At 65.6% G+C, this 57671-nt stretch carries 48 protein-coding genes (1 of these 48 running past the window's edge); 19 read left to right on the top strand and 29 right to left on the bottom strand.

The genetic code is table 11. The annotated features are described in order from the left end of the window. From accD to EVC45_RS29645, 6 genes are all read left to right on the top strand, one after another. A protein-coding gene (accD, locus tag EVC45_RS29670; protein WP_129961756.1) for an acetyl-CoA carboxylase, carboxyltransferase subunit beta crosses the window boundary here: on the top strand, positions 1-816 show its 3' portion. The gene continues 57 nt to the left of window position 1, outside the view; only the last 816 of its 873 coding nucleotides appear in the window; its start codon lies beyond the left edge, outside the window; the stop codon is at positions 814-816. A 324-nt stretch (positions 817-1140) separates the two neighbouring features. Then, positions 1141-2451, top strand: a complete 1311-nt coding sequence (folC, locus tag EVC45_RS29665) for a bifunctional tetrahydrofolate synthase/dihydrofolate synthase (RefSeq protein ID WP_129961755.1) — start codon at positions 1141-1143, stop codon at positions 2449-2451. A 29-nt stretch (positions 2452-2480) separates the two neighbouring features. After that, positions 2481-3434, top strand: a complete 954-nt coding sequence (locus tag EVC45_RS29660; RefSeq protein WP_129961754.1) for an SPOR domain-containing protein — start codon at positions 2481-2483, stop codon at positions 3432-3434. A 7-nt stretch (positions 3435-3441) separates the two neighbouring features. Then, entirely contained in the window at positions 3442-3993 is a 552-nt protein-coding gene (locus EVC45_RS29655) for a CvpA family protein (RefSeq protein ID WP_129961753.1), read from the top strand. An 89-nt stretch (positions 3994-4082) separates the two neighbouring features. Further along, positions 4083-5633: an amidophosphoribosyltransferase gene (gene purF / locus EVC45_RS29650; protein WP_129961752.1), complete on the top strand. Its 1551-nt coding sequence runs from the start codon at positions 4083-4085 to the stop codon at positions 5631-5633. Positions 5634-5878: 245 nt separating this feature from the next. Next, positions 5879-7075, top strand: a complete 1197-nt coding sequence (locus EVC45_RS29645) for an O-succinylhomoserine sulfhydrylase (RefSeq protein WP_129961751.1) — start codon at positions 5879-5881, stop codon at positions 7073-7075. 27 nt (positions 7076-7102) lie between these two features. Here EVC45_RS29645 and EVC45_RS29640 read toward each other — a convergent pair whose 3' ends face one another. Together EVC45_RS29640 and EVC45_RS29635 are read right to left on the bottom strand one after the other, a co-directional pair. After that, positions 7103-7891, bottom strand: coding sequence for an AraC family transcriptional regulator (locus tag EVC45_RS29640; protein ID WP_129961750.1), 789 nt, complete (start codon positions 7889-7891; stop codon positions 7103-7105). A gap of 20 nt (positions 7892-7911) precedes the next feature. Beyond that, positions 7912-8253 (bottom strand): FKBP-type peptidyl-prolyl cis-trans isomerase, encoded by a 342-nt coding sequence (locus EVC45_RS29635; RefSeq protein ID WP_129961749.1) that lies wholly within the window; start codon positions 8251-8253, stop codon positions 7912-7914. 196 nt (positions 8254-8449) lie between these two features. Here EVC45_RS29635 and EVC45_RS29630 point away from each other — a divergent pair, with 196 nt between their 5' ends. Both EVC45_RS29630 and EVC45_RS29625 read left to right on the top strand, forming a co-directional pair. Continuing rightward, positions 8450-9271 (top strand): sensor histidine kinase KdpD, encoded by an 822-nt coding sequence (locus EVC45_RS29630; RefSeq protein ID WP_129961748.1) that lies wholly within the window; start codon positions 8450-8452, stop codon positions 9269-9271. A 91-nt stretch (positions 9272-9362) separates the two neighbouring features. Further along, complete coding sequence (locus EVC45_RS29625) at positions 9363-10706, top strand: hemolysin family protein (RefSeq protein ID WP_129961747.1); 1344 nt, start codon at positions 9363-9365, stop codon at positions 10704-10706. A gap of 40 nt (positions 10707-10746) precedes the next feature. Here the strand turns inward: EVC45_RS29625 and treY are convergent, their stop codons facing one another. The 8 genes from treY to EVC45_RS29585 form a co-directional block, all read right to left on the bottom strand. Beyond that, on the bottom strand, positions 10747-13611 hold the full coding sequence (gene treY / locus EVC45_RS29620; RefSeq protein WP_129961746.1) for a malto-oligosyltrehalose synthase: 2865 nt from the start codon (positions 13609-13611) through the stop codon (positions 10747-10749). Further along, positions 13608-15800, bottom strand: coding sequence for a 4-alpha-glucanotransferase (malQ, locus tag EVC45_RS29615; protein ID WP_129961745.1), 2193 nt, complete (start codon positions 15798-15800; stop codon positions 13608-13610). Before malQ ends, treY begins: the two co-directional genes overlap by 4 nt. Further along, the gene (treZ, locus tag EVC45_RS29610) at positions 15797-17701 is read right to left on the bottom strand and encodes a malto-oligosyltrehalose trehalohydrolase (RefSeq protein WP_129961744.1); all 1905 of its coding nucleotides are present in this window, start codon (positions 17699-17701) and stop codon (positions 15797-15799) included. Before treZ ends, malQ begins: the two co-directional genes overlap by 4 nt. A 139-nt stretch (positions 17702-17840) precedes the next feature. Next, a complete protein-coding gene (gene glgX / locus EVC45_RS29605; RefSeq protein ID WP_129961743.1) occupies positions 17841-20054 on the bottom strand; it encodes a glycogen debranching protein GlgX in 2214 nt (737 codons plus the stop codon). A gap of 115 nt (positions 20055-20169) precedes the next feature. Beyond that, positions 20170-22380: a 1,4-alpha-glucan branching protein GlgB gene (gene glgB / locus EVC45_RS29600; RefSeq protein WP_129961742.1), complete on the bottom strand. Its 2211-nt coding sequence runs from the start codon at positions 22378-22380 to the stop codon at positions 20170-20172. Beyond that, on the bottom strand, positions 22373-25840 hold the full coding sequence (gene treS, locus EVC45_RS29595) for a maltose alpha-D-glucosyltransferase (protein ID WP_129961741.1): 3468 nt from the start codon (positions 25838-25840) through the stop codon (positions 22373-22375). Before treS ends, glgB begins: the two co-directional genes overlap by 8 nt. Next, complete coding sequence (locus EVC45_RS29590; protein ID WP_129961740.1) at positions 25837-29289, bottom strand: alpha-1,4-glucan--maltose-1-phosphate maltosyltransferase; 3453 nt, start codon at positions 29287-29289, stop codon at positions 25837-25839. Before EVC45_RS29590 ends, treS begins: the two co-directional genes overlap by 4 nt. Positions 29290-29821: 532 nt before the next feature. Beyond that, positions 29822-30484: a DUF1345 domain-containing protein gene (locus tag EVC45_RS29585; RefSeq protein WP_129961739.1), complete on the bottom strand. Its 663-nt coding sequence runs from the start codon at positions 30482-30484 to the stop codon at positions 29822-29824. A 380-nt stretch (positions 30485-30864) separates the two neighbouring features. Between EVC45_RS29585 and EVC45_RS29580 the strand changes: the two genes are divergently transcribed. From EVC45_RS29580 to EVC45_RS29565, 4 genes are all read left to right on the top strand, one after another. Further along, positions 30865-31491, top strand: coding sequence for a sugar dehydrogenase complex small subunit (locus tag EVC45_RS29580; protein ID WP_129961738.1), 627 nt, complete (start codon positions 30865-30867; stop codon positions 31489-31491). 110 nt (positions 31492-31601) lie between these two features. Then, positions 31602-33203 (top strand): GMC family oxidoreductase, encoded by a 1602-nt coding sequence (locus EVC45_RS29575; protein WP_129961737.1) that lies wholly within the window; start codon positions 31602-31604, stop codon positions 33201-33203. 20 nt (positions 33204-33223) lie between these two features. Next, a complete protein-coding gene (locus tag EVC45_RS29570; RefSeq protein ID WP_129961736.1) occupies positions 33224-34654 on the top strand; it encodes a cytochrome c in 1431 nt (476 codons plus the stop codon). A gap of 188 nt (positions 34655-34842) precedes the next feature. Beyond that, positions 34843-35580: a metallophosphoesterase gene (locus tag EVC45_RS29565; protein WP_373683088.1), complete on the top strand. Its 738-nt coding sequence runs from the start codon at positions 34843-34845 to the stop codon at positions 35578-35580. Between the two features lie 37 nt (positions 35581-35617). Here the strand turns inward: EVC45_RS29565 and EVC45_RS29560 are convergent, their stop codons facing one another. Both EVC45_RS29560 and EVC45_RS29555 read right to left on the bottom strand, forming a co-directional pair. Then, positions 35618-36319 carry an RES family NAD+ phosphorylase gene (locus tag EVC45_RS29560; RefSeq protein WP_129961734.1) on the bottom strand — a complete coding sequence of 234 codons (702 nt, stop codon included), beginning with the start codon at positions 36317-36319 and terminating at the stop codon, positions 35618-35620. Next, entirely contained in the window at positions 36316-36753 is a 438-nt protein-coding gene (locus EVC45_RS29555) for an MbcA/ParS/Xre antitoxin family protein (RefSeq protein WP_306770801.1), read from the bottom strand. Before EVC45_RS29555 ends, EVC45_RS29560 begins: the two co-directional genes overlap by 4 nt. Positions 36754-36865: 112 nt before the next feature. Here EVC45_RS29555 and EVC45_RS29550 point away from each other — a divergent pair, with 112 nt between their 5' ends. Next, a complete protein-coding gene (locus tag EVC45_RS29550; RefSeq protein WP_129961732.1) occupies positions 36866-37552 on the top strand; it encodes a hypothetical protein in 687 nt (228 codons plus the stop codon). A gap of 44 nt (positions 37553-37596) precedes the next feature. Here the strand turns inward: EVC45_RS29550 and EVC45_RS29545 are convergent, their stop codons facing one another. Further along, complete coding sequence (locus tag EVC45_RS29545) at positions 37597-38448, bottom strand: LysR family transcriptional regulator (RefSeq protein WP_129961731.1); 852 nt, start codon at positions 38446-38448, stop codon at positions 37597-37599. 98 nt (positions 38449-38546) lie between these two features. On the opposite strand from EVC45_RS29545, the gene EVC45_RS29540 reads away from it, so the two are divergent. Next, positions 38547-38936 carry a tautomerase family protein gene (locus EVC45_RS29540; RefSeq protein ID WP_129961730.1) on the top strand — a complete coding sequence of 130 codons (390 nt, stop codon included), beginning with the start codon at positions 38547-38549 and terminating at the stop codon, positions 38934-38936. Positions 38937-39123: 187 nt separating this feature from the next. Here EVC45_RS29540 and EVC45_RS29535 read toward each other — a convergent pair whose 3' ends face one another. The 3 genes from EVC45_RS29535 to EVC45_RS29525 form a co-directional block, all read right to left on the bottom strand. Further along, positions 39124-40368 (bottom strand): MFS transporter, encoded by a 1245-nt coding sequence (locus EVC45_RS29535; RefSeq protein ID WP_129961729.1) that lies wholly within the window; start codon positions 40366-40368, stop codon positions 39124-39126. Between the two features lie 224 nt (positions 40369-40592). Next, the gene (locus EVC45_RS29530) at positions 40593-40841 is read right to left on the bottom strand and encodes a hypothetical protein (protein ID WP_129961728.1); all 249 of its coding nucleotides are present in this window, start codon (positions 40839-40841) and stop codon (positions 40593-40595) included. Positions 40842-40928: 87 nt separating this feature from the next. Then, positions 40929-41870 carry a LysR family transcriptional regulator gene (locus EVC45_RS29525; protein ID WP_129961727.1) on the bottom strand — a complete coding sequence of 314 codons (942 nt, stop codon included), beginning with the start codon at positions 41868-41870 and terminating at the stop codon, positions 40929-40931. A 140-nt stretch (positions 41871-42010) separates the two neighbouring features. Here EVC45_RS29525 and EVC45_RS29520 point away from each other — a divergent pair, with 140 nt between their 5' ends. Continuing rightward, on the top strand, positions 42011-42715 hold the full coding sequence (locus tag EVC45_RS29520; RefSeq protein WP_129961726.1) for an SDR family NAD(P)-dependent oxidoreductase: 705 nt from the start codon (positions 42011-42013) through the stop codon (positions 42713-42715). Positions 42716-42801: 86 nt separating this feature from the next. After that, on the top strand, positions 42802-43647 hold the full coding sequence (locus tag EVC45_RS29515) for a TOBE domain-containing protein (RefSeq protein ID WP_129961725.1): 846 nt from the start codon (positions 42802-42804) through the stop codon (positions 43645-43647). Between the two features lie 51 nt (positions 43648-43698). Here the strand turns inward: EVC45_RS29515 and EVC45_RS29510 are convergent, their stop codons facing one another. The 4 genes from EVC45_RS29510 to EVC45_RS29495 all read right to left on the bottom strand — a co-directional run bounded on the left by EVC45_RS29510 (position 43699) and on the right by EVC45_RS29495 (position 46777). Then, positions 43699-44409, bottom strand: coding sequence for a sulfate/molybdate ABC transporter ATP-binding protein (locus EVC45_RS29510; protein ID WP_129961724.1), 711 nt, complete (start codon positions 44407-44409; stop codon positions 43699-43701). A gap of 1 nt (position 44410) precedes the next feature. Then, a complete protein-coding gene (gene modB / locus EVC45_RS29505) occupies positions 44411-45085 on the bottom strand; it encodes a molybdate ABC transporter permease subunit (RefSeq protein WP_129961723.1) in 675 nt (224 codons plus the stop codon). 21 nt (positions 45086-45106) lie between these two features. Next, positions 45107-45880, bottom strand: coding sequence for a molybdate ABC transporter substrate-binding protein (modA, locus tag EVC45_RS29500; RefSeq protein WP_129961722.1), 774 nt, complete (start codon positions 45878-45880; stop codon positions 45107-45109). 180 nt (positions 45881-46060) lie between these two features. Next, positions 46061-46777 carry a phosphatase PAP2 family protein gene (locus EVC45_RS29495; RefSeq protein WP_129961721.1) on the bottom strand — a complete coding sequence of 239 codons (717 nt, stop codon included), beginning with the start codon at positions 46775-46777 and terminating at the stop codon, positions 46061-46063. 359 nt (positions 46778-47136) lie between these two features. Here EVC45_RS29495 and EVC45_RS29490 point away from each other — a divergent pair, with 359 nt between their 5' ends. Both EVC45_RS29490 and EVC45_RS29485 read left to right on the top strand, forming a co-directional pair. After that, a complete protein-coding gene (locus tag EVC45_RS29490; protein WP_129961720.1) occupies positions 47137-48315 on the top strand; it encodes a PHB depolymerase family esterase in 1179 nt (392 codons plus the stop codon). Positions 48316-48424: 109 nt separating this feature from the next. Beyond that, the gene (locus EVC45_RS29485) at positions 48425-48607 is read left to right on the top strand and encodes a DUF3563 family protein (RefSeq protein WP_129961719.1); all 183 of its coding nucleotides are present in this window, start codon (positions 48425-48427) and stop codon (positions 48605-48607) included. 157 nt (positions 48608-48764) lie between these two features. Here EVC45_RS29485 and EVC45_RS29480 read toward each other — a convergent pair whose 3' ends face one another. The 7 genes from EVC45_RS29480 to EVC45_RS29450 form a co-directional block, all read right to left on the bottom strand. Further along, entirely contained in the window at positions 48765-49223 is a 459-nt protein-coding gene (locus EVC45_RS29480) for a TspO/MBR family protein (RefSeq protein ID WP_129961718.1), read from the bottom strand. Positions 49224-49268: 45 nt separating this feature from the next. Next, positions 49269-50768 carry a deoxyribodipyrimidine photo-lyase gene (locus EVC45_RS29475; RefSeq protein ID WP_129961717.1) on the bottom strand — a complete coding sequence of 500 codons (1500 nt, stop codon included), beginning with the start codon at positions 50766-50768 and terminating at the stop codon, positions 49269-49271. A 181-nt stretch (positions 50769-50949) separates the two neighbouring features. Beyond that, positions 50950-51369: an organic hydroperoxide resistance protein gene (locus EVC45_RS29470; protein ID WP_129961716.1), complete on the bottom strand. Its 420-nt coding sequence runs from the start codon at positions 51367-51369 to the stop codon at positions 50950-50952. Positions 51370-51540: 171 nt separating this feature from the next. Beyond that, positions 51541-51993, bottom strand: coding sequence for a MarR family winged helix-turn-helix transcriptional regulator (locus EVC45_RS29465; RefSeq protein WP_129961715.1), 453 nt, complete (start codon positions 51991-51993; stop codon positions 51541-51543). Between the two features lie 173 nt (positions 51994-52166). Continuing rightward, positions 52167-52973 carry a BPSS1780 family membrane protein gene (locus EVC45_RS29460; RefSeq protein WP_129961714.1) on the bottom strand — a complete coding sequence of 269 codons (807 nt, stop codon included), beginning with the start codon at positions 52971-52973 and terminating at the stop codon, positions 52167-52169. Continuing rightward, positions 52964-53959, bottom strand: coding sequence for a homoserine kinase (locus EVC45_RS29455; protein WP_129961713.1), 996 nt, complete (start codon positions 53957-53959; stop codon positions 52964-52966). The genes EVC45_RS29460 and EVC45_RS29455 overlap by 10 nt, the downstream gene beginning before the upstream one ends. A gap of 213 nt (positions 53960-54172) precedes the next feature. Next, positions 54173-54568: a hypothetical protein gene (locus tag EVC45_RS29450; RefSeq protein WP_129961712.1), complete on the bottom strand. Its 396-nt coding sequence runs from the start codon at positions 54566-54568 to the stop codon at positions 54173-54175. A gap of 188 nt (positions 54569-54756) precedes the next feature. Here EVC45_RS29450 and EVC45_RS29445 point away from each other — a divergent pair, with 188 nt between their 5' ends. Then, entirely contained in the window at positions 54757-56283 is a 1527-nt protein-coding gene (locus EVC45_RS29445) for an AMP nucleosidase (RefSeq protein WP_129961773.1), read from the top strand. A gap of 105 nt (positions 56284-56388) precedes the next feature. On the opposite strand, the gene EVC45_RS29440 is transcribed toward EVC45_RS29445, so the two are convergent. Further along, positions 56389-56919, bottom strand: coding sequence for a chromate transporter (locus EVC45_RS29440; protein WP_129961711.1), 531 nt, complete (start codon positions 56917-56919; stop codon positions 56389-56391). Continuing rightward, positions 56916-57485, bottom strand: coding sequence for a chromate transporter (locus tag EVC45_RS29435; protein WP_129961710.1), 570 nt, complete (start codon positions 57483-57485; stop codon positions 56916-56918). Before EVC45_RS29435 ends, EVC45_RS29440 begins: the two co-directional genes overlap by 4 nt. Positions 57486-57671 lie beyond the last annotated feature (186 nt).

Below are 57671 nucleotides of genomic sequence, written 5' to 3'. Positions count from 1 at the left end.
CGCAAGGGAATTCCGGAAGGCCTGTGGATCAAGTGCCCGTCGTGCGAAGCCGTGCTGTATCGCAACGACGTCGAGGCCAATCTGCATGTTTGCCCGAAGTGCGACCATCACATGCGCATCGGCGCGCGTGAGCGGCTCGACAGCCTGCTCGATCCGGAAGGCCGCTACGAAATCGGCCAGGAAATCGTTCCGGTCGACGCGCTGAAGTTCAAAGATAGCCGCAAGTACCCGGAGCGCCTGAAAGAGGCGATGGACGAAACCGACGAAACCGACGCAATGGTCGTGATGGGCGGCGCGATTCATACGCTGCCGGTCGTCGTGTCGTGCTTCGAGTTCTCGTTCATGGGCGGGTCGATGGGTTCGGTGGTCGGCGAGCGTTTCGCGCGCGGCGCACAGAATGCACTCGAACAGAAGGTGCCGTTCATCTGCTTCACCGCTTCGGGCGGCGCGCGGATGCAGGAAAGCCTGCTGTCGTTGATGCAGATGGCGAAGACCACCGCGATGCTAACGAAGCTGGCCGAAGCCAAGCTGCCGTTCATCTCGGTGCTGACCGACCCGACGATGGGCGGCGTGTCCGCGAGTTTCGCGTTCCTCGGCGACGTCGTGATCGCCGAGCCGAAGGCGCTGATCGGCTTTGCCGGTCCGCGCGTGATCGAACAGACCGTGCGCGAGAAACTGCCGGAAGGCTTCCAGCGCGCCGAGTTCCTGCTGCAGAAGGGCGCGGTCGACATGATCGTCGATCGTCGCAAGCTGCGCGAAGAGATCGCGCAATTGCTGGCGCTGTTGAGCCATCAGCCGGCGGACGCGGTCGCTTAAAGGCCGGCCAGCTCCGCAATTGCTGCTGTTTCGCCGCGGTGTCGAAAACGCGGCGCAGAGCAGCGAAGCGATCAAAAAATAGCGCGCCGCGTGAGCAATCAAGCGGCGCGCTGTCATTTCCGGGATAATTACGGTCGCCTGCGATGTGGCGACGGTTGAACCCGAAGCTGTGGCGGCTCGAGGTGCGGGTTTGTGCGCATAAACCGCGCGGCCGCTTCCGCTCCTGACCGGCTGCGTTCGGCGCCCGCCAACCGCGACCATCTGACCAGCATCCTTTGCAGCGCTGCAGAACCGAACCACCGCGACTCACTCAAGATTCACCCGATGACGACATTCCCCACCCTCGACGCGTGGCTCACGCACCTTGAATCCGCGCATCCAGTCGGCATCGACATGGGTTTGGGCCGCATCTCCCAGGTACGCGATGCGATGAAGCTGTCGTTCGCCTGCCCGATCATCACAGTCGGCGGCACGAACGGCAAAGGCTCGACCTGCGCGATTCTCGAAGCGATTTTGCTACGCGCGGGCTATACGGTCGGCTGCCACACGTCGCCGCATCTGCTGTCGTTCAATGAGCGGGCGCGCATCAACGGCGCGATGGCAAGCGACGCTGATCTGCTGCCGCACTTCGAAGCCGTCGAAGCTGCGCGCCAGAGCCTCGCCAATCCGGTCACGCTGACCTACTTCGAATTCACGACGCTCGCGATCATGCGTCTGTTCGCGTCGCGTGGCCTCGATGCCGTGATTTTCGAAGTCGGCCTCGGCGGTCGTCTCGACGCGGTCAATATCCTCGATACCGATTGCGCGATCATCACGAGCATCGATCTCGATCACACCGACTATCTCGGCGATACGCGTGAAAAAATCGGGTTCGAAAAAGCCGGCATTTTCCGCCCCGGCAAACCGGCGATCTGCGCGGACCCGGTGCCCCCGCAGTCGCTGATCGATCACGCGGAAAAGATCGGCGCGCAATTGTGGCTGTTCGGCCGCGATTTCCGCTACGAAGGCCAGGCCGGCAGTGAGCGCCAGCAGTGGAGCTATGTCGGCCCGACACTGCGGCGCTCGGCACTCGCCTATCCGTCGCTGCGCGGCGCGAATCAGCTGATCAACACGTCGGCGGCGCTGGCCGGGCTAGAAGCTTTGCGCGACCGGCTGCCGGTGTCGGCGCAGGACATCCGGCTCGGCATCGCCAATGTGGATTTGCCCGGCCGTTTTCAGGTGCTGCCGGGCAAGCCGTCCATCGTGCTCGACGTCGGCCACAATCCGCATGCGGCCGCGGTGCTCGGTCAGAATCTCGGCAACATGGGCTTTTTCCCGTACACCTACGCGGTGTTCGGCGCGATGCGAGACAAGGACATTGCCGGTGTGCTCAGTCATCTGAAAGGCGAGATCGATCACTGGTGCGTGACCGATCTGCCGACGCCGCGCGCGGCGTCTGCGCAGGAGCTCGAAACCGCGTTGCGCGAGCTGGGCGTGGAAGACAGTACCGACAGCAGCGTCACACGTTTTGAAACACCGGCACAGGCTTTCCAGGACGCGCTAAAACGTGCGTCAGAGAATGATAGAATTGTGGTTTTCGGCAGTTTCTATACGGTAGCGGGCGTGATGGCCTACCGGAAATCGCAGCAACACTGAGCGGGCACCAGGCTCGAACCAAGCGATTCATGGGAATTTTCTCGTTCGGCAAGAAAGACGACGCGCCCAGCCGGCGCGGCGCAAATACCAGTTCCAATCGGGCCGCCCGGGGTGAGCGCGTCGAGCGGCGCACCCGCCGCACCGAGCGCGCCGTCGATGCAGATGCGATGCTGCTCGACCCCACGTTGCCGGAAAAGCAGCGCGCGCGTCGCCGGCTCGTCGGTGCAATCGCACTGGTCGTCGCGGCGGTGATCATCCTGCCGATGGTGCTGGATTCGCATCCTAAGCCCGTTACCGACGACATCTCGATCGACATCCCGAGCCGGCCCGCGCCGAAGCTCTCCAGATCCACCGCCAACGAAGACGTGCAAGCCGGCGTCGCGCCGGACAATCCGCCGGCCGCCGACACGGGCGTCGCCGCATCCAGCCTCGCGCCGGCAACGACCGCAGCGACCACCGCAGCAGCCTCGGCCGCCACCGCGAAGCCAACTCAATCGACTCAATCGACCGCAGCGAAACAGGGCACGACCCCGTCCGCTGCAACCGGCACCGTTACCGCCGCGGCGCCGAAGCCCGCCGCGAAGCCGCAAACGCAGTCGCTCGCCGCCAACACCGCGCCCGCTGCTCCCGCCAAACGGACCAAGGCACCCGCCGCCGCACCGTCAGCATCGGCCGACGACGACGCGAACCCGGCCGCCGCCAGCGCCGACGCGAACTCCGGCACGCCGGCCTCGCCGCCGGGCAACCGTTTCGCGGTGCAGCTTGGCGCGTTCTCGAACGAAGCGAACGCGCGCAATTGGGCCGCGAAGTTGAAAGCGGCGGGCGTGCCCACATATACCGAGCATAGGAAGCAAGCCGACGGCTCGACGCTGACATTGCTGCGTGCCGGCCCGTTCGCCGACCGGGCCGCGGCCACCGCCGCAGTCGCGAAGGTCCGCGAGGCGGGCCTGGTGTCGGGCTCGAACGGCGGCAGCGCACAGTAAGCGAGCGATGTTCACTGCCTTCGACTACGCTGTAATGGCGGTGATCGGTTTGTCGGCGCTGCGAGGCGCCTGGCGCGGTTTGCTGTCGGAAGTGTTTGGATTGATCGGCTGGATCGCGGCGTTTTTCCTCGCTTGCGAGTTCGTGGGCTACGTGGTCCCGTATATTCCGTCCACCTGGCCGGGCGGCGCATTGACGCAGTGGCTGCTGGCTTTTTCGCTCGTGGTGATCGGCGTAGTGCTGGTCGCGAGCGTGGTGAGCGCGATGCTCAGCCGCCTCGTGCAGGTCACGGGACTGGGCGGTGCGGATCGCTCGCTCGGTTTGATGTTCGGCCTCGTGCGTGGGGTCGTTCTGGTGCTGATTCTGGTCGCCCTCGCAGGCTTGACCGAACTGCCCAAACAGGAATTCTGGCGCAACGCGCTGCTTCGTCCGTATGCGGTTGCGGGCGTACGCGCAATGAAACCGCTGCTGCCCGAGGCGCTCGCCGCATACGTCCATGTGGACGATTTGGGCGCCCCGAGCAATGCGCAACAGGACTCCGGCGCATACCGGCTGCCTTGACGTCGTAGCGCGTCCCGTCGCATCGAAGCGCGGGCGCGGTCGCAGGCACCGGTCGCCATCGTGAATTTCGTACCTTTGAAGGACATGCCATGTGCGGCATCGTAGGCGTAGTTTCCCACTCCCCGGTCAACCAGCTGATCTATGACAGCCTGCTGCTGCTGCAGCATCGCGGTCAGGACGCCGCCGGCATCGCCACGGCGAACGGCAGCAATTTCCACATGCACAAGGCCAACGGCATGGTGCGCGACGTGTTCCGCACGCGCAACATGCGCAGCCTGCCGGGCACGACGGGCATCGGCCAGGTCCGTTACCCGACCGCCGGTTCGGCGTCGAGCGAAGAAGAAGCGCAGCCGTTCTACGTGAATGCGCCGTTCGGCATCATCCTCGCGCACAACGGCAATCTGACCAACTGGCAGCAGCTGAAAGATGAGATGTTCCGCATCGATCGCCGCCACGTGAACACCAATTCCGATACCGAAGTGATGCTCAACGTGCTCGCGCACGAGCTGCAACTGTCGAGTTCGGGTCTGCAGCTCGATCCGGCCGCGCTGTTCAAGGCGGTGTCGGGCGTGCATCGCCGGGTGCGCGGCTCGTACGCGATCGTTTCGCTGATCGCCGGCTACGGCCTGCTCGGTTTCCGCGACCCGTTCGGTATCCGTCCGCTGTGCCTCGGCAAGCAGGAAACGGCTGAGGGCGTCGAGTGGATGCTGGCGTCGGAATCGGTGGCGATTGAAGGCATCGGCTTCGAATTCGTGCGCGACGTGCAGCCGGGCGAGGCGATTTTCATCGACGCCGAAGGCCAGCTGCATTCGCAGCAGTGCGCGACGTCCCCGAGCCTGAACCCCTGCATCTTCGAACTCGTGTATCTGGCGCGTCCGGATTCGGTGCTCGACGGCGTGCCGGTCTACAACGTGCGTCTGCGTATGGGCGACTACCTCGCCGAAAAGATCAAGCGCGAGCTGCCCGACGTCGCGATCGACGTGGTGATGCCGATTCCCGATTCGTCGCGCCCGGCCGCGATGCAGGTCGCGAAGAAGCTCGGCGTCGAGTATCGCGAGGGCTTCTTCAAGAACCGCTACGTGGGTCGTACCTTCATCATGCCGGGTCAGGCGGTGCGCAAGAAGTCGGTGCGCCAGAAGCTGAACGCGATGACCATCGAGTTCAAGGGCAAGAACGTGCTGATCGTCGACGACTCGATCGTGCGCGGCACGACGTCGCACGAAATCGTGCAGATGGCGCGCGATGCGGGCGCGAACAAGGTGATTTTCGCGTCGGCGGCGCCGCCGGTGAAATTCCCGAACGTCTACGGCATCGATATGCCGACGCGCGGCGAACTGGTTGCACATGGCCGCACGGACGAGGAAGTCGCGCGCATGATCGGCGCGGATCACCTGGTGTATCAGGACGTCGATGCGCTGAAGCAGGCGGTGCGCGATATCAACCCGGCGCTCAAGGAGTTCGAGGCTTCGTGCTTCGACGGCAACTACGTGACCGGCGACGTCACGACCGAGTACCTCGACCGCATCGAAAGCGCGCGTCTCGCGCCGTCGTCGCAATCGGATCGCGATGCCGCGAGCGAAGCGATCGACGGTGGCGGCCCGGCGCGTTCGCAGCTGCATCTGCAACTGTCGGTCGGCTGAGCATTCACCACGACGCGAGCGTGCTAGCATGACTGCTTGCGTCGATTTGATCTCAGCTTGCGGACGCGGGGTGACCCGAAACAGCTAAAGCGAAGGGCGGAAAGCCGTCCTTGCTCCAGCCTCCCCGTACATGAAGCCCGCTTATGCCGACGCATAAGCGGGCTTTTTCGTTTCCATAGTCACCGAAGCACCCACGACAGCGTCGCCCCCGAAACAGATACCGAACCTTGGAGACCAGAACCAACATGGACGACTCCCCGAACTTCGACTTCGATACGCTGGCCGTCCGCTCGGGCACCGCGCGCAGCGACTTCAACGAGCACTCGGAAGCGATCTTCCTGACCTCGAGCTTCGTGTTCGCGAGCGCCGCGGACGCCGCCGAGCGCTTCAAGAACTCCGAAGACTATTTCACGTACTCGCGCTTCTCGAACCCGACCGTCTCGATGTTCCAGGACCGTCTGGCCGCGCTCGAAGGCGGCGAGGCCTGTATCGCGACGGCGTCGGGCATGGCCGCGATCATGTCGGTCGTGATGTCGACGTTGCAGGCGGGCGACCACCTCGTCAGTTCGCAGGCGCTGTTCGGCTCGACGCTCGGCATGTTCTCGCAGATCTTCAGCAAGTTCGGCATCACGACCACGTTCGTCGATCCAACGGATTTGAACGCGTGGAGCGAAGCGGTGCGTCCCGAAACGAAGATGTTCTTCCTCGAAACGCCTTCCAATCCGCTGACCGAAGTGTCGGATATCGAAGCGATCGGCAAGATCGCGAGGGCCGCGAATGCGCTGTTCGTCGTCGATAACTGCTTCTGCAGTCCGGCGTTGCAGCAGCCGCTGAAACTCGGCGCGGATGTCGTCATGCATTCGGCGACCAAGTTTCTCGACGGCCAGGGCCGCGTGCTCGGCGGCGCGCTGGTCGGTTCGAAGCAGCTCATCATGGAAAAGGTGTTTCCGTTCGTGCGCAGCGCCGGGCCGACGCTGTCCGCGTTCAACGCGTGGGTGCTGTTGAAGGGCATGGAGACGCTGTCGCTGCGCGTCGAAAAGCAGTCGGCGAACGCGCTCGAAATCGCGCGCTGGCTCGAGTCGCATCCGGCCGTCAATCGTGTGTTCTATCCGGGGCTCGAATCGCATCCGCAGCATGCGCTCGCGATGCGTCAGCAGAAAACGGGCGGCGCGATCCTGTCGTTCGAATTGAAGGGCGACACACCCGAGCAGATGCGCGCGAACGCATGGCGCGTGATCGACGGCACAAGGGTGTGCTCGATCACCGGCAATCTGGGCGACACGCGCACCACGATCACGCATCCGGCGACCACCACGCACGGCCGTATCTCGCCCGAAGCGCGCGCGGCGGCGGGCATCAGCGAAGGTTTGATCCGGCTTGCGGTGGGGCTCGAAAACGCGGGCGATATCCGTGTGGATCTGCAGCGTGGGCTCGCAGGCTGACAGGCAGGGCAGAGCCTGCGCACACCCTCAGTGGCGCAACGCCCGCCACTGCCCGGGCGCCAGCCCAAAACGCCGCGTGAACGCGTGCGTGTAAGCGCTCTGATCGCCGAAGCCGATCTCGAGCGCGATATCGGTCAACGAAAGACGCGGATCGGCGAGCAGCGTGATCGACGTGTCGAGCCGCAGCCGCTGCAAATAGCGGTGCGGCGTCTCGCCGAACGCATCGATGAACAGTTGATGAAAGCGTCGCATGCCGAAGCCGCAGTGCGCGGCGAGGTCCGCGATCTTCAGCGGCTCGGACAGATGCGCGCGCAGCCAGCGGTCGATGCGCGCGAAATCGAGCCGCACGCCTTCGCTGCGCGCACCGGCAAGTGCGCCGGAATCGGCGACGAGCGCGGCGCCCAGGCGTGCCGCGGCATCCCAATGGAAGCGGCGGTGATCGAAGGCGTTTGCTTGCGCATCGCCCGCGCCGCCTGTCGCATGCGCGGCAATCGTGTGCACGAGCTGCGCGAGCGATGGATCGACGGCTACGGCTCGCGCGCGCTCGAACAGCCGCTCGGGCACCGCCAGCGACGCCGCCGGCAAATCGAGCACGAGCTGTCGGTTGGTGCCGACGCCCGCGTAATCGTGCCGTGCGCCGGCCGGGATCAGCCATGCGGAGCCGGCGTCGATCTGCTGCGCGACGCCGTCCACCGCCATCACCATCGCGCCGTCGAGCCCGAGCACGACCTGGTGGAAGTCGTGCACGTCCGACGCTTCGATCGTGCCATAGCAGCGCAGCGAGACGTTAGGGGTGGCGACGGCGGCGTGGCTCAATGACAAGACTCAGGTGTAACTCAGACGGCGAGCAGCTCGACGTCGAACACGAGCGTCGCGTTCGGCGGAATCACGCCGCCCGCGCCGCGCACGCCGTAGCCGAGTTGCGGCGGAATGGTCAGCTTGCGCTTGCCGCCGACCTTCATGCCTTGCACGCCTTCGTCCCAACCCTTGATGACCATGCCGCCGCCCAGCACGAAAGCGAACGGGTCATTGCGGTCCTTGCTCGAATCGAACTTCTGGCCGTCGGTCAGCCAGCCCGTGTAGTGCACGGTCACGGTCTTGCCGGCCACGGCTTCGGCGCCGGTGCCTTCCACGAGGTCTTCGTACTTCAGGCCGGATTCGGTCGTCACAGTCGACATGCGTTGCTCCTCAGATCAAAACGTAAAACCGACATTGTAGGCGCGTTGACGCCCGATCGCCGAGTCTTGTCCGGTTTCGCGTATGGCATGCGGATTGCGTCCCGGCTCGCAGTTCGGCTCGGACTGGTCGGTCCGAACGGGATGCCTATAATGAGGCTTCGCCCCATCATCCAGCATTGCCTGAGAGGACTCGATCGTGACTACGTCACCCACCGGGACTGCTGGCGCCCAGCCGGCGTCGGCCGGCTTCGTCATCTCCGAACGCAGCGCGCTGCTGCGAGCCGAAACCGCGTTGTTCATGCGCGATCATGTGCTGTCACTGGTGTCGCACGACCTGCGCGGTCCGTTGAATGCGATTCATAGCTGGGCTTACGTGCTCGAGCGCAAGCTCGACGCGAACGATCCCAACTCGCAGCGCGCGATCACCGGCATTCGCAGCGGCGTCGATCAGCAGGTGAAGCTGCTCGAGACGATCGTCGATGCGACCCGCGCCGAAACGAAATCGCTCACGCTCACGTACGAACCCTTTCCGCTGCATCCGCTGCTCGACGAAACCGTCGAGGAAGTCCGCGCCGGCCTCGCCCGCGCGCGCGGCGTCGAAGTGCGGCTCGACTCGCAGATCGCCACCGAGCAACTGAACGGCGACCGCGCCCGCCTCGCCGCCGCGCTGTGGCTGATGCTGACGTTCGCCACCGAAGCAAGCGCGCGGAGCGCCGAGGTCGCACTGGCGGCGCGCGCGGACAACGGCACCTGGCATGCGAGCGTCACGTACGAGCCGAACGACGCCGCGTTGAACGACGCCGCGCTGCCGCACGTGCTCGAAGCGTTCGCGCGCAAGCAGGCCGGCGAGCCGCGCGAGGCGAAGCGCATCGCGTGGGTGTTCGCGTTGTGCAAACGCGTCGCGGAGGCGCACGGCGGAAGCTTCGAGCAAAGCGATACGACGGAAGCGAACGGTGTCACCGCGAGCCCCGCCACGCTGGTGCTGCGCGTGCCGTTCAGCGCGGCGGCGCTGAAATGAGCGTCGCGCGCGAATGCGTTGACGCGCGATCGAGATTTCATCGAGCTTTCAGCCCCTATACTGACAACTTTTGTTGCCGGAGCCCGTCGCTTTGATCCAGGTTGTCGCTCTTATCGGTGCAATGTTTCTGGTTGCACTCAACGGCTTTTTCGTCGCCGCCGAATTCGGTCTGGTCAAACTGCGGCAGACCCGCGTGCAAAGCCTCGCCACCCAGCATGGCATGCGCGGACGTCTGCTCGCGAAGGTGCACGGACAGCTCGACGCCTATCTGTCCGCGTGTCAGCTCGGCATCACGCTCGCGTCGCTTGGGCTCGGCTGGATCGGCGAACCGGCGTTCGCGCAATTGCTGACGCCGCTTTTCACCGTGATCGGCGTCGAGTCCGAGCAGCTGATCCACGGCATCTCGCTGTTCTTCGCATTTTCGTGTATCTCGTTCCTGCATATCGTGGTCGGCGAACTCGCGCCGAAGTCCCTCGCGATCCGCGAGGCGGAGAAGATTTCGCTGTGGGCCGCGACACCGCTGTACTGTTTCTACTGGGTGATGTACCCGGCCATCTGGGTGCTCAACACCAGTGCGAACACGGTGCTGAAGGCCGCGGGGCTCAATGGCGAGCACGGCCACGACTCGCATTACTCGACCGAGGAACTCAAGCTGATCCTGCGCGGCCGTCGTGCGAACGTCGCGAGCGAACTCGGTTCGTCGACCGGTGCGTACAGCCAGGACGAATGGAACACGATCGCGCACTCGCTCGACTTCTCGCGCATGACCGTATCGGACCTGATGCGGCCGTCGCATGAAATGGTCTGCCTGCGGCGCGATCTGCCGCTGCGCGACAACATGCAGGTGGTCGCGCGGCATCGCTTCAGCCGCTATCCGCTGTTCGAGGACGCGTCGGGCGAGCGCGTGGCCGGCATGATCCATCTGAAGGACCTGCTGCTCGCGCGCCAGGCGGGCAGCGCGCTCGACGACCTGTCGCGTTACGTGCGCCCCGTGCAGTACGTGAAGCCGGAGATGCCGGCGCTCGAGCTGTTCCGGCGCTTTCGCAAGGGCGCGCCGCACTTCGCGCTGGTCGGCCACAAGAACGCGAAGCCGATCGGCTTCCTGACGCTCGACAACCTGCTCGGCGCACTGGTCGGGCAGATCCACGACGAATTCCGTCAGGGCGACGCCGATTGGACCCGCATGGACGACGGCACGCTGATGGGCAAGGGCAGCTTGCCGGTGGTGTCGCTCGAACGCGCGCTGGGTATCGACATCGACGAAGGCAAGGCCGAATCCGTTGGCGGCCTCGTGATCCAGGCGCTCAACGATCTGCCGGGCGAAGGGCAGCGCGTCGAGTTCGAAGACTTCGACGTCGTGGTCAAGAAAATGAAGGGACCGCGCATCGTGCTCGTGCGCGTGTATCCGAAGGTGTTCGACGACGAGGGCGGTTGAGGGCCGAGCGGACCCGAAGCCTCAACCGTTTCAAGCCGCCTCAGCTTCGAGGCACCCCATCCTCCACCAGCACCGCGACCGGCATCGTGGCGAGCGCGTCGCGCAGATACAGCAGCCCGTGATCGTCGACCTTCGGCGCGGCGGGGCTCAGCCAGTCGAACAGCGCGCGCGCCGACAGGTCGGACGGCATCTCGATGGCCGTATCCGCCCAATGCGCCGGCTCGACGAGCGGTAGCTCGGCATTGCCTGGCAACCTCGCGGCCAACCGGCTGGCAATCACCACGGCCCACGCATTGCCATGCCGCCGCGCGAACGCGATCACACTCGACGCATGCGCGCCGCGCACCGTGAGCGGCAAATACGAGCTCTGACTCAGCAATTCCGGCAGATGCGCGCGCAGTGCCAGCACGCGCTGGATCACCGCGAGCTTCACGCGACCGTCGCGCCACTCGGCGAGAAATTCCGCCGGCGGCGTTTGCGTTTGCGGCAGCCACGTCTCGCGTTTCGCGAAATCGACGGGTCGCCGGTTGTCCGGATCGACGAGGCTGAAGTCCCACAGCTCGGTGCCTTGATAAAGATCAGGGATCCCAGGCGACGCGAGACGCAGCACCGTCTGCTGCAAACTGTTGAGCGCGCCCGCGCGGCCGATGCGCTCGACGAACGCCGACAGCTCCTTCAGGAAACCCTCGCGCCGCTGCGGCGCGAGGATACCGAACAGGAACTCGCGGCAGCCGGCTTCGTAGGCTTCGTCGGGCGCGAGCCAGCTGGTTTGCAGCTTCGCCTCGCGCAGCGCCTTCAACTGCCATTGCGCGACGCGCTCGGCCAACGCGTTGACGCCGGCTTCGTCGTCGGCGCGCAGTTGCGGCGGCCAGCAGCCCACCAGCGTCTGATACAGCATCGCCTCGGCGGCGGGGCCGGGAGCCCATGCGTCGCTGTTGTCCCGGCTCACGCTGCTGATCGGCGTGCCGTCGAGCGCGCGCCGCTGCGGCGCATTCAACGTCGACCATGCCCGCAGCGTCGCGCCCCACTCGTCGGCGATCTCGCTCAACACCGCGAGCCGCGCGCGCACGTCTTCCCCGCGCTTGTGATCATGCGTGGCGGTCGCGAGCATCGCATGCGGAAAACGTTGCGCGCGCTCGAGATTGCCCGCGTGAAACTGCTCGACCGACAGTGCGAACTCGCCCGGGTCCGAGCCGACTTCGTTGCGCGACAACAGACGGCCGTAGCGATAGCACGCGGTGTCCTCGATCGCCTTGGCGGCGAGCGGCGCGGTCAGCTGCGAAAACAGCGTTTGCGCGCTGCGCCGCGACGATCCCGCATGCGGAGGCGGCCCGCCGCCTTGCGCCTGCTGCTGCGCCTGCGCGGCGGGCCGCGCCGGCGGCGGGTCTTCGGGGCTGCCGCCGAGCCACGCGTTCACGCGCTCGAGCGTCGCGTGGTCCGAGCGCGGCAGCGAAGCACGCGCGGCGTCGAGCGCCTGCTCGAAATAGACGTTGTCGGCGGCGCTGCGCAGGCCGCCCAGCGGATACATGCGGTACACGGGGAAATGCACGACCAGCTCGGTCAGCACGCGACGCAGCGACGTGTACGTGACGTCGCGCGTGTTCAGCGAATCGCGTGCGATCCGATGCAGCGCGCGCGCCGCGCGGTCCAGTTCCGCCGACAGGTTTTCCGCGAGAATCTTGCGACGCGCCGCGTGCGCTTCATCGGCGAAGCGCGCGCTGCGGCCGGTGAGCTCGGCCCACGTGTCGGCGAGCGGTTCGGCGCCGGCCGGATCGTGCAGCAGCGCGCCGACGTCGCTCATGAAGTCGTAGCCGGTCGTACCGTCGACGGGCCAGTCGTCGCGCAACGGCTCGCCGCGGCCGAGGATCTTCTCCACCACCACGTACGGCGCGGTGTCGCGCAACTCGGTGAGCCGTTGGCGCAAACGCTGGCAGTATTCGCGCGGCTCGGCGAGCCCGTCGATGTGATCGATCCGCAAGCCGTCGACGAGCCCTTCGCGGTAGAGGCGAAAGATCAGCGCGTGCACCGCCTCGAACACCTCGGGCCGCTCGACGCGCACGCCCGCGAGCGTCGAGATGTCGAAGAAGCGCCGCCAGTTCACTTCGTCGGAGGCGGTGCGCCACCACGCGAGCCGGAAATGCTGCCGCTCGATCAGCCGATGCAGCCGGTCGCGCGTGACCGGATCTTCGGGCGCGTAAGTCTCCAGCACGAACTCGATCGCCGACTGGCCTTCGCGCGCGACGAACTCGCGCAGCGCGTCGCGCGCCTCTGCGGCGCGCGGCTGATCGGCGGGCTGCGTCGTGAGTCCCTGAAAGCGACTGGCGAGCGCGCTCAGATCGGCGCGGTTGGCGCCTTGCAGGATCGCCGCGTAATCGACCGGGCAGACCGGGAACACGTGCGGACCGTAGCCGATATAAAAGCGTCCGGTGTCGGCCGCGAAATGCAGCCCGATGCGGGCCGCCGCCAGTTCTTCGCCGTACGACGCGCCGAGCGTGGGCAGCAGTACCTTGCCGCGCAGCGCGGGATCGGGCGAATGCCAGTCGACGTCGAAATGACGCGCATAAGCGCTATGGCGGCCCCATTCGAGGATGTCGAGCCACCACGCGTTGCTCGAACCGCCGACGCCCATATGATTCGGCACCACGTCGACGATGAGCCCCATATCGTGCGCGCGCAGCTTGTCGACGAGGCGCTTCAGGCCCGCCTCGCCGCCGTATTCGGCGTTGACCTGGGTGTAGTCGACGGTGTCGTAGCCGTGCATCGAGCCGGGCTCGGCCGTAGTGATCGGCGACGCGTACAGGTGGCTGATGCCGAGCGCGGCGAAGTATTCGACCCGCCGCGCGGCGTCGTCGAACGTGAAGCCCCGATGGAACTGGAGGCGCAGCGTGGAGCGTGGAACGGTCATGGCGTGTCAGGCTCCGCGGAAGGGTTGGATGAAGGCGCGGCGGCGCGGCGCGCGCCGTCGACGGCCAACAGGCGGTCGGTGAATACCGGGTCGTCGAACATCGCGTCGACGGGCAGCGTCATGCGGCGGCGCCAGTTCGGATGTTCGTCGATCGAGCCCGGCAGGTTCGGCTGCTCGGCGAGCGCGAGCAGGTCTTCGAGCGGAAACGTGACGAGCGGCCCGGGCGTCGCGGCGACGAACGCGAGCGCCTCGTCGACCGGCGCGTTGTCGGTGTCCGGCGGCGCGACATCGGGCGCGGCCACGCCCGCTCGCTGGAACGCGAGCCACAAGTCGGCGCGTTGCTGCGCGCGCTCTTCGAGCGCCGCTTCCTCGGGGTCGCGACCGTCGGCACGCGCCATCGTCTGGCCGATGCGGTTGCGCCACATGATGTCGCTGCCGCGCCACCAGCCGGCGACGGTCGGCAGATCGTGCGTGGTCGTGGTGCCGACCGCGTAGCGGTCCCAATCGGCCGGCGCCTTGAAGCCGTTGCCGTCGGGTGCGCCTTCGAACCACAGCACGCGAATCCCCTCGATGCCGTGCTCGTCGAGCCGCTCGCGAAAGCCGGGCGGCACGGTGCCGAGATCCTCGCCGATCACGATCGCGCGATGCCGCCACGATTCGAGCGCGATCAGCCGCAGCAGGTCTTCGAGCGGATAGCGCAGATACGCGCCATTGCGCGCGCTCTCGCCGTCGGGCACGAGCCACAGACGCCGCAAGCCGAGAATGTGATCGATGCGGATGCCGCCGGCATGCGCGAACGCGGCGCGCAGCATGTCGATGAACGCGACGAAGCCTTGCGTGCGCATCGCGCGCGGCGAAAACGTAGTGAGTCCCCACGACTGGCCGGCCTGGTTGAAGAGGTCGGGCGGCGCGCCCACCGACACGCCCCGCAGCATGTCGTCCGGATAGGACCACGCGTGACTGCCGGCGCTGTCGCAACCCACCGCGAGATCGGCGATCAGGCCGATCGCCATGCCGGCTTCGCGCGCGGTGTGCTGCGCGTGCAGCAAGCCGCGCGATGCCAGCCACTGCAGGAACAGATGAAAGTCGACCTCGTCGCGATGCGCGACGGCAAACGCTTCGACTTCGGGACTGCGCGGGTCGCGCAACGCATCGGGCCAATTGCGCCAATGGCCGTCGCCGCCTTGCGCGAGCTGCGCGGCATGTAGCGCTTCGAAGCGCGCGTGATCTTCGAGCGCGCGCCCCGCGCGTTCGCAGAAGCCGTGAAATTCGAGCGCGCGTGGCGAGTGCTGCGGGCGCTCGTTCGCGCTGAACTGCTCGTATAGCGTGCGCAATGCCGCGAGCTTCAGCGGTGTCGCGTGCGGCCAATCGATCAACGGCAGATCTTCGTATTTCGACGCCGCGTCGCCGGCCTGCGCCGATGCCGCTGCGAACGCGTCCGCGCCGAACACCGCGGCCGGATCGATATGCGTGACGTTGAGCCACAACCGCGACGACGGCGCATACGGGCTGAAGCGCTCGGGCTGCGCGCTGAACATCGCGTGCGTCGGACTGACCGCGAGCGCGTGCGCGCCGCGCTGCGCGCCGTGGCGCGCAAGCTGCGCGAGCGCCGTGTAATCGCCGATGCCGCCGTCGCCGGTGCGGCGCAAGCCGTACAGTTGCGCGGCGATGCCCCACAGTGGCGGCATGGGCGGCGCGGCTTCGCCTTCGCCGCCGTGCAGCGAGCGCCACGCGTCGGCGACGGTGTAGCAGCGCGGCGGCGCGACCGCGAGTGTCATGCGCTGGTCGTGGATCACGAGCGTGTGATAGCCGGCTTCGTCGATCGGGGCGAGCAACGCCTCCTCACCTCTCGGCGCGGTGAAGCGGCCGTCGATGATCGCACCGCTCTCCAGCTCGATCCGGTAATGGCTGCCCGACTTGACCGGGGCCGCGGGCAGCGCGATGCCACGCCCGATCACCGCGGTCATCAGCGGCGGTAGCCGGCGGCCCGATAGTTCGGCTTCCAAAGCAGCGGCGCTGTGGCGGATGTCCATGGCGTTGCCGCACGGCAGACCCATGCGTTCGAGCAGCGTGCCGAGGGTCTTTTCGGGCACGTGCTGTGTGTTGTGGTGCGCGTCCTGCCACTCCACCTCGAAGCCTGCGCGGGTAGCGAGCGCGGCGAGCCGGTCGTTGGGGCGTCGGGTCGTCACGCGCGCTGCTCCTCGTGCGATGCGATGCGCGCATCGTGGCGGCTCGCGAATGCGTTGATGTCGCCGGTCAGCCACGCGATGCACGCGTGCGCGGGCAGCACCCGCGCGTCGGCCTGCTCGCGCGCGCGCGGCGGCGTTTCGAAAATGATCTTGCCGTCGGGGATGTTGTCGAACGCGACGTTCTGCTGCGACAGATTCAGCGCGATCGACAGCGTCTCGCCATCGCCGAGTCTCCAGCGCGCGACCAGCGCGTTCGCGTCGCCGCCGCCGGCGTCGCGCAGCACGGTCGCGCCGCGCGCCTTCGTATGCTTCAGGCGCGGCGTGATCAGCTTCGCGCGCACCGCGAGCGCGGACTTGTAGTAATGCATCCAGTCGAGCCGATCAGGTGTCGGCTTCGCATCGGGCGCGGGTGGCGACGAGGCGGCGAAGGTTCCGGCGTCGTTCGGATCGGGAATCTGCGCGCGCCGCTGTTCGTCGCTGAACGCGGCAAAGCGCGCGAATTCACGGCGTCGCCCTTCGCGCACGGCGTCGGCGAGCTCGCCGGTGTAATCGGTGAAAAACAGGAACGGTTGCGTCGAGCCGTGTTCTTCGTCCATGAACAGCAGTGGAATTTGCGGCGACAGCAACAGCAACGCGGTCGCGGCGCGCAGCGCGTCATCCGAGGTCAGCTTGCGCAGCCGCTCGCCGAACGCACGGTTGCCGATCTGATCGTGGTTCTGCAAGAACATCACGAACGACGTGGGCGGCAGATGCCCGCTCGCTTCGCCACGCGGCGCACCGTCGTGCAGTGGCGACGGCTCGCCCTGATACGCGAAGCCTTCGGACAGCACGCGCGCGAGCCGGCGAATCGGTTCGTTCGCATACGCGTGGTAATAGCCTTCGGTTTCGCCGGTCAGCAGCACGTGCAGCGTGTTGTGCGCATCGTCGTTCCATTGCGCGTCGAAATGCGCATCGAGCAGGCTCGCGCTGTTGTGCTCGTTTTCGAGCACCAGATGCACATGGCGGCCATGCTGCACGCGCGCACGGATATGGTCCGACAGCTCGCGCAGCCACTCGGGGTTGTCGATCGCATGCACCGCATCGAAGCGCAGTCCGTCGAAGCGGTACTCGTTGATCCAGTAGACCGCGTTGTCGGTGAAGAAGTCGCTGACTTCGCTGCGCTCGAAGTCGATCGCGGGGCCCCACGGCGTGTGCACGCCGGCGCGGAAGAACGGCTCCGCATAAGTATGCAGATAATTGCCGTCCGGTCCGAAGTGGTTGTAGACGACGTCAAGAAACACCATCAGGCCAAGGCCGTGCGCGGCGTCGATCAGTGCCTTCAGCTCTTCGGGGCGGCCATATGCGGAGTCTGGCGCGTACGGCAGCACGCCGTCGTAACCCCAGTTGTGACGACCGGGGAAGTCGTTCAGCGGCATCAGCTCGATTGCAGTGACGCCGAGCGCGGCGAGTTCGGGCAGGCGCTTTTGCACGCCCGCATAGCCGCCCATTGCACCGACGTGCAATTCGTACAGCACCGTTTCTTCCCAGGGACGGCCGTGCCATTCGGTGTGTTCCCAATGGTAGGTGCGCGGGTCGATGACCTCGCTCGGGCCGTGCACGTCCTGTGGCTGGAAGCGCGAGGCTGGATCGGGCACCATCTGCCCGTCGTCGAGCCGGAACCGATACAGCGTGCCCGCGCCGCTTTCCACGGTGATCTCGAACCAGCCGTTGCCGGTCGGCGCCATGTCGTGCGCGCCTTGCGCCTCGCCGTTTTCGATGACCACCTGCACGCTTTTGCACGACGGTGCCCAGAAACGGAACCGCGTGCGCGGCCGCGTGCCGCTCGCGCCGATCAACTGCGCGCTGAACGGCAGGCAGTGCGCGTGATGATGCGTGTGAGGATCAATCGGGCTTTCAGACATGTCTTCACCATTCGAATCTGCCAACGAGCCTGGATAGCAAGGCGCCGCGACGCAAGCAGGCATTGCGTCGCAACATTCTTGCCACCCCGGCTGCGTTGCGATTTGTCCACGCTAAGACTCTCTCGCCGCAGCGCTTCGTTTATTGCGAACCATCGTCGTTTGCCGTCTGCGTGCCCGGATCGGGCGGCAGCGCGGTCAATAGCCGCGGCCCGTGCTGCGCGCCGGCTACCCAGCCGGCTTGCCAATCCGCTTCGCCGGTCGGCTGCGCGGCGAGTATCACGAGGCCGTGCGCGGCGACCTCGAGCTCGGCCGCCGCGAGCCGCTGCGGCGCGCGCTCGGGTTCGGCCGTGTCCAACAACACATGCCATTCCAGGTGCGGCGCGGGAGGAGCGAACTGCCGCGCCTCCTCATGCGCGTTGAGCATCAATAACAATACTTCGGTTTCGCCATTCAGGCCCGGACCCGCGCGACGCAACGTGAACGCGCGTCCCTCCGGGTCCTGCCATGCTTCGATCGTCAGCGGGTCGCCGTGTTCATCGAACCAGCCGACGTCGAACAGGCCGGGCAGCACTTCGCGCTCGCCGAACAGAAAGCGCGTTTCACGCAGCAGCGGATGGCGCTTGCGCAGCGCGATCACGCGGGCGACGAACTCGGTCATGCGCTGGCCTTCCGGTGAATCCGCGAGATCCCAGTCGATCCACGATAGATCGTTATCCTGACAGTACGCATTGTTGTTGCCGCGCTGTGTGCGCAACGCCTCGTCGCCGGCGAGTAGCATCGGCGTGCCGAGCGCGATCATCAGTGTCGCGATCAGCGAGCGCGACACGCGACGGCGCGTCGCGAGAATCGCGGGGTCGTCGGTTGCACCTTCGACACCCCAGTTGCGGCTGCAATTCTCGTTGTGGCCGTCGTTGTTGTCTTCCTGGTTGGCTTCGTTGTGCTTCTGCTCGTACGCGGTGACATCGGCCAACGTGAAGCCGTCGTGCGACGTGACGAAGTTGATCGAGGCCCATGGCTTGCGATGCCGCCGGTTGAACAGATCGGCCGAGCCGGTCAGGCGCGCGGCGAGGTCGGGCCGCAGGCCGGCGTCGCCGCGCCAGAAACGTCGCACGGTGTCACGGAAACGGTCGTTCCATTCGCTGAAGCCAGGCGGATGATTGCCTAGCTGATAGCCGCCAGGACCGATGTCCCATGGCTCGGAAATCAGCTTGCGCTGCGACAGCACCGGGTCCTGGCGCAACGCGTCGAACAGGCCCGCGCCCGGATCGAAGCCGTGGCTTTCCCGCCCGAGCGTCACGCCGAGATCGAAACGGAAGCCGTCGATATTGAACGCGGTCGACCAGTAGCGCAGCGAATCCATCACCATCTGCATCACGCGCGGATGCGGCAGGTTGACCGTGTTGCCGCAGCCCGTGTCGTTGATGTGGTGACGCTCGTCGCCGGGAATCAGCCGGTAGTAGCTGGCATTGTCGAGGCCGCGCCATGAGATGGTCGGGCCCATCTCGTTGCTTTCGCAGGTGTGGTTGTAGACCACGTCGAGAATCACCTCGATGCCGGCCGCGTGCAGCTGCCGCACGGCGATGCGCATTTCGTCGAGCCGGTGCGTGCTCAGATAGGTCGGCTCCGGTGCGAAGAACGCGGCCGTGTTGTAGCCCCAGTAGTTGCGCAACCCGCGCTCCACGAGGAAGCGGTCGTTCAGAAACGCATGCACGGGCAGCAGTTCGACTGCGGTCACCCCGAGCTTCAGCAGATGCTCGATGAACTCCGGCGATGCGAGCGCGGCGAACGTGCCGCGTTCGTGCTGGCGCAGGTCGGAGCGCAGCATCGACGTGCCGCGCAAGTGCGTTTCGTAGATCACAGTCTCGCCCCACGGCACGTCGGGACGCCTGTCGTGCGACGATTCGAACGCCTCGTCGATCACGACGCACTTCGGCATCGCGGGTGCGGAATCGCGCCGGTCGATCGAAAGGTCCGCGCGATTCGAATGCACGCGATAGCCGAACAGCGCGTCGGACCAGCGAAACTGCCCGACGAGCTTGCGCGCATACGGGTCGAGCAGCAGCTTGTGCGAATTGAAGCGATGCCCGAAATGCGGCTGATACGGCCCATGCGCGCGAAACCCATACGCGGTGCCCGGATGCGCGTTCGGCAGATAGCCGTGCCAGATCTCGTCGGTGCATTCGGGCATCGTGAAGCGGCGGATTTCCTTGCGGCCGGTGGTATCGAACAGGCATAGCTCGATTTTCTGCGCGTTTGCCGAGAACACCGCGAAGTTGACCCCCAGCCCATCCCAACTCGCGCCGAGCGGATACGGCGAGCCGGGCAGCAACCGGTCGGGCAACGCATGCGACATGTTTTCCTTTTCCTGTTCTGATTGTCGAGCTAGAGACCGGGTCTGTCTGAGTCTTCACGCAACGGGCGTGCGACGCTTGCCGTCGCGCCGCGCGCCCGTGTTACGGCAGTTTCGTTCAGTCCGCGCGCAATACGATCGTCGCGAGCGGGGGCAAGGTCAGCGCGGCGGAATGCGGCCTGCCGTGGCTCGTCACATGGTCGGATTGAATCAGCCCGCCGTTGCCCATGTTCGAGCCGCCGTACACGCCCGCATCGGTATTCAGCACTTCCACCCAGCGCCCGCCGCGCGGCAGGCCGAGCCGGTAGCCGAGCCGCGGCACCGGCGTCATGTTGCACACCACGACGAACTCCTGGCCCGCGCCGTCGGTGCGCCGATAGGCGAATACGCTGTTGCCGCTATCGTCGCCGATCAACCATTCGAAACCGCCCGGTTCGCTGTCGAGCAGATGCAGCGCGGGTTCGTTGCGATACAGATGGTTCAGGTCGCGCACCAGCAACTGCACGCCGTGGTGGCCCGGATCGTCGAGCAGATGCCAGTGCGGCGAGTCGTCATGGTTGAATTCCGCCATCTGGCCGAATTCGCCGCCCATGAACAGCAGCTTCTTGCCCGGGTGCGTCCACATGAAACCGAAGTACGCGCGCAGATTCGCGAAACGCTGCCAGCGGTCGCCGGGCATCTTGCCGAGCAGCGAGCCCTTGCCGTGCACCACCTCGTCGTGCGACAGCGGCAGCACGAAGCGCTCGGAATACGCGTACACCATGCCGAACGTCATGTTGTGGTGGTGATACTGGCGATACACCGGGTCTTCGTGCATGTAGTGCAGCGTGTCGTGCATCCAGCCCATGTTCCATTTGAAGTCGAAGCCGAGACCGCCGTCCGCGAGGTGCGCGGTCACACCCGGCCAGGCGGTCGATTCCTCGGCGACGGTGATCGCGCCGGGCGCACCCGGCACATAACGGACTTCGTGATTCAAGCGCTTCAGGAACGCGATCGATTCGAGATTCTCGCGGCCGCCGTAGATGTTCGGCACCCACTCGCCGGCCGCGCGCGAGTAGTCGCGGTACAGCATCGACGCGACCGCGTCCACGCGCAAGCCGTCGACGTGATAGCGCTTCAACCACGCGAGCCCCGACGCGATCAGGAACGCGCTGACCTCGTTGCGGCCGAGGTTGAAGATCATCGTGTTCCAGTCCTGGTGATAGCCCTCGCGCGGATCGGAATGCTCGTAGAGCGGCGTGCCGTCGAAATCGATCAGGCCGTGCGCGTCGTTCGGAAAATGCGCGGGCACCCAGTCGAGAATCACGCCGAGCCCCGCTTCGTGCGCGCGATCGACGAAACGCGCGAACTGCTCGGGTTTGCCGAAACGCGCGGACGGCGCGAACTGCCCGAGCGGCTGATAGCCCCACGAGCCGCCGAAAGGATGCTCGGCGATCGGCAGAAATTCGACGTGCGTGAAGCCCATGCTCTTCACATAGGGAATCAGCCGCTCGGCGAGTTCTTCCCACACGAGACCGCGTTGACCTTCCTCCGCGATGCGCAGCCACGACTCCGCGTGCACCTCGTAGATCGTGATCGGCGTGCGCGCGGTCTGCTTGTCGGCGCGCGACTGGATCCACTCGTGATCGGTCCACGGAAACTGCTCGATCTCGTCGACGTGCGCGACGATCGACGCAGTGCCCGGCGGCCTTTCGGTCTGCATCGCACACGGGTCTGCCTTGAGCGGCAGCGGATGGCCGTCGCGCGACAGCAGCTCGTACTTGTAGCGCGTGCCGACGCCGACGCGCGGCACGAACAGCTCCCACACGCCCGCCTGATGACGCAACCGCATCGGATGACGGCGGCCGTCCCACGCGTTGAAGTCGCCGACCACCGACACCCGCCGCGCATTCGGGGCCCACACCGCAAAGCGCACGCCCGGCACGCCGTCGATGTCGACCGGCCGCGCGCCCAGGCATTCGAGCACCGCGTACGGATCGCCGTGCGCGAGACGTTGAAGCGGCTCGTCGCCGAGCACCGGGCCGAACGAATAGGTATCCTCCACTTCCTGCACCACGCCGTGCCAGTCGACCCGCAAGCGGTACGGCATCGCCTGCGTGATACGACCCGCGAACAGGCCAGGCCGCAGCTGTTCGAGCTCCCCGAGCGTCGCGCCATCGGCGCGCGAAACCACGGTGACGTGCGCGGCATTCGGCAGCAGCGCGCGCACGATCGGGCCGGCATCGGTCTGATGCAGCCCGAGCTGCGAAAACGGATCGGGGTGACGCGCTTCGACTAGCGCGTCGATATCGACGGGTTGAAGGCCTGCTGTCGGATCATGCTCACTCATAGTCGCCCTCGGCCGGGTTAGGCGGCGTTGCGGTGCCAGGCACCCGGGTTGATGGATCGTAGTGCGGCGGCGCGCCGGTATCGCCGAGCAGCCGGCTCGTGAGCGACGCGAGGCCGCGCACCGGCAAGCCGAGCCACGCCGGCCGGTTGGCTGCTTCGTAGCGGATCTCGTAAGCGGCCTTCTCGATCAGGAACAGATCGAGCAGCGCCTCTTCGGATTCGGGCGCGACGAGCGGTGTCGGCGACTGCGCGGCCGCCGCTCGGTATTCGGCGAGAAACGCGCTGGTCGCGTGCGCGCGGAAGCGCTCGAACAGCGCGCGCTTGCGGTCGGCGGTCTGTTGCGGCGCGCTTTCGGTGGTGGACTGCGCGGCCGCGCTCGCATACGACAGCGAGCGCATCAGACCGGCCACGTCGCGCAACGGGCTCGATTTCTGACGGCGCTCCTCGAGCGAACGCGCGGGCTCGCCTTCGAAGTCGATCAGATACGCATCGCCCTGCGCGACCAGCACCTGGCCGAGATGGAAGTCGCCGTGGATGCGGGTGCGCAATGCGGCCGCGTCGCTCGGTACCAGCTTGTCGACCGCCTCGACGAGCGCGGCGCGGCGATCGATCAGACTTTGCGCGAGCCCCTTCGTGTCAGCGTCGCTCATCTCCGCGATGCGCGGCGCGAGCAGATCGAGCGCGCCGGCGAGCATCGTCTGCGTCGCGTCGACCCACGCCTTCACCTGCTCGGCGCTGGCCGGTTCCGGCGCGAACGCCGGGTCGTCGCTCGGCGTGGCGAGCGCGACGTGCAGCTCGCCGAGCCGGCGGCCGATGATGCCCGCGAGTTCGCCGTAGCCGTCCAGCAGGATCGATTCGTTGGTGCGATCCGGTACGCTCTGCGTTTCGGTGTCGATCGCGATCGCGAGTTCGTCGACCGAGCGGCGCAGATAATCGAGCGACCAGTTCCACGCATCGCCCTGGTTGTCGATGAAGCCCTGCAGGATCGCGAGCGTATGCGGCACGCCCTCGGGATCGACGCGCACCACTTCGCCATACAACGGCGCGGTGTTCGCATAGCCGAGCTGCGTCAGATAGCGGCTGATTTCCGCTTCCGGATGGATGCCGCTGACGAGCCGCCGCACGAGCTTCAGCACCGCGGCATCGGCGACGATCAGCGAACTGTTGCTCTGCTCGGCCGCGAGCCAGCGAATCTCGGGCCGCTCGCCGAGACCGTCGAGTTCGCTGAAGCGCTCGGTCGGCAGGAACTTGATCTCGCTCTTCTGCACGGTCGGCACGACCGCGTGTTCGCGCATCTTGCGCAATACGTTGTGGGCGAAGATCGGCAGCGAGAACGCGTCGGTCAGATGGCCGACGTTGCGGCCGCGCCGCACGCGCGCCAACGCGAGTTGCAGGAACAGCGGCGTGGTGGTCTCGCCGCCCCACGTGATCGCGATCGGCACCACGTAGCGCTCGGTGTGGTCGCCCACGTCCACTTCGATTTCGGTGAACGCGAAGCCGCCGTTCGGAATCGTGGTCAGCGCCGCGAGCCGCACCGCATGCATCTTCTGATCCTTCGACGCGAACCAGCGGCGCCGGCTCAGCCACGACGGCAGCACTTCGGATTCGAGCAGCCGCACGTTTTCGGGGGTCGGCCCGGACTGCCCTTCGCGGATCACGATCGTGACGAACTCGGGCAGCGGCTCGGAATGCGCCTGCGCCCACGTCGGCCGCCCGCCGCCTTCGCACAGCATGAACCACAGGAAGCCGTACGGCGGGAACGTCAGCAGATAGGTCAACTGGCCGATCGCGGGGAACACCGAATCGGCGGTCATCTCGATCGGCACGAAGCCGTTGAATTCGGACAGGTCGAGCTCGACCGCCTGCGGCGCGCGCGACAGATTCGCGACGCACAGGATCGGCGCCTCGCCGGGCATCTCGCGCAGATACGCGAGAATCTTGCGGTTTTCCGGCTTCAGAAAGCGGATCGAGCCGCGTCCGAAAGTCTGCTTCGAGCGCCGCGTCGCGAGCATGCGGCGCGTCCAGTTCAGCAGCGAGTGCGGGTCGCGGCTCTGCGCTTCGACGTTGACCGCGTCGAAGCCGTACAGCGCACCCATCACCGGGGGCAGCACCAGTTGTTCGGGGTCGGCGCGCGAAAAGCCGCCGTTGCGATCCGACGACCATTGCATCGGCGTGCGCACGCCGTCGCGGTCGCCGAGGTGGATGTTGTCGCCCATGCCGAGTTCGTCGCCGTAGTAGATGACGGGCGTGCCGGGCATCGACAGCAGCAGCGAATTGATCAGTTCGATGCGGCGGCGATCGCGCTCCATCAACGGCGCGAGACGGCGCCGAATGCCGAGATTCAGGCGGGCGCGGCGATCGCTCGCATAGGTGTTCCACAGATAGTCGCGCTCGGAATCGGTGACCATCTCGAGCGTCAGCTCGTCGTGATTGCGCAGGAAGATCGCCCACTGGTTCGAGTCGGGGAGGTCCGGCGTCTGCTTCATGATGTCGGTAATCGGGAAGCGGTCCTCGCTCGCGATCGACATATAGATGCGCGGCATCAGCGGGAAGTGGAACGCCATATGGCATTCGTCTTCGTCGCCGAAGTACTCCTTCACGTCCTCGGGCCACTGGTTCGCCTCGGCGAGCAGCATCCGGTTCGGATACTCGGCGTCGATGGTCGCGCGAATCCGCTTCAGGATCTCGTGCGTCTCCGGCAGGTTCTCGTTGTTGGTGCCGTCACGCTCGACGAGGTAGGGCACCGCATCGAGCCGCAGCCCGTCGATGCCCATGTCGAGCCAGAAGCGCATCACCTGCAGCACCTCTTTCAACACCGCCGGATTGTCGAAGTTCAGATCGGGCTGGTGCGAGTAGAAGCGGTGCCAGTAGTACGCGCCCGCGACCGGATCATGCGTCCAGTTCGACGGCTCCGAGTCGATGAAGATGATGCGCGTCTCCTGGTACTTCTGGTCGGTATCGGACCACACGTAGTAGTTGCGATAGTTCGAGCCGGGCTTCGCGCGCCGCGCGCGCTGGAACCACGGGTGCTGATCCGACGTATGGTTGATGACCAGTTCGGTGATCACGCGGATGCCGCGCGCGTGCGCTTCCTGAATGAAGCGACGCACGTCCGCGAGGTGACCGTAGTCGGGATGCACGTTGCGGTAATCGGCGATGTCATAGCCGTCGTCGCGGCGTGGCGACGGATAGAACGGCAGCAGCCAGATCGCGTTGACGCCGAGCTCGGCGATGTAGTCGAGCTTGGCCATCAGGCCGGGGAAATCGCCGACGCCGTCGTTGTTCGCATCGAAGAACGACTTGATGTGCACCTGGTAGATGATCGCGTCCTTGTACCACAGCGGATCGTCGCTGAGCACCGCGGGTTTGCCGCGCCTGCGCGCGCGGACCTTCGCAGCGGTGCCGACGGCCGCGGCCGTTTGCGCCTCATGCGCGGGTTGGGCTGGATCGTCGCGCTTCATGTTCCACCTTCCATCCAGGTTGGGTTGACGGCGTCCGCGGGAGGAACGCTCTCGGGATCGTGGTCGCCGTCCTCGGGACGTTCGGCGGGCAAGCCGCCCAAAGGCGCGATGCGCCAGATCGAGAACGGTTGGCCCGAGCCGAGCTGCACGTGCTGCCAGCGGCCGTTCCATTCGAAGCGTGCGCCGGTCATCTGGTCGATCACTTCGAGCGTGGCGTGATCGTGCAGATGCCAGCGCTGGAACGTGTCCCACGACAATTCGATGTCCGCGCCCTGTTCGTTGAACGGATCGAGATTGATCGCGACGACGATCACGTTGTCGCGCGACTCGGTCGCCTTCTCGAAGAACAGGATGTGATCGTTGTGCGCGGTGAGGAACGTGAGTCCGAGATGCGTTTGCAGCGCCGGATTCGCGCGCCGGATGCGGTTCAATGCGGTGATCTCGCCGACGATATTGCCGGGCCGGTGCCAGTCCCACGCGCGCAGCTGATACTTTTCGGAGTCCAGATACTCTTCGCTGTTCGGCAGCGCGGTGGCCTCGCACAGTTCGAAGCCGCTATACACGCCCCACAGGCCGGCCAGCGTCGCGGCCAGCGCCGCGCGGATCAGAAAGCCCGTGCGTCCCTGCGATTGCAGATGGCGCGGGTTGATGTCCGGCGTATTGACGAAGAAGTTCGGCCGGTAGAAATCGCGCGCGCCGGTCTGCGTGAGCTCACTCATGTACTCGGTGAAATCGCGCTTCGACTCGCGCCACGTGAAGTACGTGTACGACTGCGAGAAGCCGATCTTGCCGAGCCGGTACATCATGCGCGGCCGCGTGAACGCTTCGGCGAGGAAGATCGTGTCGGGATGGCGCGCGCGCACGTCGGCGATCATCCATTCCCAGAACGGCAGCGGCTTGGTGTGCGGATTGTCGACACGGAAGATGCGCACGCCCGCGTCGACCCAGAACAGGATCACGTCGCGCAACGCGAGCCACAGGTCGGGCTTCGCGTCGTGCGCATAGAAGTCGGGGTTGACGATATCCTGATACTTCTTCGGCGGATTCTCGGCATAGCGCAGCGTGCCGTCGGGGCGCCACGCGAACCACGTCGGATGCTCCTTCAGCCACGGGTGATCGGGCGAGCACTGGATCGCGAAGTCGAGCGCGATTTCGAGGCCATGCGCATGGGCGGCGGTGAGCATCGCCTTGAAGTCGTCGAGCGTGCCGAGCTGCGGATGCACGGCGGTGTGGCCGCCCTCGGCCGCGCCGATCGCGTAGGGACTGCCTACGTCGCCCGGCTGCGCGGTCAGCGTGTTGTTGCGGCCCTTGCGGTTCGCGACACCGATCGGATGAATCGGCGGGAAGTACAGCACGTCGAAGCCCATGTCGCGGATCCGCGGCAGCTTCGCGGTCACGTCCGCGAACGTGCCGTGGCGCGCTTCGTCGTCGCTCATCGAGCGCGGGAAGATCTCGTACCAGCTGGCGAAATAGGCGGCCGTGCGTTCCGCGTCGATCTTGTAGATCACCGGGTCGCGGCTCAGAAACGGGCGATGGCGCGCGGCGGTCATCGCTGTCGCGGTGGCGGGCGCGAGAATCAGCGCGAGTTTCTGTTCAGCGTCGGCCTTCTGGAAGTCGCGCACGATGTGTTCGAGCGGTTCCTTGTCGGCGTCCTCGGTCGTCTCGACTTCGGCGAGCACCAGTGCGAACAGATGCGCGGCTTCGTCGAGTTCGATCTCGACGGTCTGGTTCGCTTTCAGCTTCTTCTGGATGTGCTCGACGAGCGACGCGAAGTCGTCGCGCCACGCGACCACGGTGAACTCGTAGCGGCCGATCCTCTCGAGCGGAATGCGCGCGCTCCACAGGTCGAGGCCGGCCGGCGGCGCGGGCGACATCAGCTGTTCGTGCCACGCGGTTTCGTCGGCCGCGCGCCATAGCACGGCGGCGGCGATCTTGTCGTGACCTTCGGCGAAGATCGCCGCGCGAATTTCCGCGCGCTCGCCGACGCTGCGCTTCGCCGCGAAGCGGCCGTTTTCCACCGATGGCGACACGCTCTCGATCGCGACGCGCGGCGCGTCGATCGCATCGAGCACAGTCTTGCGGCCGCTGCGTTTGCTGTTCGCCTTATCGAGCGGCGGCGCGAGGCGGATCGGCGGTTCCGTGAACGCGCGCAACAGCCGCACCGCACCGGGCGCGAGCGCGAACGGCGCGAGTGGCGCGGGGTCGGTTTGGCCGCGCGCGTCGAGCGGCGCGAAGTGCGTAAAGCTGCCCGGTACGCCCGCGAGGAAGCGCGCGGGATCGACACGCACCGGCGCGCCGAGCTCGGGATTCACGACGATCAGGACGGCTTCGCCGGCGTCGCGCAGATCGGGTGCGTCGGCGCGCAGCAGAACCGCGGCCGATGCGCCGGGGCCGCTCAATGGGCGCAACTCACCGTTCGCGTGCAGGGTCCGCGTGTTGCGCGCGAAGTCGTTGGCCTGGGTGACGGCGGCGCTCAGATCGAAGCGGCGCGACTGCATGGCGCGCGCGAACTGCGCGGCGTCGCCGCGGGTTTGCGACATCGATTCGGCGATGCCGTATTCGAAGCCCATCGGCATCATCCAGCCGCTGCCCAGTGCAACCGACGTGAACAGCGCGCGTCGATAGGCCCGCTCGACGATCGCCGCGTCGTGCACGTCGCTCAGCTCGGCGGCAAGGCGCGTGCCGTACGGCGCTTCGGGAAAGGCGATCGGTGCGCCGACGCGCGCGAGCGCCGCATGTTCCTCGGCCATCCAGCTCGAACGGAAATCCCACCAGCGCACCGACGAAAACGCGCTGTCGAAGCCGGCTGCTTCGAGACCGGGCAGATCGCCGCGCGACAGGCCCGGCGTCGCCGCGAGAAAGCGCGCTTGCGGATGCTTCGCCCGCACTTCGTCGCCAAGGTGCCGCCAGACGGCGGCCGGCACGCGATGCGGTGAATCGAATCGGAAGCCGCCGACGCCCGCCTCGGCGAGCGCGAGCAGTTGCTGGGTCCACCAGACGGTCAGCGAAGCGCTCGTCGCGGGGTCGTCGAAATTCGCGTAGGCAACGTTGTCTTCGCGATGCACGTGGCGCGGATCGAGCCGTGCGAGCTCCGACTCGCGCGCGTGAAACCAGTCCGAATGCTCGGTGTATAGCACGCCGTCGGCGGCCATGCGGTCAATCACCAGATCGACGAGCAGCGTCAGGTTGTTGCGGCGCGCGGCATCGGCGAGCATGCGCACGGCGTCGGGCACCGGGTGCTGTGCCTCGAACACCGGATGCAGCCGCGCGTGATTGCCGACCACCTGGCCGTGGCCGGCCTGGCCCGGCTCGAACAGCCCGCCGATCAACGCATGATCGAAGCCGAGCCCGGCCGCGTGAGCGAACTGCGCGGGCCAGGCGTCGAGAGGTCCGACGAGAAGAGAATGAAAAAAATAAATCCGCGGCGCGTACCCGTTTGGAGGTTCCATCGGTCGTTTCCAGAGTTGTCCTGCTGCGGTGTGGATGCAGTTGGCATGCGATCACAGCGCTCATTGGGCTTCCCGAGCCGGATACCGCGCGATGCGTCAGCGGGGCACGTACTGGTCAATGTAGTGCAAAGATCGTCACGCCGCTGGCCAGTCGCGGGTGCTTTCGCGCCAGACGCGGGTCCGGCGAGGCTGGTCGTCACTAGAGGCGGAAAGGAGCAAACCGTGTGCCAACGCCGCGGGCCGCCGGGCGCCGCGCCAGCGCGGAAAGGGGGAGGTTACGGGAAGATGGAGGGTGCCGAAGGTGCGCGCGCGCACGGAGCGTGCGCGATTAAGCGGGCATTGTTACGCACGCCGCGGATGGCGCGGCATGTAAAACCGGGCGGCCTGGGGCCGCTTTTACACGGACCAACCGGCGCTGCGCCGAATGCCGTTCAGACTTGCTGGCGATGCCGGGATATCGCTCGTGTGGCGGCCGTGCGGCACGCGCGTGGCATTCGCATGAAATTCATCCGGGCACCGCGCCATGACTGCGTCACGAACCCAGCAACCCCGCCGCGATGTTCACGCACAAGCCGAGCACCGCGACGTTGAAGTAGAACGACAGGACCGATTGGGCGAGCGTCGCGCGACGAATCTCGCGTGAGCGCAGCACCACATCTGAGGTTTGCGACGCGACCGCGATCGTGAACGAGTAGTACAGGAAGTCCCAGTAGTTCGGCAGCAAATGGTGATCGGGGAACTTCAACGCGGTTTCTTGCGCGTCGGTGTCGTAGTAGAGGCGCGCGTAGTGCAGCGTGAAGATCGTCGGAATCAGAAACCATGCGCCGATCAGCGTCAGACCGGTCAACAGATAGTGCCAGACGGTCGTTGCGTTGCCCGCGCCCTTGGCCGACGCGAGTTCGAGCACGATCGCCGCGATGCTCGCGACCGTCGCGATGCAGATCGCGAACAGCACGACGCCCGCGTTTTCGTCGTCACGTATCGCGTATTCGCGCACGCTATGTTCGTCGGCGAGGGCCATGTGCACCCAGATCATCAGCAGGTAGCTCCATACGGCCGCGTCCCAGCCGATCAGTGCGCGTGCCGTCGGACTCGTATGAATCGGCACGAGGAACGCGACCACGATGCCGATCGCGAGGCCGATCACCGTGCGGGGCCGATTGCGAAGAACCTGCGGATAGTATTTGATGGTCATGGGACTCGATGTACGACGAAAGTGTTGGGCGACCGGTGTCGCGGATTCTACGCGTGCAACGCAGACGATTGTCGAATGGTGGGTCACAAGCTATAGTCTTTCGCAGCGGCCTTGCGCGCCGCTTTCAGTTGAAAGGCGATTGGCAGAAAACGGCAATGAAGGCACCGCGTCCGAGGCGCAACGCGCGTCGTCATATCGCTGTCGTTGCGGTCATGCATGCAACACCACACATGCGGCGCGCGTGAACACGCGCGCACGGATTCAAGACCGCTGAAGCGGCGCAAGACCAGGTTTGGGGAAGAGCAAACGAAGCGGCACGCGAACGGCGTCATGCCCTCGCCGCGCTGCTCGTCGAGAACGACTCATCATCTGGAGCCCCCATGACAGATGTTCCTGAGGATAACGATGCGCATCCCAATGTGACGCATCGGCAAGGAGCGACGTCTTATCGCAGTGCCACCCGTTTCACCGGCTTGTCCCCGTCGTATTCCGCTGCGCGCAGGGCCTGGATGCTCGGCTCATGCGCGGTGGCGGCGGCGCTCGCGTTCGCCGGCGCGAACCGTTCGCTGTCGTGGATCGCACCCGCCTTTGCCGATACGCCGCCAGCCGGCGGCGGACTCGATGCCTTCCTCGCGCTGTCGCAACACCTCACCGGCCGCAGCAGTTTCGATGCCGTGCTCGGCAAGCGTGTCTACGATGCGCTGTCACATTCCGATAGCCAGTTCACGCAGAACGTCGCCGCGCTGAATACGTGGCTGCAAGGTCACGGCGGCGTGCCGTCCGATACCGTCACGCAGGCGCTGGAGACCGACCAGCCCGCGCTCGCGAAAGCGGTCGGCGCGATCATGCGCGCGTGGTATCTGGGCCTTGTCGGCGAGATGCCGCACGTCCAGGTGATTGCGTATGAAAAGGCGCTGATGTTCGAGCCCGTGCAAGACGTGCTCACGATTCCCTCCTATTGCCGCGACGTGCCGTTCTACTGGACGCAGAAGCCGACGCCCGCGTGAGCCGCGCGAGCCCGTCAGCGGGCCGCGTCAGCCGGGTAACGAACACGCCGAACCCGCAAAGCGTCGCACGAACAAAGCCCGCAACAGGCAGGGCATCGAAGAGAGAAACGATGGCAAACACACAATCCGCCGATATCGTCGTGGTCGGCTCGGGCGTCGCCGGCAGTCTGGTTGCGCATCAACTGGCGCTGGCGGGCGCGTCGGTGATCCTGCTCGAAGCGGGGCCGCGCATTCCGCGCTGGCAGATCGTCGAGAACTTCCGCAACTCGCCGGCCAAGTCCGACTTCGCGACACCGTATCCGTCGACACCTTACGCGCCGCATCCCGAGTACGCGCCCGCGAACAACTATCTGATCCAGAAGGGCGATTATCCATACAACTCACAATACGTGCGGCTCGTCGGCGGCACCACGTGGCACTGGGCGGCGGCCGCGTGGCGGCTGCTGCCGTCGGACTTCCAGTTGCACAAGCTGTATGGCGTGGGACGCGACTGGCCGTATCCGTACGAAACGCTCGAGCCGTGGTATGTGGCCGCCGAAATGCAGCTCGGCGTGTCCGGTCCCGATAGTTCGATCGATCTCGGCTCGCCGCGCTCGAAGCCCTATCCGATGCAGCAACTACCGCTGTCGTACATGGATCAGCGTTTCAGCGACGTGCTCAACGCGCAGGGCTTCAAGGTCGTGCCCGAACCGGTTGCGCGCAACAGCCGGCCGTACGATGCGCGGCCCACCTGCTGCGGCAACAACAACTGCATGCCGATCTGCCCTATCGCCGCGATGTACAACGGCGTGATCCACGCGGAGAAGGCCGAGCAGGCCGGCGCAAAACTGATTCCCGAAGCGGTCGTGTATCGCGTCGAAGCGGACGACAAAGGGCTCATCACCGCGGTCCACTACAAGGACCCGAACGGCAATAGCACACGCGTCAGCGGCAAGCTGTTCGTGCTTGCGGCGAACGGCATCGAAACGCCGAAGCTGATGCTGATGTCGAGCTCCGACAAATTCCCGCACGGCGTCGGCAACAGCTCCGATCAGGTCGGCCGCAACCTGATGGACCATCCCGGCACCGGCGTCACGTTTCTCGCCAACGAACCGCTGTGGCCCGGCCGCGGCCCGATGGAAATGACCTCGATCGTCAACTTCCGCGACGGCGCGTTCCGCTCCGAATACGCGTCGAAAAAACTGCATCTGTCGAACGGCGTGCCGACGATGAGCGTGACCGCCGACCTGCTGAAAAAAGGCCTGACCGGCGCCGAGCTCGACCGGCAGATCCGCGACCGCGCGGCGCGCACGCTGAACATCAACAGCTTTCACGAACATTTGCCGGAGCCGCAGAACCGCGTCGTGCCGTCGGCCGATCACAAGGACGCGCTCGGCATTGCGCAGCCCGAGATCTACTACTCGATCAACGACTACGTGAAGAAGAGCGCCGCCGATACGCACGAGCAGTATGCGAAGATCGCGGCGCTGTTCGGCGGCACCGAGGTTTCGTTCGACGACAGCTTCGCGCCCAACAATCACATCATGGGCACGACAATCATGGGCAGCGATGCGGCGAGTTCGGTCGTCGACGCGGACTGCCGCACGCACGATCATTCGAACCTGTTCATCGCGAGCAGCGGCGTGATGCCGAGCGCCGCGTCGGTGAACTGCACGCTGACGATCGCGGCTTTGTCGCTGAAGCTGGCTGACAAGCTGAAGCGCGAAATCTGAGCGCTGACCGGAGAGCCACAATGATGAAGAACACCTCTCGCGTGCAGCCCGACCCTGCGCAGATTCACGTCACCCAACGCCGCCGCTTGGGCGGCGCCGCGCTCGCGGCCGCGTTTTCGCTGTTCGCGCTGTCGATTGCGTGGCACGAGTCGCACGGTCCGGACGCCCACTCCACCGACGAAATGCCGATCACCCAGGCGCGTGCCGACGACGCGGCGCAAGCGTCGGCCGGCGGCCCGGCCATGCTCGCCGGCACGGCCGCGAATGGCGAACTCGTGAAGCGCGGCCAATACCTGACCCGTGCCGCCGATTGCGCGGCCTGCCATACGGCCGACAAGTCGCGCCCATTCGCGGGCGGCCTGCCGATCAGCACGCCGTTCGGCACGATCGTGACGCCGAACATCACGCCCGATCCCGACACCGGCATCGGCCAATGGAGCGACGCCGATTTCATGCGCGCGATGCACGAAGGCATCGGCAAAGGCGGCGAGCGGCTCTATCCGGCGTTTCCGTACACCGCCTACACGCGCCTGACCGATCAGGACGTGCTAGCGATTCGCGCGTATCTGAAAACGCTCACGCCGATTCACTACACGCCGCCCGCGAACAGCCTCACGTTCCCGTTCAATCAGCGCTGGCTGATGGTGTTCTGGAACATGTTCAACTTCACCGAGGGGCGCTTCGTGCCGGACCCGAAACAGACCCCCGAATGGAACCGGGGCGCGTATCTGGTCGAAGGGCTCGCGCATTGCGAGGAATGCCATACACCGCGCAATTTCATGCAGGGGCTGAAGTCGAGCGCGCGGTTCTCCGGTGCGGTGCAGGCCGGCTGGCATGCGTTCAATATCACGCCCGACAAGCTGAGCGGCGTCGGCGACTGGCGCGACGACGAACTCGTGTCGTATCTGTCGAGCGGCGCGGCGCCGGGCCGCGCGAACGCAGCCGGCCCGATGGGCGAAGTGGTCGCGAACAGCACGCAGTATCTGACGCCGGTGGATCTGCGCTCGATCGTCGTGTACCTGCGCTCGGTGCCGGCCGTGAGCGGCGGCGACGCGCGTCCTCGCCATCAATGGGGCAATCCCGCCAACGACGTCACCGCGATGCGCGGCACCACGATCACCGGCGTGAACGGCGCGCAGCTGTTCGTCGCCAATTGCGCGACCTGTCATAGCTGGACCGGGCAGGGCGTGGGCGCGAGCGCGCCGGGCGCGTATCCGTCGCTGATCCAGAACTCGACGGTCGGCGCGAACGACCCGAACAATCTCGCGTTGGTCATTCTGCACGGCGTGAACCGCACGACCGCGCACGCGGATGTGCTGATGCCCGCGTTCGGCGGCCACCTTGACGACGAGCAGATCGCGGCGATCACCAACTACGTGACGAAGCAGTTCGGCAATCCGCAGGCGACGATCACGACCGACCAGGTGGCGAAGCTGCGCACGCTGCAATAGCGTGCGGCGCGCATCGAGCGCGCGGCAGGAGTGACTCGCGCGAACGTGCGCTGCCGATACCGCATACCGCGAATTTGCCGTTTAAGCGTCATTTTTGCGTTGGTTGGTGTCTTTCTTGCTCGATGAAGCGTGCGGATACGATAGGCACCGCGCATACGCATGCTCGTCGGTCGCATTATCATGGTGAGATGAGTACTACTTCCACCAACTTCGTTCAGCATCACGACGCCAACGAGGCCGGCCGCGATTTCGTGGTCGGCGATCTGCACGGCTGCGTCGATGCGTTGCGCTACCTGCTGCGGCAGATCGCATTCGATCCGACGTGCGACCGGCTGTTTTCGGTCGGCGATCTGGTCGATCGCGGCGAGCACTCGGAGCAGGCGCTCGCGCTGCTCGCGAAGCCCTGGTTCTACGCAGTGCTCGGCAATCACGAAGACGCGCTGTGCGCGGTCGCCGACGGCCGCTTGCGGCGGCAGTGGTGGTACGGCATCGGCGGCGCGTGGGCGGCCGCCGTGCCCGACGAACGTCTGCGCTACTACGCCGAACATCTGCGCACGCTGCCGCTGGTGCGCGTGATCGGTAGCGGCAAGACGCGTTTCAATGTTCTGCACGCCGAATTTTTCGGCTCGGATGCCGAGCTCGACGCGGGCAACTTTTCGGCCGACGTACGCCAGCGGTTGCTATGGGGGCGCGAGCTGGCGCTCGGTAACGGCGATCCGCTGCGGCAGCGCGGGCTGTCGCTGACCTATTGCGGCCATACGCCAATGCCCGACATCTCGCAGATCGGCTCGCAGGTGTTCATCGATACCGGCGCGTTCGGCCCCGATGGCACGTTGACGATCGTGCAGCCGCAGGCGCTGCGTCGTTGGTCGATCTCGGTTCAGGCCGCGCGCGCGGAAGGCGCAGCCGAATTGACCTTGCCTTGAGCGGCCGAAGTCCGCACGCCGCCTCGCCGCTTTTCCGTCACCCGACCTGATTCAGCTCGAACACCATATCGACGCTGGTGCCGTTCCAGTTGTATTCGAGGTATGCCGCGTGCTGGCAGTCGCGCAGCAGCATCGTACGGAACGCGGCGAGGCATTCACCGGCGCTGTCGCGCACCGACGGATACACGATGCCCGGCGCGCCCGCCGCGCGTACCGCGCGCCCCAGCGCCTGCCCGGCCACATAATCATCGGGCGACAGCACCGCGGGATCGAACTCGGGGTCGCGACGCAAGTCGACCACGCTGCCTTGCGCGATCACCGTGTACAGACGCATCTGCTGGCGCATCGGCGGCTCGGCAGTCGCCTTGAGAAACTGACCGGTGTGAAAGCGCGTTTCGGCGATCGCCGTCGCGCGTGAACGCGCGCAATAGAACACGCCGTACGTGCCGTCGGAAAAGCGGCTGCCGAGCGGATTCAGATGCGTGAGCGCGGCCATGATCGGTCCGTAGCCGGGGCCGAAACGGCGCTCCTCGCGCGGCACCAGATCGAGTTCGCCGATTTCGGTGCGCAGACGATCGTTGGTCATCGCTTCGAGCGCGTACAGCGCGTCGAAATCCTCCGGCGACGCGACACGGTCGAACAGGTTGATGGCCGGGAAGCGCGTCGGAATTACGCGATACGCGGGCGACCAGTCGAGCGCGGCGCTGGTCCAGCGGTCCTGCCATTGCGGTTGTGTCACGCCCAGCCGCCTCGCATTGCGTCGAGATACTGGCGCACGGCGACGAGATCGCTGATGTTGCCCGCCAGCATGCGGTCCAGCGCGCGTTTGCCGCCGAACGGCGGCGCGCTGTTGGGGCGTTTGACCCAGCTGTCGGCGGCGCTCGGCTGCGGCAGCAGAATCTGCAGCGCCTTGTAGATGCCAAGCAGCAGCGACAGGCGCTCCAGCGTGTCGTGGCTGAGACGCGCGGTCTCGGGCATCTGCCTCCACTTGAAGAACGTCGAGCGGCCCGGCTTGCCGAGCAGCACGATCTGCTCGTCGGCGCTGAGGTCCCAGTCACGCGCGATGTTGAAAAACGCACGCAGACCCGCCGCGGACATCTGCGTCAGCGTGGGTTCCGAAAGCGATCGTCGCGGCGATGCCTCAGGTGAAGAAATTCGGGCGGCGTGAGCCATTTCGGGTAAGTCCCTATGTGTACTTTTTAATGATATTAGTCCATAAGTGGATTTTTGCAAGAGAATATAATCCCGGCTCGTTTTGGCAGTCGTCGATCAGGAGAAGCAGCAGATGCGGGTTCGAGCAGTAGCAGCGGCGCTGGCCGTGTGGTGTGTATCGGAAGTGGCGTTGGCTGCCGGTTATGCGGAAGTGTGGAATCCGCCGGAGGCGAGCGGGCATGTCGCCAGCGGCCACGTTACGACGCAGGCGCACGCGCGGAAAAAGACCCAGGCGGTGAAGGTGAAGGCTGGCGCCAAAGGCGGAATCAAGACCAAGGCCGGCGGGCATCCGCAGCAGACGGCGAGTGTCCGGCACGGGGTGCCCCATGTCGCGTCGGCCGGCGCGGGCCACGGCGGCAAACTCGCGGCGCATGGTGGCGGCGTGAAGCATCTCGCGGCTGGCGGGCACGTGAGAGGCGGCGCGCAGGGCGGTATGAAAGTCGCGGCCTCGGGCCAGAACCGGTCGCACGGCGTGGTTGCCGCGCAGGGTGCGAAACACGCGCAATCGCATGTGCAACTGGCCCACGCGAAGCCGGCTCAGGGCAAGGTCGTGCACGCCGATTTCCCGGTAACTCGCGGCGCGCGTCCGCATGTGGACAAGGTTGCGGCGAAGCCGGCGGTTTCCCGTCCGAATCCGATCAGACCCGCCGTGCAGACTTCGTCGGACGCGTCCGCAAACGTTAGCGACATCGCACCGATGGGCTCCGTGCCCAATCCGGCGACCGCCAGCAGCGGTTCGCTGCCGCCGATCATCCACTGAAGCTGCTTCGAGCGGCGCGGCATGCCGCGGCATCAGTGGTGGCTTCATGCCGCGGCGAGGCCGTTTGCGAGCAGCCGCAGTGTTTCGGCCGAGCGCGGCTCGCGCACGCGCGAATGCAACGTCACGCGCGATTCTGCTAGCGCTGGCAGGCCAAGCCGCGCGCCGACATCGATCAGACCGCGCGGCGCGACCCGGCGCGCGAGCGGCGACACGGCGAGCCCAGCGGCCACGGCCGCGCCAACCGCCGCGACGCCGCCGCCCACGAACACCTCCTGCCATGCGACTCCCGCCGCCGTCAGCGTGCGCAGCGCGACGTCGCGCACGTTGCACGGCGGGCTCAACAGCGCGAGCGCCAGCGGCTCACCGGCGCGCGGCAGCCACGTCGGCGTCGCGAGCCAGCCGAGCGGTTCGCTGAACAGCGCCTGCGCATCGTCGCGCGGCGGTTCGTCGGCGCCGTAGCGAACGATCGCCGCATCGAGCCGACGTTCGTCGAACTGCGCGAGCAGCGCCGCCGACGTTCCCATATGCAGCTCGACCACGAGACCCGGATCGTGCGCGTTGAGCCGGCCGAGCAATTGCGGCAGATCGGGTCCCGCGACGTGCTCGCTGAGCCCCAGCACGAGCCGGCGCCGCTCCACCGAGAGCGCGCCGAGCGCGCGCTCGTGCGCGTTCAGCAACTCGCGCGCGGCGCCGAGAAACGCGTGGCCGTCGGCGGACAGGCGCACCACGCGCGGCGTGCGCTCCAGCAACTGCTTGCCGAGGTGTGCCTCCAGTCGCTTCAACTTCAGGCTGACGGCCGATTGTGTCGTGTCGAGCGCGTCCGCGGCGCGCGTGAAGCTACGCAGATCGGCGACCAGCACGAAGGCCCGCACCGCATCGAGATCGAGGACTTTCATTTCAGATTGAAATGGATGAAATAGGCATGGATATCTGTTTATTATGACCGAGCCCGCCTAAGCTGTGTTTAACCCAACACCGCAACAAGGAGCCCATCATGCCGCTGACCCGAATCTCCCTGCGCGCCGGCAAGCCGGCCGACTATCGCCACGCGCTGACCGCCGGCATCCAGCGCTCGCTGGTGGACACGTTCAACGTGCCGAAGGACGACATGTTCATGCTGATCACCGAGCACACGCCCGACAACATGATCTACGACCGGCAGTACCTGAACATCGAGCGCGGCGACGATCTGGTCGTGATCCAGCTGACCGTCAGCAACACGCGCTCGGTCGAGCAGAAGAAGGCGCTGTACCGGCGCATCGTCGATGAACTCGGGAAGTCGCCGGGCGTGCGGCCCGAGGATGTGTTCATCAATCTCGTCGAGGTCGAGAAGGAGAACTGGTCGTTCGGCAATGGGCTTTGCCAGTACAGCTCCCCGTTGTAGCCACGCGTTGAGCGGCCGGGGACGCCCCGAGAGGGCCGCTCGGAGCATTGCTGGACGGTGGAGCGGCGCAGCGCGCGGTCCGGCCGGTCGCTTGCGGGTGCCGGGAACGGCAGCGAAGCCTCGTACTTCGACGTGCGTGGGCGCCACGTCTGTTTCGCAGGTGGAGCTGCTTGCGGACCAGGCGACGTCAGTACGCGCCGAAGCTTTTCGCCCGTGCGATCAGTGCTAGTCCGATAACGGCGATACCGGAGAAAAACGCGGGTAGCAGGAAAACGTTCGGAAGGCCCAACAACGCGACCCCGAGACCGCCCGCCAAACCGCCCAGCGCCGACGCAAGCGCCGTCGAGCTCATGAAGATTGCCGACGCCGTCGCCACCGCGTTCGGCAGTAAGCGTTGAGCCACGATGATGCCCAGAACCATAAAAATGCCCCAAACGCCGCCCATGAGAATCTGTCCGGCAAACATGCCGGCTGCGGAAGGCCAGAGTGCGAAACACAGGTTGGCGAACACCCCCAGAGCGGCTGCGACGCACATCAGCCCCGCATTGCCGAGCTTACGACCGAGCCCGAGGCTAAACGGCATGATCAGCAACTCGATGAACGGCTGAATCCCGATGACCGCCCCTCGTACGGCGGGACTGAGCTTCAGGTGTTCCTCCATATAGACCAGCAGAAAGCCGTACTTCACCGGCTCCCCTGCATAGACCAATACGAACAGTCCCGTAAACGTCAGCAGCGGAAGCATGGCGCGAAGACTTGCATGATTTGCAGGCGCACTCGCCGACTGGGGTTGGAGCTTGACGGCCGGTTTCAGCGCGCCGAGCGGCACGATCTGAAGAAGCGCGCAAACAGCGGTCATCCATAGCATGATCCGAAGGCCATAGGCCGCCGCCACCGACGCTCCCAACACAGGTCCGACGATCCAGCCGCCGGTAAGCGCCATGCGGATGATGGCAACGACGCTCTCGTTCGCGTCATGGGGCTTCTCGTCAAGTTCATCGTGGACAGCCGCGAAAATTTGCGAAGCGGTCGCGCCGGAGAAAGCGAGCAAGACGATGGCGATGACGAACGGCACCCAGACCGAAGTCGAGAGGGCCACCGCGGCCCACCCCACGAATCCTGCGACAGCACAGAGGCGGAAGAGACCAAGTCGATTCCCTGTCCGGTCGGAGTAGCGACCGACGAAATACCCCGCAACCGGAGCCGCGAGACTGGTCAAGTAAAAGAACCCCGCCAACTGGAGCGAAGCGCCGAGTTCCTTGACCAGAAACAGCACGATCTGCGGTGCTGCCGCAGACACGCCAAGACCCGACAGAAACATCGCAACCGTAGAGCCAAGAAAGAGTCTCGACGTCAGGACCTGCCGCAACGGGGATGGGTTGCCGGGTTCGACGGATATCGCGATGGATTCACTACCTGTTTGGTCAGACATCGGGCAACGAGCTCCGCCGTTAGAAATGAACAGACTCGTGAGTTCACCGCGACGGAACTTCGTCGGTTGCGCATTCGGCGAACAGGATAGAAGATGAGTCGCTGTGTGGAAGCGCTTCCGCATTACCGCGTACTATGCGCAAACGACGATTGCAACGCACTAGGAATTTATCCTGAGTTAGGACCTTGAGAACCCGCGCGAGCGGCGCAAAGCGAGCGCGGCGGTTAGTCCTTGCCCCACCGCCAGCGCGGCGGCTCGCCCTTGAGCCAGCACACGGCCACGAGGGCCACGGTTAATAGCGCGACCAGCAACGCGAACGTGAGCGGATGACCCACGGGTTGAAACAGGAAAACGACTGCGCCGAGCAACACGAGATACGCGAGCAGCGTCAGCCATCCTTGCCAGCGCACGGGAAAGCCCCAACCCCAGCCATAGCGTTTCGCCGGGAACCAGTATTCATGCGAGGGTGACATCGCGCGGTCTCCAGATTCGGGCGCTCGCTCATTGTCGACGATTCACCGTCGGCCGGGGCGTACCCATTGCCGGATCGAAGCGGTGCTTCACGACGGCGCCTTCCGGCGGCACACATCGAGCACGAGTTGCCGCAGCCAACGATGAACCGGATCGGCGTCGACGCGCGGATGCCACATTTGCGAGACCGTGATTTTTTCGGTTGTGACGGGAAGATCGAAGGTGAACACGCTGGCCGATGCTACGGGTTCCTGACTCTCCGATTGAACATCGCGCTGACCAAGCAGGAACGACGCCGGCACGAGCGCGATCAGATCCGACGCGCGCGCGACCGCGAGCGCGGCCGGAAAACCCGGCACCACGGCGACGACCTTTCTTTCCAGCCCCAACGCGGCGAGCGCGACGTCGACCGGGCCGCTGCTACGCCCGCGCCGTGAAGCGACGACGTGTCCGAACGCAACATATTGCGCGGCGGTAATCTCGCGCTCCGCTTCGAGCGGATGCCCCCTTCTGACGACGCCGATAAAACGATCCCGAAACAGCGCCTGAATGCGTATTTCCGGTCCCATCTCGCTCAAGACACCGATCTCGAGATCGGCCGATCCCTCGCGTAGATGTGCCGGCGTCTTCTCGGTTTTCGGCGTGAAACTGATCCGCACGTTCGGCGCACGCGCCGTTGCCGCGGCGATCACCGACGCGCCGAATGCTTCGACGAAGCCGTCGTTGGCGCGGATGGTGAATGTCCGCTGCAGCGTGGAAAAATCAGGCTCTGCCGTCGAGGGGCGCAGCAGGTTCCGCGCTTCGTGAGCCGCATCGCGCGCGCGTTGGCGCAAGGCCTCGGCATGTGGAGTCAGCACCATCTGGCGGCCCGCGCGAACCAGTAATGGGTCGCCGGTCGCTTCCCGCAGCCGGGCCAACGTCCGGCTCATTGCCGACGCGCTCAATCCCAGCCGACGCGCAGCGCCGACCACACTTACCTCGCCAAGCAGGGCGTCCAATGCAACGAGCAGATTCAGGTCGGGATCGGGCATGGCCGATCCTAGCATGCGGTATCCATACATGGCGTCTCGTGCATCTTATAAGTGCAAACGTTGCGTCTTCCGCCATCTATGACGCGTGACTATATTTCGTGGACCGACTTCAACCCGAGTTCATCGGCAGGAAACGCCCCATGCAATCCGCAAACCGCCAAAAAACCGTGCTTCTGATCGGCGCCTCGCGCGGTCTCGGCTTCGCGATGGTCGAGGAGTACCTGAAACGCGGCTGGCGAGTCATTGCCACCGGCCGGCAGAACTCCACGGCGAGGCTCCTCCAGCTTGCGAAGACGTCAGATGGAGCACTCAAAGTCGAAACGGTCGACATCACGATTCCCGAACAGGTCGCCGCGTTGCGCAGCCGCGTCGAAGGACGCCCGCTCGACCTGCTGTTCGTCAATGCCGGCGTCAAGAACGACGATCGTGAAACGATCGCGGATGTATCGACCGACGAATTCGTGCGTGTGATGGTGACGAACGCGTTGAGCCCGATGCGGGTCGTCGAGACGCTGCAGGATCTGGTTCGACCGACCGGCACGATCGGCGTGATGTCGTCGGGGCAGGGCAGCGTCGCCAACAACGAGAACGGCAACTACGAGGTCTATCGCGGCAGCAAGGCCGCGCTCAACATGTTCATGCGCAGCTTTGCCGCGCGTCGTCGAAGCGATGGCAAAACCTTGCTGCTGATGGCGCCCGGCTGGGTGCGAACCGATATGGGCGGGCCGGACGCGCGGCTGAGCATCGACGAAAGCATCCCGAACCTGGTCAGCACGATCGATGCTTACGAAGGCCGTACCGGTTTGCATTACCTCGACTACCTCGGCCGAGTCGTGCCGTGGTGAGCGGGCAAGCCTAGCGGCTAGCGGCAGAAGAGCGCGTCGCTATAATGATTCGCCGCCCAACCACGTACCCTCGACCACTGTCGGCCATGACCATCGACCATCCCGATCCTCCCCGCGACGGCCTCGAACTCGGCGGCTCCGTCTGGTTTCAGGCCGGCACGCAGACGCTCGGCGGCGCGGCCCGCATCGCGCTGCTTGCGGCGATCGGCGAGACCGGCTCGATCACGAGCGCGGCGAAGGCGGTCGGCATCAGCTACAAGGGTGCGTGGGATGCCATCGACACGATGAACAACCTCGCCGGCGAGCCGCTGGTCGTGCGTCTGACCGGCGGCAAGGGCGGCGGCGGCACGACGCTGACGCCGCGCGCGGTGAAGCTGATCGACACGTTTCGCGCGGTCGAGCGCGAGCATCGGCGCTTTCTCGAACGCGCGGGCGCGGCGATCGGCGAGGGCTTCGCAACGGACTGGGACCTGATCGGCCGCATCGGCGTGAAGACGAGCGCGCGCAATCAGTTTTACGGCAGGGTGTCGGCGATCGAGCGCGGCACCGTCAACGACGAAGTGTCGCTCGCGCTGCCCGGTGGCCACACGATCGTCGCCGTGCTCACGCACGAGAGCACCGAAGCGCTCGGGCTCGCGGTCGGCGTGGCGGCGTTTGCGCTGATCAAGGCGTCGTGGGTCGTGCTATTCGTCGCGGCTGGCGGCGATGGCGATGCGCCGTTGCAACTGTCGGCGCGCAATCAGTTGCGCGGCACCGTGCAGAGCGTAAAGCGCGGCGCCGTGAACGCGGAAGTGTCGCTCGGGCTCGAAGGCGGCGCGGTGGTGACCGCGGTCGTCACCAATGGCAGTGTCGATACGCTCGGTTTGCACGAAGGCGCGAGCGCGGTCGCGGTGTTCAAGGCGTCGAGCGTGATACTCGGCGTGAAGAATTGAGCGTAGCCGGGGCTGAATGAGTGTTCGAAGCGAGGGCGCAAAGCCACGCTCTCAACGAGGCGACGCCTCGCTGCGCGCATACCCGGCGAACGGATGATCCTCACGCACGCGGCCGTCGCTGACCTGCACGACCTGATCGCCGAATGCGGCGACGTCGTCGGGATCGTGCGTGATCAATACCATCGGAATATCGAGCCGCGTTTGCAGGTCCGATAGCTCGCGCCGCATACGCTGGCGCAGCTCGCTATCCAGCGCGGAAAACGGCTCGTCGAGCAACAACAGCCGCGGCTGTGAAACCAGCGCGCGCGCAAGCGCGACGCGCTGTTTCTGCCCGCCCGACAGTTGTACCGGATGATTGCCCGCCACGCCCCTCAACTCGAGCGCGTCGAGCCAGTAATCGACCTGCGCATGCGCGCCGCGCGCACGCGGATTGAGCCAGCCCCGGTGCAGCCCGAAGCCGATGTTCTGCCGCACGTTCAGATGCGGAAACAGCGCGTAGTCCTGAAACAGATACGCGATCTTGCGCGCCTGCGGCTTCTGATCGATGCCGGCCGCGCTATCGAACAAGGTGGTGCCGTGCAGCGTGATGGTCCCTTGATCGGGGCGCAGCAAACCGGCGATCGCCTGCAAGGTCAGGCTCTTACCCGCGCCCGACGGCCCGAACAGCACGAGCCGCTGCGTGTTGGCGCTGAACGCGACGTCGAGCGTGAAGTGCCGCTCGGCGGTCTCGAAGGTCTTGCGGATGGCGACGTCGAGCGGCATCTCAGCGGGCTCTCAGAAGCGTGTGCTGCGGCACGAGTCGCCCCGCGAGCAGCAGGATCGTCACGCACGCGACCGAAGTTACGAGCACGAGGAAGTTGGCGGTGCTGTCGTCGCCGGCCTGCACCGCCGAATAGACCGCAACCGACAGCGTCTGCGTGCGGCCCGGCAGATTGCCCGCGATCATCAGCGTCGCGCCGAATTCGCCGAGCGCGCGCGCGAACGCGAGCAGGCCGCCGGCGAGGATGCCGCGCGCGGCGAGCGGCAGCGTAACGCGGAAAAACACCGCGGCTTCGCTGACGCCGAGCGTGCGCGCCGCGCGCTCCAGCTGCGGATCGACGCCTTCAAAGGCGGCGCGCGCCGACTTCAGCACGAGCGGAAACGCGACCACCGTCGATGCGATCACCGCGCCCTGCCACGTGAAGACGAGCTGGATGTCGAAGCGATCGAGCCACGCGCCGATCACGCCGCGTCGGCCGAGCAGCACCAGCAGGTAATAGCCGAGCACGGTGGGCGGCAGCACGAGCGGCAGCATCAGCAGCGAATCGATCACGTCGCGCGCGCCTGAGCGCCAGCGCGACAGCCCGAGCGCGGCCGCGACGCCGAACACGAGATTCAGCACGGTGGCCCAGCCCGCGACCTTCAGCGATAGCAGCAGCGGAACCCAGGCCTGTTGCATGAGCGTGTGCTCTCCCGTTAATCAGTGCGCCGGCTTGAAGCCGTACTTCGCGAGCACCGCCTGGCCGGCCGGCGACAGCACGAAGTCGATGAACGCCTGCGCGTCGGCCCCGTGACGGCTGCCTTCGACCTGCGCGATCGGATAGGTGATCGGCGTTTGCGTCGGCAGGTTCAGCGCGACCTTGACCTTGTCGGGCATGATCGCGGCGTCGGTGCCGAACACGAAGCCGGCATCGACTTCGCCGCGCGCGACGTAATCGAGGCTCTGACGCACGTTCGCCGCGAGCACCGCCTTCGCGCTGACCGCGCCCCACACGCCCGCGGCCTGCAGCGCGCCTTGCGTGTAGCGGCCGACCGGCACCGAAGCCGGATCGCCGAATGCGACGCGCTTGACGTTCGCCGTGGTCAGCGCGTTCAGGTTGGCGGGCGCGAAATGGCTGTCGGCCGGCACGATCAGCACCAGCGAGTTGGCGGCGAAGTCGCGTCGCGTGGACGGCACGATCACCTTTTCGGCGGCGGCCTTGTCCATTGCCTTCTGATCCGCGGACGCGAATACGTCGGCGGGCGCGCCTTTGACGATCTGTTGCATCAGCACGTCGGACGCACCGAAGTTCAGCAGAACCTTGGTGCCCGGATGTTGCTGCTCGAAAGCGTCGCCGACCGCCTTGAACGCATTGGTCAGGCTCGCGGCGGCCGAGACCACCAGTTCATCGGCGTGCGCATTCACGCTGAGCGCTACGGAGACAGCGGCTGCGACGCACAGCGCGAATTGCTTCAGATGGCAAGAGAGTGTCATGAAGACCTGGAGTCGGACGTGGATGAGATGCGGCGGCTCAAAAACGCTATCGTAATATATGCGCGGTTATAGCGGTGTGCAAAACGGCCGACTCGGCGTAGCGTTTCACGCATGGCGTGAAACGCTACGAAACTGTCGAAGAAAGCTTGAAAACGCGCCGGAAGGAGGGGCGCAGCGTGCTCAGACGTCCGACGCGCGCATCGGCTGGAGCGTATTGCGCGTTTGCGACATGCGCGTCTGCGACAGCGGCACGGCCGACGGCCGAATGTCGCGTACAGACTTCCATTTCGCGCGAATGAACGGCCGGTCATGGCCGGACACCTTCAACGCGATATGCGTGACCCAGCGCTGCGTAGGCACGTGCACGCCGTGCATCACGATTGCCAGCACCATCATGCTGGCGGCAACCGGCAGCGCCGACAGCCTGCCCGGCTCCGCATTCCACGCGATGCGCACGAACACGAGCGCGGCTAGCGCGCCGACGAGGCAGCCCGTCACGGCTTCGGACGGCGAATGCGCGCTCAGCACGACGCGCGAAAAACCCACCGCCAGGCCGGCGGCAAGCCCCGCCAGCACGCCGAGCAGCCGGATGACGCGGCGCGCGGGCAATAACATCAGGAACAGCGCGACCGGATAGACGGCCGTGGACAGCATGGAATGCCCGCTGACGCCGGTGAAATCGAGCTCGCGTACGCCGACGCCCCAGCCGAGGAAGGCGATCTTGGTGACGGTCACGAGGCCGATGGCCGCCCCGAGCAGGGCGAGCCAGCAGGCCGCGAGCCGCCACGAGTAGCCGACCGCCAGCCACAGCGCGATGGCGAGCGCGAGCGGCAGCGTCAAGCCGGCGCCGCCGAGGCTGGTGATCGAATACCACAGGTGGATGGGTAAATCGGGCATGGCTGGAGCGCGACGCGGGTCGCGTGAAATCGGGTTGGTGGAAATCGGCGCGCGGCCGGCACGAAACGCCGGTGCGGCCCGGATCGACACGTTTGGAGATCAACCGTCAGTATAGTCGGGTGTCGCAAGACGGTCTTGCGGCGCACACCGCTTTCGAGCGCCGAGTGTGGGCTGCCGAACAGGTATTGAAGTAGTTTGACGGCAGGCCCCCAGCAAGGTTCGCCGCGATTCAAATCGGCACGAAAAGCGACGCCGGTGTTCAGCAACGCATGAAAAATGATGTTATTGTGCATTGCACAACTTCATCTGATCCGCTGTTTTTTGGGTCTGCATTTGTCCCTTTTGCGAGGTTATCGCCGATGGCAAAAAGCCTGTCGAAAATCTGGCTGCGCGGTTTCAAGCGCCTGCTCGCGATCCAGACCGAACACGCGCAAAAAACCGCCAAGCGAACACAGTCGCGACCGGTTCGCGCCGCCACCACCAAACCGTCGAGCAAGACTCATCCACTGAAGCCGACTGCCGCGTTGCGCACGCCCGCGAAACGCGAAGCGCCGCGCGAGTCGCGCGTGCGTCCGCGCGCGACCGCGTGGGCGAGCGGCGCGTGGACGCGCTCGTTCCATTCCGCGCCGGCCGCGCCGGGCCGGCTGGTCAATCACCTGCAGTACGGGCTCTATGTCCCGTCCGGGCACGCGCACGAGGCGATGCCGCTGGTCGTGATGCTGCACGGCTGCACCCAGTCGATCGACGAATTCGCCGAAGGCACGCGCATGAACCTGCTCGCCGACCGCTACGGGTTCGCGGTCGTGTATCCGGAGCAATCGAAGCACGCGCACTCGCACCGCTGCTGGCACTGGTACGACGCCGGCGAACACGCGGGCGGCGCGGAAGCGCGCGCGGTCGTGTCGCTGGTGGAAGCACTGGTCGAACAGCACGGCTTTGACCGCGAGCGCGTCTACGTGGCGGGGATCTCGGCGGGCGCGGGGTTGACCGCGCTGTTGGCCGTCAAGTACCCCGCACATTTCGCCGCTGTCGCGCTGCATTCCGGCCCCGCTTTCGGTGAGGCCCGCTCCGGCATTACCGCAATGGACGTGATGCGGCGGGGCGCGCGTCGCGAGCCGGTCGAACTCGTCGACGAAACGACGAACGTCGCGCAGTATCCTGGCATGCCGGCTCTGATCGTCCACGGCGACGCCGACCATGTCGTCACACCGGTCAACGCGGACCAACTGGCGACACAGTTCCTGCGCCTGAACCGGCTCATCGACGCAAACGGCGCGCGCAAAGCCGGCGAGACGCGCGAAGACCGCAAAAATGGCGTCGTGATGCGCGATTATCTGCGCGGTGGGCGGCGCGTGGTGCGTCTGTGCCGCGTGCAGGGACTTGGTCACGCCTGGGCCGGCGGCGACGATGCGCTGCCGTTCCATTCGTCCAAGGGCCCCGACGCGAGCGCCATGCTGTGGGAGTTTTTCCGGCATCAGCGTCGCACGGACGCGGGCCGTATCGCGGAAGGATTAGCGGCGTCGTCGCTCGGACCGTGATGTCCGAGCAACACCTCGAAATTGACCAGTAGCGCGAATCTAGGGTTTTCCCTATAATACGGGTTATCCCTTAGGCGTAAACGCCTAGCTTCAATTGTCGAGGTCAACCATGTATCTGATTAGCCGCCTGTTCCTGTTTTTGACCAAGTCGCCGGACCAACTCGCGAAAGAGCGCGCTGACGCTTATCTCGCCGAAGCGACCGACCTCTACGACCTCGAATTCCGGATGCGCAAGCTCGATCGCGAAGCGAATCTGCGTGCGCCGTCGTGGATGAGCCAGCACTACGGCTAAGCCGACTGCATGAAACCGGCATCAGGCCGGCAGCAATCGGAACATCGGCGCGTGGTGAGGCGCCGGTGTTTGGGGTTGGCCAGCAAGGCTATCGCCCTATATCGCGCAGTCCCCTTCGCTCATCGCGCGGCCTTCGCGCCCGCTCGGCAGGCTCCGCTCAAGCAGTCGGATTCAGCTGCCACAACGCGTAGTTCAAGAGCGCCGCGTACGTGACCCAAATGACGTACGGCACGAGCAGAACGCCCGCGAGGCGATCGCGTCGCCAGAACACATAAGTCAGCATCACGATCAGCACCAGCAGGATCAGGATGTCGACCAGCCCCGCCTCCGGCCGATGCAGGCCGAAAAATAGCCACATCCACGCAGCATTGAACAGCAGCTGCACGACCCACAGTACGATCGCCGCGGTCAAACCGTCGCGCTTCCACACGCGCCACGCGGAAAACGCCATCAACACGTAAAGCACGGTCCAGACCGGCGGGAAAACCCAGTTCGGTGGATTGAATACGGGTTTTTGCAGACCCGTGTACCACGCGTCCGGCAGCGACAGACTCGCGGCCCAGCCGGCCGCCAGCGTCAGGATCAGGAACACGAGCAGCGACGGCAGACGGCGCATCTTCACCCCCTTCAGACGTTCTTATTCAATGATGTGAGCGGGCACTCACTTGCCGTATCGGGCCAGTGTGCGCACGCGGGCCTGTGCGTGATCGACGATCGGTTCGGGATAATTTCCGCCCAGCACCACGCCGAACTCCGCGAGCCGCTCCGCGCCCGCCAGCCATGGCGCGTGAATCCATTTTGCCGGCAACTTCGCGAGTTGGGGCAGATATCGTTTGATAAAGCGTCCGTCGGGGTCGAATTTTTCGGATTGGGTCACCGGATTAAAAATGCGGAAGTAAGGCTGCGCGTCGCAGCCGGTCGAAGCGGCCCACTGCCAGCCGCCGTTGTTCGCCGAGAAATCGAAGTCGTTCAGCAGATCGGCGAAATAGCGCTCGCCGAGCCGCCAGTCGATGCCGAGATCTTTCGCGAGGAAGCTCGCCGTGACCATACGCAGGCGGTTGTGCATATAGCCGGTCTGGTTCAACTGCAGCATCGCGGCATCAACGAGCGGATAGCCGGTTCGGCCATCGCACCACGCGGCGAACGCTGCGTCGGCCGAGCGGCCTGTTTCCCAGCGCAAATGCTCGTATTCCGGCTTGAACGATGCGCCCTTCGCGATGTGCGGGTGGTGCGCCAGGACCATGAAGTAGAAATCCCGCCAGATCAGTTCCGACAACCAGGTCGCCGCGCCTTTGCCGTCGGGTTGCAGCGACATTTCGTACGCGAGCCGCGCCAGTGTCCGGATCGACACCGTGCCGAAACGCAGATGCACCGACAGATAGCTCGGCCCCTTCACGGCGGGAAAATCGCGCCGATCCGCGTAGCTATCGATGCGCGTCAGAAAGTCGTCGCGCAGCTGCCGGGCGCCGCTCATGCCGGTGGGCAGTTGCAAGTCCGTCAGGTTGCTCGGCGCGAAGCCGAGTTGATCGAGCGTGGGCAACTGGCGATCGAGCTTGCGCGGCGGCGGCGCCAGATGCTTCGTGTAGGTCTCTACCGGGTAGGGCTTCAGGTCGAACGCGCCCAGTTGCTTGAGCCACGCGTTCTTGTACGGCGTGAAGACCGCGAACGGCTTGCCCTGCCCGTTCAGCAACTCGTCGCGTTCGAAAATCGTCTGGTCCTTGAAGGTTAGCCACTGGCGGCCCGCTTCCTCGAGACGCTCGCCGACGGTGGCGTCGCGCACGATCGCGACCGGCTCGTAGTCGTGATTCGCGAACACCGCATCGACGCGCAGCTCCGCCGCGAGCTTGGGCACCAGTTCAGCCGGATCACCGTATAGCACGACGAGGCCGCCGCCGTTCGCACGCAATGCGTCGTCGAGTTCGGCCAGCGAAGCCAGAATGAAGTCGACGCGGCGATCCTGCACCGGCTCGCCGGGGTGGCGCGTCTGCCAGGTATCGACGATCGGCTGCAGGATCGTCGTGTCGAACACGAACACGCACCAGACTCGCTCGCAATGCTTGAGCGCGTAGTACAGCGCGGCATGATCCGTGCTGCGCAGATCGCGGCGGAACCAGACGAGGCCGGAGTCGAAGGTATCGTGCAGGCGGCGGGCGCGTGTCATCGGGAGGGGCAGTCGGGATGAAGGAGGTTGAGCACCGGCGTCGCAGGTTGCGTGCCGCGCGCCAAAACGGGCAGCGCCCGGCCCTATTGTGCAGGGTACGGGCGCTGGTCGCGACGGCGCCGGATGGTGCGCCGTGCGCGGTTCTTCGGGCATGTTGATCGGCGCGGCGACCGACCTGAACTTAAGCGACGTGCAGACGAACCGCGACGTTGTCACGCGTGGCGTTCGAGTACGGGCAGACCTGATGCGCCGCGTCGACCAGTTCCTTCGCTGCGTCCGCAGCGAGACCCGGCAGCGTGATGCGCAGATCGATGTCGAGCGCGAAGCCACCCTTGTCGTTCGGGCCGATGCCGACCTCGGCGGAAACCTGCGTGTCGGCCGGCAGTGCCTGCTTGCGCTGCCCGGCGACGAACTTCATGGCGCTCAGGAAACAGGCCGAGTAGCCGGCCGCAAACAGTTGTTCGGGATTTGTGCCCGCTGCACCGGTACCACCGAGTTCACGCGGCGCGGCCAGCTTCACGTCCAGTGCATTGTCCGACGATACGGCACGGCCGTCGCGGCCGCCGGTGCTCGTTGCGCTTGCCTTGTAGAGGATGTTCATCGTGCAGCTCCTAGTCTGGGGTATCAGGGTTGGCATATTTGCCGCTGGCTGCCGGTCCGCCGGTTTGGCGAACCGCTAGCGAAGCGGCATGTGAGTAAGATAGCGTACAAATCATTTGTGTACAAATGAATTTTGCGGTGAAACCTGAACTAGTCTTTTTCAGTTTCCGCGCTACTGGTCCATGAAATCGTTGAGCGTCGTGCGCAGGCGCGTGAGGTCGTCGCGCAGCCGCAGCAGGAAGTCCGGCGACTGCTGCGTCGCGCAGAGGATGTCGCCGGGCACGTCGCGCGCCTGACGCTTGAGCGCCTTGCCCGCGCCCGTGAGACGAATGTAGACGAGGCGCTCATCGTCGGTGCCGCGCACGCGCTCGACGAGGCCCTGTGCTTCGAGACGCTTGAGCAGCGGCGTGACCGTCGCCGGATCGAGATTCAGGCGCGCGGCCATGTCCTTGACGGCGACGTCGTCGGTTTCCCACAGCACGAGCATCGCCAGATACTGCGGATACGTGAGCCCGAGGTTTTCGAGCAGCGGCTTGTACGCTTTCGTCATCGCGAGCGAGGTCGAGTAGAGCGCGAAGCAGAGTTGCTCGTCGAGCGTGAAGGGGAGAGCGAGGCGCTGGGTCATGATCCATCTCGGCTAAAAGAGCGTGCAAATGGATTGCACACAAATCATTGTGCCGCAAATCGATTCAGGATGCGGAGCGTCGGGACCAGGTGTTTCGACGGAGATGCCGAGGCGATTCGCGCGGAACACGCGGCGCGCGGGCGCCAGAACGGCTCCCGCGCGGGAACGACGGATCAGGCCGCCGGCGTGGTCGGCAGATCCGGCGTTTGCGGCGTTTGCACGCCGAAGCAGCCGCGATAGGTCGCGTAGAACGAGCAGTACAGCATGGTCGTGACGATCATCGTCGCGGGCATCAGGATCGCGAACGCGAAGTCGGCCGCGCCGAGCGCCTGCATCAGCGTGGACAGCCCGAGCGACACGACCGTCGCGACCGCGAACCACAGCGCCGCGAACACGATGAAAGCGCCGCGATTGCGCCAGCAACTGACGACGCTGAAGAACATCGCCTTGACGGGCGGCACGTCGTGCCAGGCGGCGAGGATCGGCGAAAACCAGAACAGCATCGCGACCGGCACATAGAACGCGAGCGCGGTGATCACCGCGAGCGGGATGTTGCTGTTGGCGATCGTGTTCTCATCCATCGCCGCGCTGCCGAGCATCACCTTCAGCAGCATGCCGCCGTCGGCGAGCGCCGAGCCGGCCAGCACGAGCGCCATCGCGATCACATACAGCACGCCGAGCACGAGCAGCCGCCGCGCGACCAGCGGGCCATACGAATGAAAGCCGTCGACGAGGATGGTCGGAAACACCGGTTTGCCCGCGATCGTGTTGCGGCACGCGGCCATGAAACCGACCGCGACACCCGGAATGAACAACAGCGGCAACACGCCGCCGACCACCGGAATCTGCGACACGAGCGTCATCACCAGCAAATAGGTGAAGAACAGCGTCAGGAAGGCGAGCGGATTCTTGCGGAACAGCCAGATGCCCTGGCGGAACCACACGTAGCCGGTTTTCGCGGGGACTTCGATCAGTTGCATGAGGTATGGATGCCAGGATTGGCGACGCCCTGCAGGCGCTCGCGCAGAATGCGTTCGAAATGGCCGGGGTCGTGCGGCTTCAGCAGTTCGGCCGCGCGGGGCAGATGAAAATCATACAGGCGCGAGACCCAGAAGCGGTACGCGCCCGCACGCAGCATGTCGCCCCAGTGATGGTTTTCCGCGACCGTGAACGGCCGCACCGTCTGATACGCGCGCAACAGCGCCTCGGTGCGTTCGTTGTCGAGCTGGCCAGTCGCGAGATCGACGCACCAGTCGTTGACCGTCACCGCGACGTCGAATAGCCACTTGTCGCAGCCGGCGAAATAGAAATCGAAGAAACCGCCGAGCCGCACTTCGTGGCCGGTCTCGGGCGCCGCGTGCGCGAACATCGCGTTGTCGCGGAACAGGTCGGCGTGGCACGGGCCCGCGGGCATTGCCGCGTACTCGGCGGAGGCGAAGAACGCTTCCTGATGCGCCAGCTCGGAGGCCAGCAGATCGCGCTGCTCGCCTTCCAGATACGGCAGGATGGTCGGCACGGTTTCGCGCCACCACGGCAGGCTGCGCAGATTCGGCTGATAGCGCGGATAGTCGCGGCCCGCGAGGTGCATGCGCGCGAGCATGTGGCCGACTTCGGCGCAGTGCTCGACGCCCGGCGCGAGCTCGGGCGCGCCTTCGAGCTTCGTCACGATGGTCGCGGGCTTGCCGAGCAGCATGCCGAACAGCGCGCCGTCGAGGCGCGGCATCGGATCCGGCACCGGCACGCGATGAGCGGCAAGATGCCTCATCAGGTCCAGATAGAACGGCAGTTGTTCAGCTGTCAGCTTTTCGAAAATCGTCAGCACGTATTCGCCGCGCGTCGTCGTCAGAAAGAAGTTGCTGTTTTCAATGCCGGACGAAATGCCGCGAAACTCGACGACATCGCCGAGATCGTAGTGACTCATCCATTCTGCGAGTTGGGATTCGTTGACAGCGGTGAAGACGGCCATGCGGAAACGTCGGATCAGGTTGTTCGGGCTGGCGCGGTGCGGCCAGTGCGAGGTGAGACAAATGAGTGTGGCGAGCGGACGGCGAGTGCGGAACGGCGAGGTTGTAAGCGTCGCTGCATTCAGCGCAGGTTCATCGCGCGGCGGCTGCGATCGGGTCAAGCGGAGCGCGGCCGCGCCGCGGCCGCCGTTGCCGGCGTGCCGCTTTCGTAACGATCAATAGTGGAGATTCACCGACGGCAAGCGCGTACTGGGCTTGCCGCTGTCGTGCACGGTGGGCGACGTATCGGGCGATGCGCTCATTTGATAGCGGGTGCCGAAATTCGATCGCACGTCGATTTCGACCGGCTTGCCCTTGTCGCGGAATTCCGTGATTTCGGTGCCGTTCGGGGCCACTTCATGAAAGCTCGGGGTGCGCGGCACGTTGATGTCGACCTTCGAGCTGATCTCTGCGCCCGGACGATTGATCTTGTCCAGGTCCGGCAGACCGGCCCGTTCATTGGCGGACTGGGGCACGCCGGCAGGCGGCGGTTCGTCGACGGGCTGGGCAGCCATCGCGGCGTTGCCGAAGGCGAGAGCCAGCGCAACAGCGATGGGAAGGAGCGGCTTCATGGTGATTCTCCGATTGGGTGCCCAGATTCTAGCAAATCCGGCCTGACGTACGGGCGCGAAGCCTTATTTTGCGCCGCTTTCGCGCAACATGCGTGGGTTCTCGCGAGCGCTGTTGCAAGCGTCGCCGCCGACATTTGGCAACATCGGGTTCCGTGGTAATGTCGTCTCATCAAAAAGGGTGAACGATGATGAACAACGATATCAATCAGCGCACGGTGCAGACTCCCGCCAACAGCTTCCCGACCGAAGGCTTCGACGACGCGGCCGAGGCCGTCACCCGCCTCGCCGCGATCTACGAGGCGAACACGTCGTTCCTGCGCGATGCGTTCGCGCGCTATCGCCGCAACGAGCAGTTCGACCATCGCGTGCGTGCCTGCTATCCGTTCGTGCGCGTGCGCACCGAGGTCAACACGCACATCGATTCGCGCCGCTCGTACGGGTTCGTCGCGGGGCCCGGCGTGTTCGAGACGACCGTCACGCGGCCCGACCTGTTCGGCAACTACTATCGCGAGCAGTTACGGCTGCTGGCGAAGAATCATCACGTGCAGATCGAGGTCGGCGTGTCGGACCAGCCGATTCCGATTCATTTCGCGTTCGCCGAGGGCATCCACCTCGAAGGCGATCTGGATCGCGAGCGCCTGTTCCTGATGCGCGACATCTTCGATACGCCGGACCTCGCGCTGCTCGACGACCGCATCGTCAACGGCACGTACGAGCCGCTGCCGGGCGAGCCGCATCCGCTCGCATTGTTCACGGCGGCGCGCGTCGATTTTTCGCTGCATCGGCTGAAGCACTACACGGCGACGTCGCCGACGCATGTGCAGAACTACGTGCTGTACACGAACTACCAGTTCTATATCGACGAATTCGTGAAGCTCGGCCGCGGCATGATGGCCCATACCGACGACGCGGAGTTGCGCGCCTATCGCTGCGAATACACGTCGTTCGTCGAGCCCGGCGACGTCGTCACCTACAACGAGAATCTCGGCGAGCAGGCGCAGGAGGGCACGCCGCCGCCGCGTCTGCCGCAGATGCCCGCGTATCACCTGAAACGCGCGGACGGCAGCGGCATCACGATGGTCAACATCGGCGTCGGGCCGTCGAATGCGAAGACCATCACCGATCACATCGCGGTGCTGCGTCCGCATGCGTGGATCATGCTCGGCCACTGCGCGGGGCTGCGCAACACGCAGCGTCTCGGCGACTACGTGCTCGCGCACGGCTATGTGCGCGAAGACCATGTGCTCGATGCCGATCTGCCGCTGTGGGTGCCGATTCCGGCGCTCGCGGAAGTGCAGGTCGCGCTGGAACGCGCGGTCGCGCAGGTCACGCAGCTCGATGGCGCCGAGCTCAAGCGCGTGATGCGCACAGGCACCGTGGCGAGCGTCGACAATCGTAACTGGGAGCTGCGCGATCATCGCGAGCCGGTGCAGCGGCTGTCGCAGAGCCGCGCGATCGCGCTCGATATGGAAAGCGCGACGATCGCCGCGAACGGCTTCCGCTTCCGTGTACCTTACGGCACGCTGCTGTGCGTGTCGGACAAGCCGCTGCACGGCGAGCTGAAGCTGCCGGGCATGGCCGACCAGTTCTACCGCGCGCAGGTCGATCAGCATCTGCAGATCGGTGTGAAGGCGATGGAACTGCTGAGGATGAATGGGCTGCATCGCTTGCATAGCCGCAAGCTGCGGAGTTTCGCGGAAGTCGCGTTTCAGTAACTCAGGCCGACGTACTGATCAGCGGCCCACCGACGCCGGATGGGCCGCTTTACGGATGGCTCGCGAGCGCGAGCGCGAAAATCCGTCGAGGCGACGCGTGCCGGTTCAACCCTGCCCGAACCCGGTCAACCCGATCAGGCTGCCCGCGGCCAGCAGCCACAGCGGATGAATCCGCGTCTTCGTCGCGATCACGGCCGTGAACGCGGTAATCGCCCACGCTATCGCGGTCGGGTTCGACGCGCGCGCGATCAGCGCCGCGCTCGCCGCGACGAGGCCGGCCGTCACCGGCACGAGTCCGAGCTGCGCATAGCGGCGCCACGGGCGGTCCTTGAAGCGGTCCCACGCATGCAGCGCGAGGATCGTCACGAGCGACGACGGCCCGAACTTCGCAATCGACGTGACGAGCATGCCGGCCCAGCCGGCCACATGCCAGCCGATCAGCGTGACGATCATCAGGTTCGGGCCGGGCGCGGCCTGGGCGAGCGCGAACAGCGCGCTGAACTCGCTGGCCGGCATCCAGTGATGCACGTCGACCACCTGCCGCTGCATCTCCGGAAGGATCGTATTGCCGCCGCCGAACGCGAGCAGCGACAGCTGACTGAAAATCGCCGCGAGAGAAACGAGCGTGTCGTTCATCGCGCGCTCCTTGCAGCAACATAGATGCTGAGCGGCGTGAGCACGAGCATCGTCGGCAGTAGCGGCAATCGCAGCACCGCGATCGCGATGAAGCCGAGCGCGGCGATCAGCGCGGCGAGCGGCTTGTTGCGCAATGGCAGCACGACTTTGATCGCCATCGAGATCAGCAGGCCCGAGGCCGCCGCCGCAAGTCCCGCGAACAGATGGCGCACGTGCGGATCGTTCTGCGAGTGCTCGTACAGCACGCCGAGCCCGATCACCACCAGCGAAGGCCCGGCGATCAAGCCGAGCAAACCGGCCAGCGCGCCGGGCACGCCGCGAAAGCGCATGCCGATCGCGACCGACAGATTGATCACGTTGCCGCCCGGCAGGAATTGACAGAGGCCCAGCAGGTCGGTGAATTCGTCGCTGCTCAGCCAACGGCGTTGTTCGACCAGTGCGCGGCGCGCGAGCGGCAACGCGCCGCCGAATGAAATGAGGCCGAGGCCGAGAAAGCCGCCGAAGATCTCACGCAACGTCGGCGTGGGCGCGAGCGCGGCTTCGGGCGAGGTGAGTTCGTTGTTCATATCGCGAGCTTCGAGTATCAGCTGAGCAGGTTAGCGCCGAACGGCAAGCGTGCACAACGATTTGTTCGTCAATCCGGTTGACAGTAAGCGCACTGCAAACCGGCTTGTGATCGGCATAGGGGACGGCCATAAGGCCGTGCCCCTGCCACACCACCCGGCGTGCGGGTCCGCACCGGGCGGTTCGGG

The sequence above is a fragment of the Paraburkholderia sp. UYCP14C genome (assembly GCF_004197395.1).
Taxonomy (GTDB): domain Bacteria; phylum Pseudomonadota; class Gammaproteobacteria; order Burkholderiales; family Burkholderiaceae; genus Paraburkholderia.
The sequence above is the reverse complement of the archived record's forward strand: the minus strand, read 5'-3'. Positions and strand labels throughout refer to the sequence as shown.

Bases quoted from the DNA above. Each gene is read 5' to 3' on its own strand.
- EVC45_RS29550 (WP_129961732.1), top strand. From the start codon at position 36,866: ATGCGGGTTCGAGCAGTAGCAGCGGCGCTGGCCGTGTGGTGTGTATCG.
- EVC45_RS29545 (WP_129961731.1), bottom strand. From the start codon at position 38,448: ATGAAAGTCCTCGATCTCGATGCGGTGCGGGCCTTCGTGCTGGTCGCC.
- EVC45_RS29460 (WP_129961714.1), bottom strand. From the start codon at position 52,973: ATGCAACTGATCGAAGTCCCCGCGAAAACCGGCTACGTGTGGTTCCGC.
- EVC45_RS29635 (WP_129961749.1), bottom strand. From the start codon at position 8,253: ATGTCGACTGTGACGACCGAATCCGGCCTGAAGTACGAAGACCTCGTG.
- EVC45_RS29435 (WP_129961710.1), bottom strand. From the start codon at position 57,485: ATGAACAACGAACTCACCTCGCCCGAAGCCGCGCTCGCGCCCACGCCG.
- folC (WP_129961755.1), top strand. From the start codon at position 1,141: ATGACGACATTCCCCACCCTCGACGCGTGGCTCACGCACCTTGAATCC.
- EVC45_RS29520 (WP_129961726.1), top strand. From the start codon at position 42,011: ATGCAATCCGCAAACCGCCAAAAAACCGTGCTTCTGATCGGCGCCTCG.
- EVC45_RS29530 (WP_129961728.1), bottom strand. From the start codon at position 40,841: ATGTCACCCTCGCATGAATACTGGTTCCCGGCGAAACGCTATGGCTGG.
- EVC45_RS29480 (WP_129961718.1), bottom strand. From the start codon at position 49,223: ATGCGCCGTCTGCCGTCGCTGCTCGTGTTCCTGATCCTGACGCTGGCG.
- treY (WP_129961746.1), bottom strand. From the start codon at position 13,611: ATGACCGTTCCACGCTCCACGCTGCGCCTCCAGTTCCATCGGGGCTTC.
- EVC45_RS29540 (WP_129961730.1), top strand. From the start codon at position 38,547: ATGCCGCTGACCCGAATCTCCCTGCGCGCCGGCAAGCCGGCCGACTAT.
- EVC45_RS29525 (WP_129961727.1), bottom strand. From the start codon at position 41,870: ATGCCCGATCCCGACCTGAATCTGCTCGTTGCATTGGACGCCCTGCTT.
- EVC45_RS29555 (WP_306770801.1), bottom strand. From the start codon at position 36,753: ATGGCTCACGCCGCCCGAATTTCTTCACCTGAGGCATCGCCGCGACGA.
- EVC45_RS29445 (WP_129961773.1), top strand. From the start codon at position 54,757: ATGAACAACGATATCAATCAGCGCACGGTGCAGACTCCCGCCAACAGC.
- EVC45_RS29495 (WP_129961721.1), bottom strand. From the start codon at position 46,777: ATGCCCGATTTACCCATCCACCTGTGGTATTCGATCACCAGCCTCGGC.
- EVC45_RS29580 (WP_129961738.1), top strand. From the start codon at position 30,865: ATGACAGATGTTCCTGAGGATAACGATGCGCATCCCAATGTGACGCAT.
- EVC45_RS29585 (WP_129961739.1), bottom strand. From the start codon at position 30,484: ATGACCATCAAATACTATCCGCAGGTTCTTCGCAATCGGCCCCGCACG.
- EVC45_RS29570 (WP_129961736.1), top strand. From the start codon at position 33,224: ATGATGAAGAACACCTCTCGCGTGCAGCCCGACCCTGCGCAGATTCAC.
- purF (WP_129961752.1), top strand. From the start codon at position 4,083: ATGTGCGGCATCGTAGGCGTAGTTTCCCACTCCCCGGTCAACCAGCTG.
- EVC45_RS29490 (WP_129961720.1), top strand. From the start codon at position 47,137: ATGGCAAAAAGCCTGTCGAAAATCTGGCTGCGCGGTTTCAAGCGCCTG.
- EVC45_RS29655 (WP_129961753.1), top strand. From the start codon at position 3,442: ATGTTCACTGCCTTCGACTACGCTGTAATGGCGGTGATCGGTTTGTCG.
- treZ (WP_129961744.1), bottom strand. From the start codon at position 17,701: ATGTCTGAAAGCCCGATTGATCCTCACACGCATCATCACGCGCACTGC.
- EVC45_RS29565 (WP_373683088.1), top strand. From the start codon at position 34,843: ATGAGTACTACTTCCACCAACTTCGTTCAGCATCACGACGCCAACGAG.
- EVC45_RS29485 (WP_129961719.1), top strand. From the start codon at position 48,425: ATGTATCTGATTAGCCGCCTGTTCCTGTTTTTGACCAAGTCGCCGGAC.
- glgB (WP_129961742.1), bottom strand. From the start codon at position 22,380: ATGAGTGAGCATGATCCGACAGCAGGCCTTCAACCCGTCGATATCGAC.
- EVC45_RS29660 (WP_129961754.1), top strand. From the start codon at position 2,481: ATGGGAATTTTCTCGTTCGGCAAGAAAGACGACGCGCCCAGCCGGCGC.
- EVC45_RS29465 (WP_129961715.1), bottom strand. From the start codon at position 51,993: ATGACCCAGCGCCTCGCTCTCCCCTTCACGCTCGACGAGCAACTCTGC.
- EVC45_RS29510 (WP_129961724.1), bottom strand. From the start codon at position 44,409: ATGCCGCTCGACGTCGCCATCCGCAAGACCTTCGAGACCGCCGAGCGG.
- EVC45_RS29535 (WP_129961729.1), bottom strand. From the start codon at position 40,368: ATGTCTGACCAAACAGGTAGTGAATCCATCGCGATATCCGTCGAACCC.
- EVC45_RS29450 (WP_129961712.1), bottom strand. From the start codon at position 54,568: ATGAAGCCGCTCCTTCCCATCGCTGTTGCGCTGGCTCTCGCCTTCGGC.
- glgX (WP_129961743.1), bottom strand. From the start codon at position 20,054: ATGTCGCATGCGTTGCCCGACCGGTTGCTGCCCGGCTCGCCGTATCCG.
- EVC45_RS29440 (WP_129961711.1), bottom strand. From the start codon at position 56,919: ATGAACGACACGCTCGTTTCTCTCGCGGCGATTTTCAGTCAGCTGTCG.
- EVC45_RS29470 (WP_129961716.1), bottom strand. From the start codon at position 51,369: ATGAACATCCTCTACAAGGCAAGCGCAACGAGCACCGGCGGCCGCGAC.
- EVC45_RS29475 (WP_129961717.1), bottom strand. From the start codon at position 50,768: ATGACACGCGCCCGCCGCCTGCACGATACCTTCGACTCCGGCCTCGTC.
- EVC45_RS29645 (WP_129961751.1), top strand. From the start codon at position 5,879: ATGGACGACTCCCCGAACTTCGACTTCGATACGCTGGCCGTCCGCTCG.
- treS (WP_129961741.1), bottom strand. From the start codon at position 25,840: ATGAAGCGCGACGATCCAGCCCAACCCGCGCATGAGGCGCAAACGGCC.
- modA (WP_129961722.1), bottom strand. From the start codon at position 45,880: ATGACACTCTCTTGCCATCTGAAGCAATTCGCGCTGTGCGTCGCAGCC.
- EVC45_RS29590 (WP_129961740.1), bottom strand. From the start codon at position 29,289: ATGGAACCTCCAAACGGGTACGCGCCGCGGATTTATTTTTTTCATTCT.
- modB (WP_129961723.1), bottom strand. From the start codon at position 45,085: ATGCAACAGGCCTGGGTTCCGCTGCTGCTATCGCTGAAGGTCGCGGGC.
- EVC45_RS29515 (WP_129961725.1), top strand. From the start codon at position 42,802: ATGACCATCGACCATCCCGATCCTCCCCGCGACGGCCTCGAACTCGGC.
- EVC45_RS29455 (WP_129961713.1), bottom strand. From the start codon at position 53,959: ATGGCCGTCTTCACCGCTGTCAACGAATCCCAACTCGCAGAATGGATG.
- EVC45_RS29575 (WP_129961737.1), top strand. From the start codon at position 31,602: ATGGCAAACACACAATCCGCCGATATCGTCGTGGTCGGCTCGGGCGTC.